45 protein-coding genes (2 of these 45 running past the window's edge) are annotated in these 57,671 nt (G+C 60.6%); 16 read left to right on the top strand and 29 right to left on the bottom strand.

Annotated elements, in window-relative coordinates:
* On the top strand, positions 1-784 hold the 3' portion of the coding sequence (uraA, locus tag O9H32_RS03830; RefSeq protein WP_269864500.1) for a uracil permease. The gene continues 488 nt to the left of window position 1, outside the view; the window shows 784 of its 1,272 coding nt (coding positions 489-1,272); the start codon falls outside the window, past its left edge; its stop codon occupies positions 782-784.
* Positions 785-874: 90 nt separating this feature from the next.
* Here uraA and O9H32_RS03825 read toward each other — a convergent pair whose 3' ends face one another.
* On the bottom strand, positions 875-1,378 hold the full coding sequence (locus tag O9H32_RS03825) for a CBO0543 family protein (RefSeq protein ID WP_269864498.1): 504 nt from the start codon (positions 1,376-1,378) through the stop codon (positions 875-877).
* A gap of 205 nt (positions 1,379-1,583) precedes the next feature.
* Between O9H32_RS03825 and O9H32_RS03820 the strand changes: the two genes are divergently transcribed.
* A complete protein-coding gene (locus O9H32_RS03820; RefSeq protein WP_269864497.1) occupies positions 1,584-2,594 on the top strand; it encodes a DUF3231 family protein in 1,011 nt (336 codons plus the stop codon).
* A gap of 224 nt (positions 2,595-2,818) precedes the next feature.
* Here the strand turns inward: O9H32_RS03820 and O9H32_RS03815 are convergent, their stop codons facing one another.
* The 6 genes from O9H32_RS03815 to O9H32_RS03790 all read right to left on the bottom strand — a co-directional run bounded on the left by O9H32_RS03815 (position 2,819) and on the right by O9H32_RS03790 (position 8,797).
* Positions 2,819-3,940: a Gfo/Idh/MocA family protein gene (locus tag O9H32_RS03815; RefSeq protein WP_269864496.1), complete on the bottom strand. Its 1,122-nt coding sequence runs from the start codon at positions 3,938-3,940 to the stop codon at positions 2,819-2,821.
* 206 nt (positions 3,941-4,146) lie between these two features.
* Positions 4,147-4,962, bottom strand: coding sequence for a dienelactone hydrolase family protein (locus tag O9H32_RS03810; protein WP_269864494.1), 816 nt, complete (start codon positions 4,960-4,962; stop codon positions 4,147-4,149).
* A 330-nt stretch (positions 4,963-5,292) separates the two neighbouring features.
* Positions 5,293-5,535 carry an HPr family phosphocarrier protein gene (locus O9H32_RS03805; RefSeq protein ID WP_269864492.1) on the bottom strand — a complete coding sequence of 81 codons (243 nt, stop codon included), beginning with the start codon at positions 5,533-5,535 and terminating at the stop codon, positions 5,293-5,295.
* Between the two features lie 129 nt (positions 5,536-5,664).
* Entirely contained in the window at positions 5,665-7,191 is a 1,527-nt protein-coding gene (locus tag O9H32_RS03800; RefSeq protein ID WP_269864490.1) for a tripartite tricarboxylate transporter permease, read from the bottom strand.
* A 13-nt stretch (positions 7,192-7,204) separates the two neighbouring features.
* The gene (locus O9H32_RS03795) at positions 7,205-7,666 is read right to left on the bottom strand and encodes a tripartite tricarboxylate transporter TctB family protein (RefSeq protein WP_269864489.1); all 462 of its coding nucleotides are present in this window, start codon (positions 7,664-7,666) and stop codon (positions 7,205-7,207) included.
* 78 nt (positions 7,667-7,744) lie between these two features.
* Positions 7,745-8,797, bottom strand: a complete 1,053-nt coding sequence (locus tag O9H32_RS03790) for a Bug family tripartite tricarboxylate transporter substrate binding protein (protein WP_269864488.1) — start codon at positions 8,795-8,797, stop codon at positions 7,745-7,747.
* Between the two features lie 317 nt (positions 8,798-9,114).
* Between O9H32_RS03790 and O9H32_RS03785 the strand changes: the two genes are divergently transcribed.
* From O9H32_RS03785 to O9H32_RS03775, 3 genes are all read left to right on the top strand, one after another.
* Complete coding sequence (locus O9H32_RS03785; RefSeq protein ID WP_269864486.1) at positions 9,115-10,761, top strand: ATP-binding protein; 1,647 nt, start codon at positions 9,115-9,117, stop codon at positions 10,759-10,761.
* A complete protein-coding gene (locus tag O9H32_RS03780; RefSeq protein ID WP_269864485.1) occupies positions 10,721-11,431 on the top strand; it encodes a response regulator in 711 nt (236 codons plus the stop codon). The genes O9H32_RS03785 and O9H32_RS03780 overlap by 41 nt, the downstream gene beginning before the upstream one ends.
* 209 nt (positions 11,432-11,640) lie before the next feature.
* Positions 11,641-12,267, top strand: a complete 627-nt coding sequence (locus O9H32_RS03775; protein ID WP_269864483.1) for a LysE family translocator — start codon at positions 11,641-11,643, stop codon at positions 12,265-12,267.
* Here the strand turns inward: O9H32_RS03775 and O9H32_RS03770 are convergent.
* The gene (locus tag O9H32_RS03770) at positions 12,260-13,714 is read right to left on the bottom strand and encodes an amino acid permease (RefSeq protein ID WP_269864482.1); all 1,455 of its coding nucleotides are present in this window, start codon (positions 13,712-13,714) and stop codon (positions 12,260-12,262) included. The genes O9H32_RS03775 and O9H32_RS03770 overlap by 8 nt on opposite strands.
* 440 nt (positions 13,715-14,154) lie before the next feature.
* Between O9H32_RS03770 and O9H32_RS03765 the strand changes: the two genes are divergently transcribed.
* On the top strand, positions 14,155-15,075 hold the full coding sequence (locus tag O9H32_RS03765; protein WP_269864481.1) for an ArsR/SmtB family transcription factor: 921 nt from the start codon (positions 14,155-14,157) through the stop codon (positions 15,073-15,075).
* Positions 15,076-15,402: 327 nt separating this feature from the next.
* Here O9H32_RS03765 and O9H32_RS03760 read toward each other — a convergent pair whose 3' ends face one another.
* The 5 genes from O9H32_RS03760 to O9H32_RS03740 form a co-directional block, all read right to left on the bottom strand.
* Positions 15,403-16,440 carry a glycoside hydrolase family 43 protein gene (locus O9H32_RS03760; RefSeq protein ID WP_269864891.1) on the bottom strand — a complete coding sequence of 346 codons (1,038 nt, stop codon included), beginning with the start codon at positions 16,438-16,440 and terminating at the stop codon, positions 15,403-15,405.
* A 244-nt stretch (positions 16,441-16,684) separates the two neighbouring features.
* Positions 16,685-17,530, bottom strand: coding sequence for a carbohydrate ABC transporter permease (locus tag O9H32_RS03755; protein ID WP_269864479.1), 846 nt, complete (start codon positions 17,528-17,530; stop codon positions 16,685-16,687).
* Between the two features lie 3 nt (positions 17,531-17,533).
* The gene (locus tag O9H32_RS03750; protein ID WP_269864478.1) at positions 17,534-18,463 is read right to left on the bottom strand and encodes a carbohydrate ABC transporter permease; all 930 of its coding nucleotides are present in this window, start codon (positions 18,461-18,463) and stop codon (positions 17,534-17,536) included.
* Between the two features lie 78 nt (positions 18,464-18,541).
* Positions 18,542-19,861: an ABC transporter substrate-binding protein gene (locus tag O9H32_RS03745; RefSeq protein ID WP_269864477.1), complete on the bottom strand. Its 1,320-nt coding sequence runs from the start codon at positions 19,859-19,861 to the stop codon at positions 18,542-18,544.
* A gap of 229 nt (positions 19,862-20,090) precedes the next feature.
* On the bottom strand, positions 20,091-21,056 hold the full coding sequence (locus O9H32_RS03740) for a glycoside hydrolase family 43 protein (protein ID WP_269864476.1): 966 nt from the start codon (positions 21,054-21,056) through the stop codon (positions 20,091-20,093).
* A 320-nt stretch (positions 21,057-21,376) separates the two neighbouring features.
* Here O9H32_RS03740 and O9H32_RS03735 point away from each other — a divergent pair, with 320 nt between their 5' ends.
* Complete coding sequence (locus tag O9H32_RS03735) at positions 21,377-22,297, top strand: ArsR/SmtB family transcription factor (RefSeq protein WP_269864475.1); 921 nt, start codon at positions 21,377-21,379, stop codon at positions 22,295-22,297.
* A gap of 326 nt (positions 22,298-22,623) precedes the next feature.
* Here the strand turns inward: O9H32_RS03735 and O9H32_RS03730 are convergent, their stop codons facing one another.
* A complete protein-coding gene (locus O9H32_RS03730; RefSeq protein WP_269864474.1) occupies positions 22,624-25,017 on the bottom strand; it encodes a glycoside hydrolase family 95 protein in 2,394 nt (797 codons plus the stop codon).
* A 269-nt stretch (positions 25,018-25,286) separates the two neighbouring features.
* Between O9H32_RS03730 and O9H32_RS03725 the strand changes: the two genes are divergently transcribed.
* Positions 25,287-26,150, top strand: a complete 864-nt coding sequence (locus tag O9H32_RS03725) for a sugar phosphate isomerase/epimerase family protein (RefSeq protein WP_269864473.1) — start codon at positions 25,287-25,289, stop codon at positions 26,148-26,150.
* A gap of 135 nt (positions 26,151-26,285) precedes the next feature.
* On the opposite strand, the gene O9H32_RS03720 is transcribed toward O9H32_RS03725, so the two are convergent.
* Together O9H32_RS03720 and O9H32_RS03715 are read right to left on the bottom strand one after the other, a co-directional pair.
* The gene (locus tag O9H32_RS03720) at positions 26,286-26,819 is read right to left on the bottom strand and encodes an SRPBCC domain-containing protein (protein WP_269864472.1); all 534 of its coding nucleotides are present in this window, start codon (positions 26,817-26,819) and stop codon (positions 26,286-26,288) included.
* Positions 26,820-26,878: 59 nt separating this feature from the next.
* On the bottom strand, positions 26,879-27,199 hold the full coding sequence (locus tag O9H32_RS03715; protein WP_269864471.1) for an ArsR/SmtB family transcription factor: 321 nt from the start codon (positions 27,197-27,199) through the stop codon (positions 26,879-26,881).
* 213 nt (positions 27,200-27,412) lie between these two features.
* Between O9H32_RS03715 and O9H32_RS03710 the strand changes: the two genes are divergently transcribed.
* Entirely contained in the window at positions 27,413-28,297 is an 885-nt protein-coding gene (locus tag O9H32_RS03710) for an AraC family transcriptional regulator (protein WP_269864470.1), read from the top strand.
* Between the two features lie 142 nt (positions 28,298-28,439).
* Positions 28,440-29,726 (top strand): glycoside hydrolase family 27 protein, encoded by a 1,287-nt coding sequence (locus O9H32_RS03705; RefSeq protein WP_269864890.1) that lies wholly within the window; start codon positions 28,440-28,442, stop codon positions 29,724-29,726.
* Between the two features lie 290 nt (positions 29,727-30,016).
* Here the strand turns inward: O9H32_RS03705 and O9H32_RS03700 are convergent, their stop codons facing one another.
* From O9H32_RS03700 to O9H32_RS03655, 10 genes are all read right to left on the bottom strand, one after another.
* Complete coding sequence (locus O9H32_RS03700) at positions 30,017-31,525, bottom strand: extracellular solute-binding protein (protein ID WP_269864469.1); 1,509 nt, start codon at positions 31,523-31,525, stop codon at positions 30,017-30,019.
* Positions 31,526-31,722: 197 nt separating this feature from the next.
* The gene (locus O9H32_RS03695; protein ID WP_406627251.1) at positions 31,723-33,342 is read right to left on the bottom strand and encodes a glycoside hydrolase family 43 protein; all 1,620 of its coding nucleotides are present in this window, start codon (positions 33,340-33,342) and stop codon (positions 31,723-31,725) included.
* Between the two features lie 78 nt (positions 33,343-33,420).
* Positions 33,421-34,293, bottom strand: coding sequence for a carbohydrate ABC transporter permease (locus O9H32_RS03690; RefSeq protein ID WP_269864467.1), 873 nt, complete (start codon positions 34,291-34,293; stop codon positions 33,421-33,423).
* Between the two features lie 21 nt (positions 34,294-34,314).
* The gene (locus tag O9H32_RS03685) at positions 34,315-35,280 is read right to left on the bottom strand and encodes an ABC transporter permease (protein WP_269864466.1); all 966 of its coding nucleotides are present in this window, start codon (positions 35,278-35,280) and stop codon (positions 34,315-34,317) included.
* A gap of 233 nt (positions 35,281-35,513) precedes the next feature.
* On the bottom strand, positions 35,514-37,838 hold the full coding sequence (locus O9H32_RS03680; RefSeq protein WP_269864465.1) for an AraC family transcriptional regulator: 2,325 nt from the start codon (positions 37,836-37,838) through the stop codon (positions 35,514-35,516).
* A gap of 341 nt (positions 37,839-38,179) precedes the next feature.
* Positions 38,180-39,739, bottom strand: coding sequence for a glycoside hydrolase family 43 protein (locus O9H32_RS03675; RefSeq protein ID WP_269864464.1), 1,560 nt, complete (start codon positions 39,737-39,739; stop codon positions 38,180-38,182).
* A gap of 354 nt (positions 39,740-40,093) precedes the next feature.
* The gene (locus tag O9H32_RS03670; RefSeq protein WP_269864463.1) at positions 40,094-45,985 is read right to left on the bottom strand and encodes a pectinesterase family protein; all 5,892 of its coding nucleotides are present in this window, start codon (positions 45,983-45,985) and stop codon (positions 40,094-40,096) included.
* 497 nt (positions 45,986-46,482) lie between these two features.
* On the bottom strand, positions 46,483-46,842 hold the full coding sequence (locus O9H32_RS03665) for a Lin0512 family protein (protein WP_269864462.1): 360 nt from the start codon (positions 46,840-46,842) through the stop codon (positions 46,483-46,485).
* Between the two features lie 59 nt (positions 46,843-46,901).
* Positions 46,902-47,228: a DMT family transporter gene (locus tag O9H32_RS03660; RefSeq protein WP_269864461.1), complete on the bottom strand. Its 327-nt coding sequence runs from the start codon at positions 47,226-47,228 to the stop codon at positions 46,902-46,904.
* 324 nt (positions 47,229-47,552) lie between these two features.
* Complete coding sequence (locus O9H32_RS03655) at positions 47,553-48,632, bottom strand: glycosyltransferase (RefSeq protein WP_269864460.1); 1,080 nt, start codon at positions 48,630-48,632, stop codon at positions 47,553-47,555.
* A 484-nt stretch (positions 48,633-49,116) separates the two neighbouring features.
* Between O9H32_RS03655 and O9H32_RS03650 the strand changes: the two genes are divergently transcribed.
* Genes O9H32_RS03650 through O9H32_RS03640 form a run of 3 tightly spaced genes read left to right on the top strand, consistent with a single transcriptional unit; the run spans position 49,117 to position 50,098 of the window.
* A complete protein-coding gene (locus O9H32_RS03650) occupies positions 49,117-49,482 on the top strand; it encodes a hypothetical protein (protein WP_269864459.1) in 366 nt (121 codons plus the stop codon).
* 15 nt (positions 49,483-49,497) lie between these two features.
* On the top strand, positions 49,498-49,884 hold the full coding sequence (locus O9H32_RS03645) for a DUF2642 domain-containing protein (RefSeq protein ID WP_269864458.1): 387 nt from the start codon (positions 49,498-49,500) through the stop codon (positions 49,882-49,884).
* A gap of 13 nt (positions 49,885-49,897) precedes the next feature.
* Positions 49,898-50,098: a hypothetical protein gene (locus tag O9H32_RS03640; RefSeq protein WP_269864457.1), complete on the top strand. Its 201-nt coding sequence runs from the start codon at positions 49,898-49,900 to the stop codon at positions 50,096-50,098.
* On the opposite strand, the gene O9H32_RS03635 is transcribed toward O9H32_RS03640, so the two are convergent.
* Positions 50,095-51,426, bottom strand: coding sequence for a glycosyltransferase family 2 protein (locus O9H32_RS03635; protein ID WP_269864456.1), 1,332 nt, complete (start codon positions 51,424-51,426; stop codon positions 50,095-50,097). The two genes, O9H32_RS03640 and O9H32_RS03635, sit on opposite strands and share 4 nt — an antisense overlap.
* Positions 51,427-51,544: 118 nt before the next feature.
* Here O9H32_RS03635 and O9H32_RS03630 point away from each other — a divergent pair, with 118 nt between their 5' ends.
* Positions 51,545-52,561, top strand: coding sequence for a glycosyltransferase (locus O9H32_RS03630; protein WP_269864455.1), 1,017 nt, complete (start codon positions 51,545-51,547; stop codon positions 52,559-52,561).
* Here the strand turns inward: O9H32_RS03630 and O9H32_RS03625 are convergent.
* Both O9H32_RS03625 and O9H32_RS03620 read right to left on the bottom strand, forming a co-directional pair.
* Entirely contained in the window at positions 52,558-53,568 is a 1,011-nt protein-coding gene (locus tag O9H32_RS03625; RefSeq protein ID WP_269864454.1) for a polysaccharide pyruvyl transferase family protein, read from the bottom strand. The genes O9H32_RS03630 and O9H32_RS03625 overlap by 4 nt on opposite strands.
* Positions 53,565-55,097, bottom strand: a complete 1,533-nt coding sequence (locus O9H32_RS03620) for a glycosyltransferase (RefSeq protein WP_269864453.1) — start codon at positions 55,095-55,097, stop codon at positions 53,565-53,567. Before O9H32_RS03620 ends, O9H32_RS03625 begins: the two co-directional genes overlap by 4 nt.
* Before the next feature lie 544 nt (positions 55,098-55,641).
* Between O9H32_RS03620 and O9H32_RS03615 the strand changes: the two genes are divergently transcribed.
* Entirely contained in the window at positions 55,642-56,430 is a 789-nt protein-coding gene (locus O9H32_RS03615; RefSeq protein WP_269864451.1) for a class I SAM-dependent methyltransferase, read from the top strand.
* Positions 56,431-56,553: 123 nt separating this feature from the next.
* Positions 56,554-57,671, top strand: partial view of a DUF7507 domain-containing protein gene (locus O9H32_RS03610; protein WP_269864450.1) — the 5' portion only. The gene runs 5,599 nt beyond the window's last position; 1,118 of the gene's 6,717 nt are visible here — the first part of the coding sequence; the start codon lies at positions 56,554-56,556; its stop codon lies off the right edge, out of view.

Here is a 57,671-nt window from a genome sequence, read left to right as displayed (position 1 = left end):
GACGGTGGGCGTCTCGGCGGCTACGCTGCTCATCACCATTCTCGGGACGGTCATGTTCCGCGGCTTCATGAAGATCATTCCGATCCTCTTCGGGGTCACGGCCGGCTATCTCATCGCAGCCCTCTACGGTCTGGTTGACTGGAGCAAGGTCGCTTCAGCCCCTTGGTTCGCGCTGCCCGACTTCTACGCGCCGCAGTTCAGCTGGACGGCGATCGCCGTCATCGCTCCGGCCGCGCTCGTCGTCATCGCCGAGCACATCGGCCATCTCGTCGTGACGGAGAACATCGTCGGCCGCAAGCTCTCGCAGGACCCCGGGCTGCACCGCTCGCTGATCGGCAACGGCGTCTCCACGATCCTCTCGGGTTTCGCCGGCTCCACGCCGAATACCACCTACGGAGAGAACATTGGCGTCATGGCGATCACCCGGGTGTACTCGACTTACGTCATCGGCGGCGCAGCCGTCTTCTCGATCCTGCTCTCCTTCTCGGGGAAGCTGGCGGCCCTGATCTCTACCATCCCGTCCTCGGTGATGGGCGGCGTCTCTCTCCTGCTTTTCGGAGTCATCGCCGCCTCGGGGATCCGGATCCTTGTCGACGGAAGAGTCGATTACAGCAAGCCGGTCAATCTCATCCTGACGACGGTCGTGCTCGTCATCGGGATCAGCGGAGCCTCCTTCACTTGGAAGGCCTTGACTCTCAAGGGGATGGCGCTGGCTACCGTCGTAGCGATCGTGCTCAGCCTCTTCTTCCGCGGGGCGGAGAAGGCGAAGCTGCTCAACGAATAACGGTACGAAGTAAGGCGGGGCAGCCCCCCCGCCTTTTTGGGCTGAATTGCAAATCAAGAGGTACTCGCAGAACCGTACACACCCCTGCCTTTATTCCTCGGCGCCTTGCGTGGAAGAACTCCCCTCGGCTCCACGCTTCCCGTAGAACCACAAATAAAACGATCTCGATAGAAAGAACGTAGCCGTAAGTGTAATCCAACTCCAATACCAAGTCCAGTGGGTGTACTCGATCAATTCCGTATACTTCTCGATCACCACTTCCACCAAGGTCATTCCCGTAGGGAAGCCCAGTATCCATCCCGCCCGTACCCACCGTTTCCGCTTTATGGGAAACCGGAGGTTATAAATAACGCAGATCGCCGGATAAATGAAGAACTCGAAGGAGAAGCTGGTGGAATTCGCCACCGCGAACTCCCGTACCGGATACTCAATGAGATGGTACTCCACAATGAGCAGACCCAGCACCCAAGTAATCGATTGTTTGAAAGTATATACGGTAGTCGCTTCCCTCGCTCTTCTCTTGGGAATCAAGAGGAGCAGCGCGGCCAGCGTAATGGAATCCACGAGAATAAGAATGATCTGTTCTTTGGTCATAGGTCCCCCGCTTGTTGGCTTTGTCTTACCGATACGTCACGCGGCCGAATTTCTTATATTTTTTTCCTTTCGCTTGCTTCTTATCCACAGACTGCGAACACACGCTCAGCTGCCGGGGCCTCCGCTATTCGTATGAGAAGATCTTCCACGGGTTACACTACACCCAATCTGGACTTTCCATTCGCTCAGGAGAGGAGGCTCCCCCATGCAGACAGCCAAACATAGTCCGCTCTCGTCCACCGAGCTGGGCACCTTGTGGATGACGTATCAGACCAAGACGATGATGGTGCAGGTATATTCCCACTTCCTCGAACACGCGGAGGAGGGCGATCCGGCCGAAATCATGAAATATGAAAAGAACAAAGCCGCAGAAACGGCAGCACTCATCAAGGGCATATTCCAGGAGGCCGGTGCGGTGATCCCCCAGGGCTTCACAGACCAGGACGTCATGCAGGCGACGCCGCGCCTGTTCGACCCGGTGTTCGAGGTCATGTACCTGCGCATGATGTCCAAAGTATTCACGGGATTGTACGCTCTCTATAACAGCATGTCCTACCGTTCCGACATCCGTCAGCTGTTCCGGCGGCTGACTATGGAGTCCCAGGAAATCTATGACCGGACCACAGAGTATCTGCTCGAACAGGGCACACTGGTTCACCCGCCCGATGTCAGCATGCCCCGGGAGGTGGAGTTTGTCCGGGACCGCAGCTATATGAGGGGCATCAACCCCTTCGGCGAGAAACGGGCGCTGAACACGATAGAAGTAGGTCATCTGTACCAGGCGATCGAGACGAATATCTGCGGCATGCAGCTCATGACGGGCTTCGCGCAGAGCGCGGCCGAGCCGGAAGTCCGGATGTATTTTACCAAGGGCAAGAACCTTGCCAGGAAAATTGTACACGAGCTGAGCGGCGTGCTCTCCAAAAGCGATGTACAGACACCCGCCCCATGGGCGGGCAAAGCGACGGAATCCACCGTCTCGCCGTTCTCCGATAAGCTTATGATGTACAACACTTCACTGCTGTCGAACTTCGGCCTCGGCAGCAATGCCCTCGGGAGTGCCTTCAGCCTGCGCAGCGACCTGCCCGCCCGGATGTCTTCCCTCGCCAAGGATATCTTCAGCTTTGCCGTGGAAGGCGGCAGGCTGATGATCAAGAACAACTGGATGGAAGAGCCGCCCCAGATGGAGGACCGCAAGCAGCTGACCCGGCTCTAAACCTGTAGTCCGCACCGATGCCGTTCGAACGCCCGAGGAGTCCGAAGGACCGGGGACTGCTTTCACCGGGGCGTCGTACAGCACCCTTGGGAGCCACGGCCAGCTCCCCTTCGCCTTCACGCCAAAAAGCAGCCTAGGCGGCACCACCGGAATATCGGCGGTACCTCTGGCTGCTTTTTGGCGTGCGGGGTATGGCTGCAGGGCAGGCATGCGACAGGCGTCCCTCACACGAGAACTTCGACCCACCGCCTCTCGCGGTGGCTCTGCAGAATCGCTTCGATGAGCTTCATGCTGCGGTGGCCGTCGGAGAGCGTCGCGAAGAGATGGTTGCGGCGCTTCGGCAGACCGTCCTTTTTCTCCCGTACGGCTTCATAGAAGTCATGGAAGAGATTGCGCAGGGCATCCGGCCAGCCCTCCTGGTGGCCGCCCGGGTAATGCGAGAAGGAAGCCGCCCGCGCGGACAGCAGGTTCGGGTCCTTCATCAAGTTCTGGTTCGGCTCGTCCCTGCGGCCGATCCACAGCTCGTTGGGCTTCTCCTGGTTCCAGGCCAGCGAGGCCGACTTGGCGCTGATCTCGAAGCGCAGCTTGTTCTTGCGCCCAGCGCTCACCTGGGACACCGCGAACATACCTTGCGTACCGTTCTCGAAGTGCACGAGCACCGAGCCGAAGTCCTCGGTGAGCACCTCGACTTCCTTGAATTCCGTGTCCGTGCGCACGGGATGGATTGTTTTGAGATCGGCGAACACTTCGGTAATCGGGCTGCCAAGCACGAACTGCACGAGGTCGCACCAGTGGGACCCGATGTCGGCCACCGCCCGGGAGGCGCCCCCGCGCTCCGGATCCAGCCTCCAGTTCATATCGGTATCGAAGAGCAGCCAATCCTGAAGATATTCGCCGACCACCATGTGCGGACGGCCGTACTTCTGCTCCGCCATCCACTTGCGCGCCTCGGAGATCAGCGGATAATGGCGGTAGTTGAAGCAGACGCCAGCCACCAGATTACGCTCCTGCTCCAGCCGGCAGAGAACGCCGGACTCCTCGCTGTTCAGCGCAAGCGGCTTCTCCGAGAGCAGATGCTTGCCCTCTTCCAGGATGCTCCGGTTCAGCGGGTAATGCATATCGTTCGGCGTACAATTATGCACGACATCGATATCCGGATCGCGGATGAGATCCTCCGCCCGCTCATAAGCCTTCGTGACGACCAGACGCTCCGCGAATTCCAGCGCTTTGCTGCTGTCGGTGCCCGCCACGGCAACTACCTCGATCCCCGGCAGCCTGCGAAGCATATCCACATGAGCCTGGGCCGAGAATCCCGTTCCGATAATTCCTACTTTGATGCTCCCCATGACCTCCGCCTCCTCTATTCGTATGTGCCAGGCCAGACTGCATGCAGCACTTTATCTAGTAATTAAAGCCTGGGAGGCCTTTTTGAAACGAGAGAGACTCAGCGGACACAAAAAGAGCCCTCTGCCAAGTTGCCCGGCAGGGGCTCGTCCTCCGGTATCCCAGGAGAAAGAGGACTTACAGCATCTTAGCATCCCTTATCTTACCTTCAGCGCAGTACGTCGCCCAAGAACGTGAGCGTTCTGGCGAAGGCGTCCCGGGCGGAATCGACATGGTAAGTCGGACGGGTATCATTGAAGAACGCATGCGGAGCCTGGGGATAGATGTGATACTCGAACGGCTTGCCCTCCCGCTCGAGCTCTTCCGCGAAAGCCGACACGGCCTCCGTGATGCGCGGATCGAGCTCCCCGTAGAAGCCGAGCAGCGGAGCGCCGATGGAGGGGATGAGCTCCTTCTGCGGCGGATTGCCGTAGAAGATGACCGCTCCGCGCAGCTGCGGATCTCGGGCGGCCAGCGTCCCCGACAGCAGCCCGCCGAGGCAGAAGCCTACCGAGGCGACGCCCTGCCCCTTCGTCGGCGGATAAGCCTCCCGCAGGAAGTCCGCGGCCGCTGCTACCTGCTCGGTGAACTGCGGTATCCGCGTGCCCGCGCTGAAGATGAGCTCGAGCGATGCGGTGAGCTTCTCCTGCTCATCCTCCGGCAGCTTCGATAGCGCCGACTGCCGCTCTTCCGGGCTGCGCCATACGTTTGGCGGGACCGTATTGAGGAACTGCTTGGCCGCCTCCACGCGTTCGAAGGACAGCGCCTCCGGCTTCCCTCCATCCGCCGTGAAGAGATCCGGGGCAAAAGCGGCATAGCCGGCCTGCGCCAAGCGTCGCGTCACCTCCTGGATATGTTCGTCCACGCCCCAGATCTCCTGGATGACAATGACCGCAGGCAGCCCCTGAGATACCGCCGGCCGCGCGGCATACCCCTGCCACTGCTCCCGGTCTCCGTACTTGATCCATTCGGTAACGATACCCATCGTCTTCTCCTCTCTGTTCCGGGCCCCGCGAAGCCGCCCGGCCGACACCAACGATAATATCCAACCTTTTTACTTGGTAATATACAAAATGTAGCACGACTCGGGCTGCGGGGTCAAGACGGCGGTCCCCCGCTGAGTTCGCGCTCAGGTCAGACGGCGGTACGGGTCATCGCGGAAGTGTCAGTGGACCGTCCCCACCTGCAAGCCGCGCATAGCAAAAAGGCCGGCCAAGGAGTACATTCCCGCACTCCCCGGACAGCCTTCCATAATCCATAGATTCACCTTAGTACCTTCTGCGTCTGCTGCTCTGCGCTGCTTCTGCAACTCTTCTTACAGCACATCGAGCTGCAGTCCGTGCTTCTCGAAGACGGCGGCCATGGCCTTCTTTGCTTCCTCCTCGTCTGGGCCGTACACTTCCAGCTTGTAGTTCTGGTTGCCGAACAAGGTGAAGCTGAGCCCCAGAATACTCTTGGCATCGATACTCCGGTTCTCCACCCGAATGACGATGCTGGATGTAAACTGGCTGGCCGTCTGGTTGATCTCCACGATCGCCCTCGGTTCGATTCCGCCCACCTGCCATCCCTCCCTTCTCATCTATTCACTCTTATGGGCCGCTCTTGCTTCTTATGCTATCTTCTTATGCTTCCTTCTCATGCCACCTTCTCATGCCACCTTCTCATGCCGCTTTCCGGACGACCAGCGTCATCCTTCTTCGTTCACGATCACATTCTTGCCCCTGAGCTTCAAGACCAGCGGGATCGCGATCCACAGGAGACCGATGATCAGGAAGACGAGCGAGATCGGCTTCTGGAGGAAAATCATGAAATCGCCGTTCGAGATCGTAAGCGCACGCCGCATGTTGTTCTCCATCATCGGACCGAGGATCAGTCCTAGCACCAGCGGTGCCAGCGGAAAATCGTTCTTCGAGAGATAATACCCGAGCAGGCCGCAGACCATGACGAGCATGAGATCGAAGATCGAATACTGGACCGCATACACCCCGAAGACCGAGAACACGATGATGAGCGGAATCAGATACTTCGTCGGCGTTTCGATGACCTTGGCGAACACCTTCACCATCGGCATGTTGAGGATGATGAGCATAAGGTTGCCTACGAACATGGAGGCGATGACGCCCCAGGCCAGCTGCGGGTGGTCCTGGAACAGGAGCGGACCCGGCTGCACGTTGTACATGATGAAGGCGCCCATCATGATCGCCGTCGTCCCGGACGACGGGATCCCGAGGGTCAGCAGCGGGATCATCGCGCTGCCCGCGGCGGCATTGTTGGCCGACTCCGGGGCGGCGACGCCTTCGATGGCGCCCTTGCCGAACTTAGACGGGTTCTTGCTGAGCTTCTTCTCCATAATATACGCGAAGAAAGAGGCGAGAATGGCGCCGGCCCCCGGCAGAAGCCCGACCGCGAATCCAAGAATAGAGCCCCGGGCGATCGGCGCCGCGCTGTCCTTCAGATCCTGCTTCGTCGGCAGGATCCCGCTGATCTTGGCGATCTCCCCTTCGTTGCCTTCGCGGTGGAGGATCGTCTTGAACACTTCCCCTACCGCGAAGAGCCCTACGGCTACGGTGAGGAACTCGAAGCCCTGATACAGCTCAGGCACGTCGAAGGTAAAGCGGGCGACGCCCGATACATTATCGATCCCCACGGTCGCCAGGAGCAGGCCCAGGGCGGTCATCATGAGCGCCTTCGTCATCGACTTGCCCGCCAGTCCGCTGATCGCCAGAAGCCCGAGCACCATCAGGGAGAAATATTCCGCCGGGCCGAACTTGATGGCGATCGCCGACAGGGGATTCGCCAGGAAGATCAGGCCGATCAGAGCGACGATCCCCGCCGCGAACGAACCGATGGCCGCGATAGACAGCGCCGCGCCCGCTCTTCCCTGCTTTGCCATCTGGTAGCCATCCAGCGTCGTGACCACCGAGGAAGATTCGCCCGGGGTATTGAGCAGGATCGAGGTCGTGGATCCTCCGTACATCGCCCCGTAATAGACGCCGGCGAGCAGAATGATGGAGGAAGTCGCCGCTTCCTCCGGACCGAGACCCGATGTGAGCGACGCCGTGATCGGTATGAGCAGCGCCACGCCGCTCATCGGGCCGATGCCGGGCAGTACGCCTACGACCGTTCCGATCAGGACGCCGAAGAAGACGAAGAGAAGATTATGCCACTGCATGGCCGTGGCCAGCCCATGGCCGAGATATTCAATCGTGCTCATTAGAACTTCCTCCCTACGATAAGCCTAACCAAGCTGGGAAACCGGGAAGCGATCCTTCCAGCACATCGACATACAGATAATAGACGCCGAGCGAGAACGCCCCCGAGATCAGCAGCGATACCCACAGCCGGCCCCGCTCCATGGTCTGGAATCCGATCATCAGGAACAGGAACGTGCCGATGACGAAGCCGATATCCTCCAGAAAAAAGGCGTAGAGCACAGCGGCGGTGAAGATAATCCCGAACCGCCTGTAATCCAGCCGCTCCTTGCTGCCGCCCCGCTGCGGATAGCGGAACGTTTCGTAGATGAGACGGATGCTCATCAGGGCCAGCAAGCCGCCGAGCACCATGGGAAAAATATTCGCGCCCACATTGCTGCCGTAGGCGCTGGTCGAGATCGTCCGGCTCCCGACCACGAACGCGGCCCCTACCGCAAGGAGCACGATGCCGGCGTAACGGTCGAATGTTTTATTCATGTCTGCGCACACTCCCTGTCCTAAACAATCGGGGAGAAGAGAAACTCTCCCCTTCTCCCCCGCATCCCATCATCCGGCTTACTTCTGCATGCCGAGCGCCGTCAAAATATCTTTGAGCTGCGTTTCCTGGGTGGCCAGGAAGCTCTTGAAGTCATCGGATTTCTTGTACTCGGTCTGCCAGTTGTTCGCCGCGACTTCCTTCTTCCACTGCTCGGACTCCACCATCTTGGTCAAGGTATCCTCCCAGTATTTCTTCGCGTCCGCGCTCATGTTCTTCGCTCCGAAGACCCCGCGCCAGATCAGGAACTCCGCATCCACGCCCTGTTCTTTCATCGTCGGGATATCCTTCATGTTCTCCAGGCGCTCCGGGGCGGCGATCGCCAGAATCTTGATCTTGCCGGCCTTCACGTATTGGTCGAGAGAAGATGCGTCCGTGCCGAGCACGTCGGCATTGCCGCCGAGAAGCGCCGTGACCGCCTCGCCGCCGCCGTCATAGGAGACGTACTTCACCTTCTTCGGATCGATGCCGTACTTGAACGCCGGTAGGATTGCCACAATGTGGTCCATGGAGCCCGGTGCGGAACCGCCGGCTACCGTCAGTTTGGTCGGGTCGGCTTTCATGTCGTCGAGCAGCGACTTCAAGTCGTTGTATTTGGAATTCGCGGCTACCGCAATCGCACCGTAATCTTTGGTGAGCTGGGCCAGCGGCGTCGTATCCGTGTAGCCGTAAGGCGAGTTGCCTTCTTTCTTGATATGGTTGATGAGAATCGGCGGGGAGCTCACGAACAGCTTATAGTCGTCTTTGACATCCTTGGTCGCGTATTCGGCCATGAATACCGCGCCGCCGCCGCCCGGCTTGTTCTCTACGGACATCGGCTTGCCGACCGCTTTGGTCTCGGAGAGCACCTTGGTGACCGTGCGGGCCGTCATGTCCCAGCCGCCGCCCGCTCCTGAAGGGGCAACCATCGTGATGGCCTTCTCCGGATAGTTCGATGCGGCCGGAGCCGGTGTCTGGGTCTTGTCGCCGCCAGCTGCAGGCTGTTTGGCATTGCCGCCGCAGGCAGCCAAGCTGGCTGCAAGTACGCTGACAGCCGTCACTTTCCATGCTCTGTTTATCATGCGATTCATCATAGGTAACCCTCCCGGTTTGTCTGTAACCCTCTTTTGGATGCGCTTTCTTGGTAACGGTTTCATCATATCACCCCTCGGTAAGTTAGAGAAGTTTAACGCCATTAACCGCATTGCGTCCATTAACCCTATTATGATCATTTTGTTCAAGGGTTATGCTCCGCGGCCCTTCTCCCGATCTATGTTATAATGTCCCCAAGCTTAACGTCTTCGCCGTCCTATAGAGGAAGACGCGCGTGTATTCGAAATATATGTTGACAGAATCAAGCCCTGGTGAGATATACATTCCTATATTGCAAAAACGGGGGGACCATCGATCCATGCGTCTGCAAAGCAAACTCATCCTCGTCATCTGCTCCGTGCTTGCGCTGGTTACGGTGAGTCTCGGGGGCATCTTCTACTATCTCATAACCTCCTCCCTGGAGGAGCAGATCGGCACGCGGGCCTTGAAGGTCGCCGAAACCGCCGCTGCCATCCCCGAGATTCGGGAGGCGTTCTCCCTGCCCGATCCCTCTTCGGTCATCCAGCCGATCGCCGAGAGCATCCGGACCCGAACCGGAGCGGAATATATCGTGATCGGATCCCGGGAGGGCATCCGCTACTCCCATCCCCTGCCGGAACGCATCGGCAAGGAGATGGTCGGCGGCGATAACGGCCCCGTGCTCGAAGGCCGGTCGATCGTCTCGAGGGCGGTCGGCTCGCTGGGTCCCGCCCTACGGGGCAAGACCCCGATCCTGGGGCCGGACGGCGAGGTCATCGGCATCGTATCCGTAGGCTTCCTGACCGAGGACATCGACCGGATCACGGAGGGCTACCGCCTGAAGATCGTGTGGATGGCGCTCGCCTTCCTCCTCGTGGGCGCCGCCGGTGCGGTCCTCATCGCACGCAGTGTCCGCACCTCCCTCCACGGGCTGGAGCCCCGCGAGATCGGCTCGCTCTATACCGAGAAGCGGGCGATCCTCGAGTCGATCCGCGAAGGGGTTCTGGCGGTCAACCGCAAGGGGATCGTAACGCTTGCGAATCCATATGCCCTGCGTCTGCTCGGGCTGCCGGAGCAGGCCGGCATCGTCGGCCGCCCTCTTCGGGAGCTGCTGCCGGGCACCCGGCTCACCGAGGTAATCTCCACGGGCCTTGCGCAGTTCGACGAAGAGATGCTGATCGGCGGGCACGAGGTGATCGTGAACCGCGTCCCCATTACGGGATGGAACGGGGAGATCGACGGCGCCGTGTCGAGCTTCCGCAGCAAATCGGATCTGTACCGGCTTGCCGAGGAGTTGTCCCAGGTGAAGCGGTTCGCGGATGCACTGCGGGCCCAGACCCACGAGTATTCGAATAAGCTCTACGTGATCTCGGGGCTGATCCAGCTCGAAGCGTACCAGGAGGCCGTAGACCTCATCTCGCAGGAGTCCGATGTCCACCAGAATCTGATCGCTTTCCTGATGCGCGAAATTCCGGATCCTATGATCGGCGGGCTCCTCATCGGCAAATACAACCGTTCGCAGGAGCTCAAGGTGCCCTTCGAGATCGACCGCGAAAGCTCGTTCCGCGATCTCCCGAAGGGCATCGACCGCAATCTGCTCGTCACGATCATCGGCAACCTGGCCGATAATGCGATGGAAGCGGTGCTCGCCTGCGAAGACCCCGCAGGACGGCAGGTGAAGTTGTTCCTGACCGACCTCGGCGAAGACCTCATCATCGAATGCGAGGACCAGGGCATCGGCATTCCGGAGGAGAGCGGCGGTTCCGTCTTCGAGAAGGGGTTCTCCACGAAGGAGGGGGAGCACCGGGGCATCGGTCTCTCGCTCGTGCATCATGCCGTACACAAGCTGGGCGGGTACATTACCTACCAGCCCCATGCCGCAGGCGGAACGGTCTTTACGGCCGCCATACCCAAAGGAACGCCACCGACCGAAAGGAGCTTCCCCAATGAGCAAAGAAGTCATCACGGTACTGATCGTGGACGATGATCCCAAGATCGCCGAAATCAACCGCAGGTTCGTCGAGAAGGTGCCGGGCTTCACGGTGATCGGCATTGCGACGGACGAGAGCCAGGCCAAGGAGCAGCTCGACATCTTAGCTCCGGAGCTGGTGCTGCTCGATATCTATATCCCGAACTCCAGCGGCCTCGACATCCTGCAGCATATCCGCCGGCATTACCGGGATACGGGGGTCATCATGATTACGGCGGCCAAAGAAATCGAACCGGTCCGCGAGGCGGTCCGCTGCGGCGCCTTCGATTACATCATCAAGCCGCTCGTCTTCAACCGGCTGCAGGACACCCTGCTGCGCTACCGTGACTTCCACCTGGAGCTTCGCCGGCTCGGCTCGGGGAGCGGCCAGGTCGCCCAGGACGATATCGACCGCCTGCTCGCCAGGAACGAGAAGAAGGATCTCTCTTCTTCCTCCTCCATGTACCTGCCCAAGGGGATCGACAAGCTTACCCTGGACAAAGTCATAGGCGCGCTCTCCGGCACGCCGCAGGGTATGACCGCGGACGGCGTGGCGAAGCTCATCGGCGTGAGCCGTTCGACCGGCCGGCGCTACCTCGAGCATCTCGTCTCCCTCGGAGACGTCTATGCCGACTTGTCCTACGGCGTCGTGGGCCGGCCCGAACGCGTATACCGCAGCCGCAGCTGAACCGCAGGTTGATCCGGACGCACCAAATAAGCTGTTCCCGGCGGAGCTGCCCATCCGCTCCTCGGAACCGCTTATTTGGTGTGCGGCAGCCCCCTTACGGACATTCGAAAACTTGTCGTACGAGCCGCCCCTCCCGAATACAATGAACCGAGCCCAGTTTGTACAACTTCCTTCAGTATTCTATGGGGATCGGGAGGGTAATACCGCGCATGAGCATATTCTTAAGCTACATCTTCCTCGGGCTGTCGCTGTCGGCCCCGATCGGACCGATCAACGCCGCCCAATTGGACAAGGGCCTGCGCTGCGGCTTCTGGCACGCCTGGCTGGTCGGTCTCGGGGCCATGGTCGCCGATGCCATGTACATGTCCATGGTATATATGGGACTCGTACATTTCCTCAGCACTCCGCTGATCCAGACGGCCCTGTGGGTGTTCGGCAGCTTTGTCCTCATCTACTCGGGAATCGACAGCCTGATGGGCGCAAGCAGCGTAGCCGTACTCACCAAGAAGAAGGACGATACGCTCTTCAAGTCGTTCTTCTCCGGTTTCCTGATGTCGCTCTCCAATCCGCTGACCATTCTCTTCTGGCTCGGCATCTACGGCTCCGTGCTCGCGAAGACGGCTTCCGTCTACGGGACGCAGGAGCTGCTGGTCTACAGCTCCGCTATTCTGCTCGGCATTGTCGTCTGGGACTTCACGATGGCCGGTATGGCGAGTTCCTTCCGGCGCCTGATGACGCCGCGGCTGATCACCGGCATCTCCGTGCTGTCGGGCCTGTCCCTGATCGGCTTCGGCTTGTACTTCGCCGTCGCCGCCTGCCGTCTTCTCCTTAACTGAACGATTTGCGTCTGCGCGGCAGTACGGGCCGGTTCACACTCGGCTCGTATTCGTCGTATCCGGACTCCGGAGTCTCTGCCTGCTTCTTCGTCCCGTCCTCCGGGCCGCCTGCGCTGCCGCCGCCCTGCTTCTTCCATACGGAACGCATGATGAGCGTCACCACCGCAATGACCGCTACGAACCCGAGCGAGATGAAGAAGCCGGGGCGGCTCGTCTCGTGGAACAGCGTGCCGATCACGGCCATGGCGATCAAGACGATGCCTCCCCACCGCTTCGTCTGCCCCCAGCCGCTCAGCTTGAGGAGCTTGCCCGAAGTAATCAGAATGAAGGACCAGTTATAGAGCAGCATGAGCCCTGCCGCCGTCGTCACGTATTCGTAGACGGATTCGGGCATGAGGAGCGCCGTCACGACGGAGACGAGGAGCCCCGCCGCCGTGAAGCTCACCGCTGTGAACGGCAGCCGGGTCGAGCCCTTCTTCGCAGAGAACATCTTCGGCGCGTCGTGATCCCCGGCCAGCGTCACCAGCATCGTCGTAACCGCGAACAGCGACGCAACCATAGTGGAGAAGCCGGCGATAATCAGTACGGAATTGAAGACATGGGGCACGTAAGGCAGCTGGTAGTGATTCAAGGCCGAAGCGAACGGGCTTTCCTTGGAGTTGAAGGCGCCGATCGGCACCAGGATGACCGCACAGACCAAGGAAGCGATATAGACGACCGTCAGCAGCAGAATCATCATCTTGCCTGCCTTCGGCGCTTCCTTCGGATTCTTGAGGCGCATCGCCATCAGGCCCATAATCTCGATGCCGCCGAAGGCATAGAAGGCGAAGATGAACGACGACCATAGGCCGAGCCCGCCCCCCGGCCAAATCTCCGGTCCTGCCGCAGGCACTTTGGGCGCATAAGCCCCTTGTCCCAGCATCCCCAGCAGCGCAGCGCCGGCCAGCACCAGGAACATCAGGATCGCGGCGATCTTCATGACGGCGAAGGAGTTCTCCATCCGTTCGAAGCCTTTCGTCCCCAGCAGAATGATGCCTAGCCCGAGCAGCCCGTAGACGGAAGCGAACATCCACATGGGCAGCTGGGGGAACCACATGCGGGTGAACAGGGAGAGGGCGGCCAGCTGGCTGCCCATAATGAGGAGCTCGCTCGACCAGTACACCCACCCGCTCGTGAATCCGGCCCAGCGGCCATACGCCTGTTTGGCGTAGGAGCGGAACGATCCTGCCTGAGGATCCGCCGCCGTCATCCGGGCCAGCGCGTCGAAGACCATGTAGGTTCCGAAGGCCGCCAGGATAAACAAGAAGATGACCGCCGGTCCGCCCATCGTCAGCGCAATGCCGGTGCCGAGGAAATAACCGGTGCCGATCGTGCAGGCTACGCCGAGCAGCGAGAGCTGCCACCACTTCAACCGGTCTTCTTTCCCCTTTTGCTTTTCTTTACTCAATCTTATCCTCCCCTTCACGGTCACAGTTCGGTCACTACTAAACTCAGGGATAAAGGCTGGTTGTTCGTTGATCGCTCCAAGAACATAGAATGTGCCCAAAAGGCGATTTTTATCATAAATGGACCGGATAATCCATTTCCCCACGGATCTGTCGGATTAGTAGGTTTGAATCCCCTCGCATTACCCAAGACCCCGCGATAACCCCTTTGTAAGAATCGCTTCCTTCTTTTTATTTTATGGATTTATAACTCCAATTGTAAGGTATATCCAGTCATGATGATTCACTTTCTTCTCCGTTCACTCCCCAAACCCTTTACCCTTCAACGGTTCCCTGCTTTAGCGCGGCATAATTACAAAAAATCTTTGTTTCTTTTTTGGCGTAAATTATTTATAATAAATTTAAAATAAAATAGGTTAAGAGAAGAAGGGATCTTACGCAGATGCTCTACATCAAAGATCTAAAAACAGGACTCAGTATATTCAAGGCACTCGGATCGGAAATCCGGATTGAAATCCTGGAGCTGCTCGCCAAGAATCAAAGCCTGAACCTCAATGAAATCGCCACGCGGCTGAAGCTGACCAACGGCGCCATCACCATGCATATTAAGAAGCTCGAAGAAAGCGGACTCATCGAGATCGGTACCGCCGTAGGCAAGCACGGCGTCCAGAAGATCTGCTATCTCACCGAAGAGAAGCTGATCGTGGACCTGCGCAGCAAAGAAACGGACAACCTCTACGAGGTCGACATCAAAGTCGGGCATTACAGCAACTATCAAGCGGTGCCGACCTGTGGTCTGGCGACCAAGGACAGCATCATCGGCGATTTCGACGAGCCGCGCTATTTTGCCGATCCGCAGCGGATCGATTCGGAGATCATCTGGACCTCCGAAGGCTTCCTGGAATACCGCATTCCGAACTACCTGAAGCCCAATCAGGCCTTCGCCGAGATCCAATTGTCGATGGAGCTCAGCTCCGAGGCGCCGGGGTACAACAATAACTATCCGTCCGATATCTATTTCTATCTCAACGATATCGAGCTCGGCTCCTGGACCAGTCCCGGCGACTTCGGCGATGTCCGCGGCACCTTCAATCCCGACTGGTGGCCTCCGCACCTGAACCAATACGGCATGCTGAAGCTTATCCGCATCAACGAAGAAGGCAGCTACATCGACGGCTGCCGGATCTCTGATGTGAAGCTGTCGGATATCCGCCTCGATTACAAAAGCGAGCTGACATTCCGGATCGAGGTTGGCGAGAAGTCGAGGAACAAACGCGGCCTGACGATCTACGGCAAGAACTTCGGCAACTACAACCAGGACCTGCTGGTCCGCGTGATGTATCAAGAGCAGGATATTGGCTAGGCTCCTTCCCTGACAGGAGGCGTCCGACTGGAATTCCACAGTCTATGCCTGATGTGGAAGGTTTTGCCGGAAGCAAGAATACGTTGACCCCAACTAAAAAAGAGCCGCCCCCTCATCCGAGGGAACGGCTCTTTCTTGAGTGCGTAGACTCATAGGGCAGGGTTCAGCAAGAAAGCTCTACCTTACAGCACAGCGGGAACCCCGGCGGCTGCCAAGCTGCATCTCCTTTGGCTGTCCCCCTGCAATACCGCCCCGTCTTAAGGAGACCGGCGGATTCGGTCCGGGCGTCCCAGCTTCGCTCCAGGGCGTGGTCTTCCTCCAGCCCGCTTACTCCGCCTTCTTCGTATCCGCCGGCGGCACGCCGAAGTCAGGTGTGCCGTCCGCCTTCCATTCGATGGCCTTGGCCCGCGCATGCCGGTTCGGATCGTACAGCGGGTCGCCGGTGATCTCTTTGTAGCTGCGCGCGTGATAGACCATAATATCCTGCTTCCCGTCCGGGGAGACGGTGAAGGAGTTATGGCCCGGCCCGTACTGCCCGTTCTCTTCGCTGGTGCCGAAGACCGGCTGTTCCGACTTGGTCCACGAAGCCGGATCGAGGAGATCTGCAGCGTCTGCCGCGGTCAACATCCCCATCGCGTAGTTGTCGTCGGTGGCGCTCGCCGAATACGTCAGGAAGAGCCGGCCGCCGTGCTTCAGAAGGGCCGCCCCCTCATTGACCCAGAAGCCGATCTTCTCCCAGTCGTAATCCGGCTTCGAGAGGCGCACCTGCTTGCCTGCCAAGGTCCAGGGATTCTGCATCGGTGCGATATACAGGTTGCTGTTCCCGCGGATCGCCGGATCCTTCTGCGCCCAGACCAGATAGCGGACGCCCTTGTGCTCGAAGGTGGTCGCATCGAGAGAGAACGACTCCCAGTCCGTCTTCAGCTGTCCCTTCTCCGTCCATGTGCCTTCCAGCGGATTCGCAGCCTCATTCTCAAGGACGTACATCCGGTGGTCGAACGGAGCGTCCGTCCGCGCCGCCGCGAAGTAGATATACCACAAGCCGTCGATATAATGGATCTCGGGCGCCCAGATATGCTCGCTCATCGGCCCGCTCTCATGCTTCTTCCAGGCAGTGACCGTCTCGGCCTCCGCCAGCCCGCCCAGCGTCTTGGCCCGCCTGAGCTCGATGCGGTCGTACTCCGGCACCGAAGCCGTGAAATAATAGTAGCCGTCCGTGTGGCGTACGGCGAACGGATCGGCCCGCTGTTCCACCAGCGGATTATTCCAAGCGGCGGCGTTCTCCTCTGCCGCAGGAGTGCCTGCCTCACCCGGCGAAGTCCCGCCCGCACCGCTGCAGCCCGCAGCCAGTACAGCAAGCGCGATCAGCAGCAGCGCTCCCCTGAGCGTCCAGGTCGATCGCAGGCTCCGCTTTCCGCCTCTCACCTTCCCACTCCATCTCGCTTCCGTTTCCATGTCTCTCACCGGACTCCCTTTCTATACTCCCCATGGGCTCGATTCTTGTGTAACCATGCCAAAAACCGGTACGGGAAAAGGAACTTGCTTCCCTTCCCTATACCGGTCGATGGGGGGGCGAGGCCCCCCGTCTTTGTGCGCAGGTGCCCTGCCCTTATCCCTTCACGCCGCCGACCGTCAGACCGGAGACGAAGAAACGCTGGAAGAAGATGAAGAGGACGAGGATCGGCAGAATCGCCAGAACCGAACCTGCAATCAGAATATCGTAGTTGTTGCCGTACGGCGTAAGCAGTGTCGCCAAGCCGATCGGAAGCGTGAACTTATCGTTGCTCTTCAGCACGATGAGCGGCCACAGGAAGTTGTTCCATGCGCCCATCCCCTGCAGGATCGCCATCGCCCCGAAGGCCGGAGCCATCAGCGGCGCCATCAGCCGGAAGAAGATGCCGTACTCCGAGCAGCCGTCGATGCGGCCTGCATCGAGGAAGTCCTTCGGCAGTCCTTCCGCATACTGGCGGAAGAAGAAGATCGGCAGCGGGGCCACCATGAATGGAAGGATAACCCCCCAGATGCTGTCCATCAGCTTCAGCCCAATGATCAGCTTGTAGAGCGGAAGCAGGATGATCTCGACTGGCACCATCATCACGATGAGCACGAGGATGAAGATCAGGTTCTTGCCTTTGAAATCGTAGACCGCGAGCCCGTAGCCGACCATCGACGAGAACAGGAGGCAGAGCAGCGTCGCCAGTACCGTGATGACCAGCGAGTTCTTATACCATGCAAAATAGTTGCTTGCTTCGCCCGAGAAAATGAACGCGTAGTTTTTGAGGCTCATGATCTCCGTATCGAACCGGAGATTCAAACCGAAGCGGAGCAGCTCCTGGGAAGGCTTGAACGAAGCCAGGAACAGCGCGTAGATCGGGAACAGCGTGAAGGCAGCGGTAGCCACGAACAACAGGAGAAGAAGGACCGACGAAGCGGACCAGGATTTTGTCTGCGGCACGTGTTAGTCCCCCTTCCGGAATTGTCCGGTGATTTTGAGCTGCACCAGGTTGATGAACATCGTGATGCCAAGAAGCGTCAAGCCGATGGCCGAACCGAGGCCCAGGTTGTTCTTCTCAAGACCCTGCTGGTAAATGTAACCTACGATCGTCAGTCCCATATCCTTCGGCGAGCGGTTGCCGTTGTAGAGCATGTAGCTCTCCGTGAACATCGCGAAGCCGGCGTAGATCGAGATGGTAAGCACATAGATCGTTACGGGTTTGAGCAGCGGAAGCGTAATCTTGACGAATTTGTCCCAGGTGTTGGCTCCGTCGATATCCGCCGATTCATACAGCTCTGTCGGAATGCTCTGCAGACCGGAGAGGAAATAGATGACGTTAACGCCGAGCCACCGCCATGTCGCCAGCAGCACAAGTACGAACATGGCTGTCGAAGACTGCCCAAGCCATTTTTGCGGTTCGATGCCGAGAAATCCGATGATCGTGTTCGCAAGAGCGCTGTCCAGTTCGCTGAAGACGAGCTTGAATACCGTACCGGCTACGACAACCGAGGTGAGCGCAGGCACGAACAGCGTGGAGCGGAAGAAATTCTTCGCTTTCATAAAAGAAGAATTAAGGAACACCGCGAGAACCAGCGGCAGCGGAATCAGCACGACCAGCGTAAGAAGCGTATACTTCGCACTGTTGAAGATCGCTGTGTAGAAAGTGGGATTAAGCAGTTTCTTATAATTGGCGAGGCCAATGAACTTCGTCTGGCCCGGCAGCACTTCCTGGAAGCTCATGATGATAGTCGAAGCAACCGGATACGCGAAAAACAAAATAAACGTGATGAGAAAGGGCGCTACAAACACGTAGGGAGCCAGTCGCTGGTTATAGGCAAGTGACCCTTTTTGCTTCTTCTCTACGGTTTGGATAGCTACAGTATGGTTCTCCACGGCACGGTTCCTCCAATTGTCGTTTTATGACCGGCCGGCCCCCTCTTGGAGGAGCCGGCGGCGGTCATGCACAACCCTTTATTTTCTCAGTTGCTCAGCCGATGCCTTCAGTGTTGCTGCCGGATCTTCCATATCGTTCAGGACTTTGAAGAGCGTCGTCTTCTTCAGTTCGTCGTTGACTTCAGGCATTTTCTCGTTGATATTGACAGGACCGATCTCGTTCTTGATGTCAATCAGCACGGAGAAGATGTCTTTGCCGAAGTACTGCGTGAACTTGTTGTCTTCTTTGAGCTCTGGCGAATCCCATACTTCCGTACGGATCGGGTCGAATCCAAGCTGCTTCCAGATCTGGATATTGGCTTCCTTAGAGAGCTTGGCGAAGGCCAGGAACTCTACCGCCAGATCCTTGTTCTTGGACTGTGCTGTTACCGCCGTACCTGTTCCGCCCATCCCTACCGAGCGGTTGCCGCCTTTGGTCCAAGCCGGCATCGGCTTGATGACCAGCTTGCCTTTGAGGTCAGGCATGTAATCCGTGAAGCGGCCCATGTACCACATCGGCATCGCGACGGAAGCCGCGCCCGCTTTGTTCATGAAACCGTAGTATTCTTCCGCATGGTGGAATCCGCCCGGTGCGACGATGGCGATCTTCTCTTTCACGAGCTTCTGCATGAACGTCAGCGTCGCGATATTCTTCTCGTTGTCGAGAATGACCTTGCCGTCTTTGTCCGTGATGTCGGAGCCCTGCTGCGCGATCATCGGCCAGAAGGAGAACGGATCCGTCGCTTCGAAGGTGATCATCGGCTTGCCGGTGGCCGCCACTACTTTCTTCCCTGCTTCGTAGAACTCATCCCAGGTGGTGATGCTGTCCGGATTCACACCCGCTTTGTCGAGCATCTCTTTATTATAGTAGATGACGGAAGCGCCAACATGATAATCGATACCATAATACTTGCCGTCTTTGGAGTAGATATCGACACGGGACTTCACGATATTCTTCAGTTCCGGTTCCACGACTTTGTTCAGCTCGGCGAGCTGCGGCGTGCCCTTCAGGTAGTTCGGGAATTTACTGATCTCGATATCGGAGATATCCGGGGCGCCCGTACCGGACTGAAGCGCTACCAGCAATTTGTTATGCATATCGTCAAACGGGAGCGTGCTTGCTTCCAGCTGGATTGCCTTGTCGGGATGCGCCTTGTTCCAAGCGTCCGCCATGCTCACAAAATACTTCTGGTGCAGCTCGTTGAAGGTCCAGAACTGAAGCTTCGTCTTGCCGCCAGCAGCTGCGCTGCCCGCATTCGCATCAGGCTTAGCGGCATCTCCGCCGCCGGAAGAGCAGGCTGTGGCCAGGGAGCCAAGAAGCAGTGTCGTTGCGAGCATAAGGCCGTGTGCTTTTTTCATGTGTAGATACCCCCGTTTGTTTTGTTAACGCATTCTTTTCTAATTATGGCATATTTATTTAAATTAAAAGAAGGAATAGCTATTTGTTTTAGTTTCTATTAAAACACAATAGCTATTTTCTTCCTTTAGTTTAAACCGACATAAAACAAGTGTCAATCCTTTTTTTGAATACGCTTTCTGAAGCTGCCTCATTTACATTTTGCTAAACTAGTTAAAGGCAATTCTACCCTTATTCCTTCGTATCCGGTGCAGGGACGCCAAAGTTCGGTGTTCCGTCGGCATTCCATTCCAACACTTGGACGCGGGTATGGCGGTTCGGGTCATACAGCGGATCGCCTACGATTTCCTTGTAGCTGCGCGCGTGGAATACGAGCAAATCCGTCTTCCCGTCTTCGGCGACCGTGAAGGAATTGTGGCCCGGGCCGTACTGCCCGTTCTCTTCGGACGTCACGAATACCGGTACCGGGGATTTGGTCCACGATGCAGGATCGAGCAGATCGCTCGTGTCCGGAGCGCTGAGCAGTCCCATACAGTAATGATGGTCGGTTGCGCTGGCCGAGTAGCTGATGAAGATCCGGCCGTTGCGCTTGATGACGGCAGCGCCTTCATTCACGAGGAAGCCAATAACCTCCCAATCGTACTCGGGCTTCGTCAGCATGACCTGAGGACCGATGATCGTCCAAGGATTGCTCATGGCGGCGATATACAGGTTGGAGTTGCCCGGAATTTCAGGATCTCTCTGCGCCCATACGAGATACTGCGTACCGTTATGCTCGAACGAAGTGGCGTCGAGGGAGAATGATTCCCAGTCGGTCTTGAGCTGCCCCTTCTCGACCCATGGGCCCTGGAGCGGATTCTCCGCGTCGCATTCGAGAACGAACATGCGGTGGTCGAACAAGCCTTCCACAGTCTCGGTCGTTCTCGCTGCAGCAAAGTAGATATACCATTTGCCCTGCACGTAATGAATTTCCGGAGCCCAGATATTCGCGCTGAGCGGGCCGGTGTCGTATTTTCTCCAGACCACGACCGGTTCTGCGGAGGAGAGTCCTTCGATCGTTTCGGATCTTCTGATCTCAAGACGGTCATACTCCGGTACCGATGCGGTGAAATAGTAGTAGCCGTCCGTATGTTTATAGATCCACGGATCTGCCCGCTGCTCGATCAAAGGATTGCGGAGCGTATAAGAAGTAATCATAGAGGGCTTCCCTTTCTCAGTGAAATGTTTTAATATATTCTAAAATAGTACCTTAACCGGATTATACTGCACTTTATATTTTAAATCAATATAAAATATTTTAATAAAATAACTAATAAATATTCCCGTTACACTGCCTTTTACCCACTTTTTGCTTTCGAACCCTTCATTTCATCCCCTTGCAGTGCCGCCATATTCTGATTATCTGCCTGAACCTCCCTCTTCTTTCTTTTCCCTTTACATCCATATAAAATTAAAATACACTTGTTAAAGGAAACACCGTCATTCTGTCCCGGCCAGGGGCCAAAGGAGTTCAGACCATGCTCTATATCAAAGATTTGCGTTCCGGTCTGCCCATCTTCAAAGCGCTGGGCTCGGATATCCGGCTTGCCATCATGGAACTGCTCGCCCAGAATCAAAGCCTGAATCTGAACGATCTTGCGAAAGCGCTTCAATTGACGAACGGCGCCATCACCATGCACATCAAGAAGCTGGAGGAAAGCGGGCTGATTGAAGTCACATCCTGCGTGGGACGGCACGGGATCCAGAAGCTCTGCTACTTAAGCGAGGAGAAGCTGATGGTCGACCTGCGGAGCAAGGAGCTTGAGAACCTGTACGAAGTCGAAATCAAAGTAGGCCACTACAGCGATTATCTCGCCCTGCCCACCTGCGGGCTCGCTACCAAGGACAGCATCGTCGGCGATTTTGACGATCCACGCTACTTTGCGGATCCGGGCCGGATCGATGCCCAGATGGTGTGGTTCACGGAAGGGTTCCTCGAATACCGGATCCCCAATTATATTAAGGCCCACCAAACGTTCAAAGAAATCCAGTTCTCGATGGAACTCAGCTCGGAAGCCCCCGGCTTCAACAACAACTATCCCTCGGACATCTACTTCTATCTCAACGGCTTCGAGATCGGATGCTGGACGAGCCCGGGCGACTTCGGCGATACCCGGGGCAAATACAACCCGGAGTGGTGGCCGCCCCATGTGAACCAGTACGGCATGCTGAAGCTCATCCGGATTACGGAAGACGGAAGCTATATCGACGGCTGCCGGATCTCGGACGTGTCGCTCGCGCAGATCGGTCTCAGCGACAAGAGCGACCTGCAGTTCCGCATCGAAGTAGGCGAGAAGTCGAGGAATAAGAAGGGGCTGACCCTGTACGGCAAGCACTTCGGCAATTACAGCCAGGACCTCCTGGTGCGCGTGCTCTATTCCGAGCCCTGCGCTTCCTAATGAACAGAGCGCTTCCGACGAGGCTGCCGGGTCCCCCCGCGGCCTCTTCAGGCTGTATTCCAAGGGCAGGTGTGGAAGACGCTGAGGCAAGCGGACGCCCAATAGGCAGGGAAGCCTCTCCCTGCCTGTATCCTTCCCAGCTTGGCAAGCCCGGCCCGCTGCTGGAATCCCTCGCTAGAGACCGCTGTAGAGCAGCTTCGGCTCGCCCCGGCCGTTCGCGCATAAAGTTCTAACAGGATACGAACCGCCGCCGTTCTGCCGTAGAGGGGGTGACAGAATAACCCCGGCCGCCCTGGTACAGGCTGCCGGGGTTATTCATGCCGTGCTTAGAGAGCCGCGCCGGTCCGGACGGGTCTGAGCACATAAGTGTGCCCGGCTTCGGCCGTGAAGGACAGCGTGCCGTCCTCGAGCGTCTTCGAGGGATGCTGCCCGCCCAGGCCGCCTAGCAGCGTGCAGGTTGTACCCGCCTGCAGCAGGCATGGGCCTCCGGCCAGCGACCGGATCCGCGCCTCCTGCAGCCGCCCCTCCCGCCAGAGCAGGCCCACCTCGAAGCCTCCGCGGGCGCAAAACCCGCTGGCCTCGCCTTCCGGCCACGCCTCCGGCAGCGCCGGCAGCAGCCGGATCACGCCGGTATGCGACTGCACGAGCATCTCCGCCACGCCGGCGGCATAGCCGAAGTTGCCGTCGATCTGGAACGGCGGATGGGCGTCGAACAGGTTCGGATACACGCCTCCCCGCTGTCCCTTGCGGCCCTGCTCTTCGTATTCGGACGTAAGGCTCAGCAGGTTTCCGATCAGCTTATGCGCCCGGTTGCCGTCGCCGAAGCGCGCCCACAGGCAGATTTTCCAGGCGAGACTCCATCCGGTCCCTTCGTCTCCTCTGCGCTCCAGCGATTGGCGGGCGGCCGCGAACAGCTCCGGCTCCTCTTGTGCGGTCAGCGCGCGGCCAGGATAGACGCCGTAGAGATGGGATACGTGACGGTGGTGCACGTCTTCGTCTTCGAAGTCCCGCATCCATTCCTGAAGCTGGCCATACTGCCCGATCTGCAGCGGCAGCAGGCGGGCCAGGGCGGCTCGCAGTTCCTCGCGGAAGGCGGCATCCGCGCCCAGGATCCCGGCCGCTTCGATGCAGTTCGTGAACAGATCCCGGATCAGCGCCAGATCCATCGTGGCTGCGGCGGTCACCGCCGCATACCCGCCCTCCCCCGTCACGAACCGGTGCTCGGGGGAAGTCGAAGGGGCAGTGACGAGCCGGCCCCCGCTGTCCTCGACCAGCCAATCCAGGCAGAACAGCGCCGCCTCCTTCATGACCGGGTACGCCTGCTCCCGCAGGTACGCCGCCTCCCGGCCGAAGGCGTAACGCTCCCACAGGTGCGCGCTGAGCCACGCGCCGGCCATCGGCCAGTACGCCCATACGGGATCGCCGTGGCCGTAGCCTCCTACCGGAGCGCTCTGCGCCCAGATGTCGGAGTTATGGTGGGCCGTCCACCCCCGGCAGCCGTAGTTGACAGCCGCCGTCTGCGCGCCGTTGACGGCCAGACGCCCGATGAAGCCCAGGAGCGGTTCGTGGCATTCGCGAAGGCCGCAGGTCTCGGCCGGCCAGTAGTTCATCTGGGCATTGATGTTCAGCGTATAGTTGCTGCTCCAAGGCGGGCGGATGTCCTTATTCCAGATGCCCTGCAGGTTGGCCGGCTGGGTGCCTTCGCGCGAGCTGGCGATGAGGAGATAGCGGCCATAATGGAAGAGCAGCGCAGCAAGCGCCGGATCCTCCGCCCCGTACTTCTCGACCCGCTGGTCGGTCGGCATCCCCTCTGGAGCGCGGGAGGCGCCGAGATGCAGCTTCACCCTGCCGAACAGCGTCCGGTAGTCCTCCTTGTGGCGCCCGAGCAGCTGCCCGTACGAGAGAGCCGAGGCCGCTGCGAGATTCCGCGAGGCCAGCAGAGACTCATCGCGTCCCTGCGCTGCGGGCGGCCGGTCATGGCCGCTGAAGCTTGTGGCCGCGCTGAGCAGCAGCGTAACCTCCGTCGCGCCTTCCACATGTAAGGCGCCCGGGTCCAAGCGGATCTCCCCGCCGTCCGCCGAAGCCCCGAACCTTGCCTCGAAGCGCATCCCTTCCCCATTGTACTGGACCGGCTCGTCCGTCACGTAATAATTGGGGTCGACATGCGAGGGCGCCTGGCCCTTCAGCACAAGCTGGCCGGCCTCGGCAGCTGTGCGGTGCCGCAGCGGGCTGTCCAGCTTCGCCGTGAAGCTCAGGGCGCCGGGGCGGTCAGCCCGCAGCCGCAGGACCAGCACCTGATCGGGATGAGAGACGAACAGCTCCCGCGAATACCTTACCGCCCCGATCCGGTAGCTCGTCCGCAGGACGCCTTCTTCCAGATCCAGATGCCGTTCGTAACCAGCCGCATGGTCCCCGTGGTCGAACCGCAGGCTGAGGTCGCCGAGCGGCAAATACGACTGGGTGTAGGGACCCAGCATCTGCTTGCACAGCAGGTCGGCCTCGAGGTGCCTGCCCTCCAGAGCAAGGCGCCGCACTTCCGGCAGCACCTCCCGCGCCTGCGGATTATTGTGATCCCTCGGGGTCCCGGACCACAGCGTATCCTCATTGAGCTGCAGACACTCCTGTGCGATCCCGCCGAAGACCATGGCACCCAGCCGCCCGTTCCCCGCCGGAAGCGCTTCCGTCCAGAAGCGCGCCGGCTTGTCATACGTAAGCTTCATTCCTCTTCCTCCCCACCCGGCTTTCCGGGATCGTTTATCTCCCATCGTACCACAGAACGGCTCATCGGCGGTTAGAGGCAGAAAGCATCATTTTTCATGTCAAAACTCGTCATTCCCAGGCGTAAGATGCCCCGGAAACCCTGAAAAAGCCGTGATGCACGGCTATGCACAGGTGTGCAAAAGGACGTCGATCCGATATAATGGAATCGTAATCGAAACGCTTCAACTCCGTCATCCTACCGGTATCCGAAAGGGGCAATCGTATTCCTATGAGCAAACCCGGCATTCTAGCACACAATTTTGGCCGCCTGCCGCTCGAAGAACTGGCAGACCGCGTATCGGCCGCAGGCCTCGCCACCGTCCAGCTCGCCCTGGCCAAAGCCCTCTCCGACGTGGACAGCACGACGGGCAAGCTGAGCCCCGGACTAGCAAACCATGTCGGCGAAGCGTTCGCGAAGCGCGGCGTGCGGATCGCCAGCCTCGGCTGCTATATCAACCCGGTCCACCCGGACCCTGAGCAGCGCAAGCAGGAGCTGCGCCGCTTCAAGGAGCACCTGCGGTTCTGCCGCGACTTCGGCTGCAGCGTCGTCGCCACGGAGACCGGCAAGCTGAGTACATTCCAAGCCGCCGAGCCCGGCCGCTACGAAGAGAAGGCCTTCGAGACACTCCGCAGCTCCGTGCTCGAGCTCGCCGAAGAAGCGGACAAGTGGGGCGTGACCGTCGGAATCGAGCCGGCCTATACGCTCGTCATCCATTCGACGGAGAGCATGCTGCGGCTGCTGGAGGAAGTGCCGACCTCCACGCTCGGCGTCGTGCTCGACCCCTGCAACCTGTTGAACGCTTCCATCCTGGACCGGCAGCACCAAGTGATCTCCGAGGCGTTCGACGCGCTGGCGGACCGCACGGTGCTCTTCCATGCCAAGGACATCCGCAAGAACGCCTCCGGCGGAACCGAATATACGCCGCTCGGCACAGGCGAGCTCGACTATGCGCACTTCCTCCGTCTGGTCCAGGAGCGCAAGCCGTTCTGCGACATTACGATGGAAGGACTCGAGCCGGACCAGATCGCTCCGTCGCTGGACTACTTCCGCAAAGTGTGGAACGAGGTAGAGGCGCTCGGCGCGGTACGCTGAGTGCGGAAGCGGCCCAGGCGGGGCGCATAGCGCGGTACGCTGGGAGCGGTAGCAAGCTTCCGCTCCTGCGGGAATACACAAGAGAGGGGCTGCCGTTTCAAGCCGGCAGCCCCTCTCTTGCGTGCATTCTTTTTCTTATGCGTTCCGGAGCTTCTGCAGCTCTTCCTCCAGACGATCCCAGGTTTCGGTGATGCCTTGGAGCATCCCCATGTCCATGACCTGCTGCAGCGCTTCGGGCGAGGCATACCGGGACCGGGAGACCAGCTTCGTCTTCCCTTCGTGCTCCAAGAAATTCATGGTGTTCGTGGATGGCGGCATGCCTTCGATAATGTTGCCTTCCGCATCGGAGAAGTAGTCGGTCATGACGATCCGCTCCCCTTCCACAATCTCGGAATAGACCGCTTTGCCCCAGGATTCGTAGCCGTAGAAATCCCCCTGCGCTTCGTCCATACACTTCATACAATAGTGCCAGACGCCCCCCGGACGAAAATCAACATGGCATACCGTAAGCTCCCAGCCTCGGGGTCCCCACCAGCGCTTCAGATGCTCGGCTTCCGAGAAAACCTTGAACACCAGCTCGCGGGGCGCATCGAATACGCGCTCGAGCACCAGCTCCTGCCCCTCCACCCGGGAGATCATCTTGCTTGCTCCATTTTCCTTTGTCGTCATCTTCTATTCCTCCTATAAGATCCATATTGGATTAACACACGAAACCTAATCGCCGCCGCCTACTTATCCTGCAGCTCCCGCAAATAGTCGTCCAACCGGTCGAATCTCTCCTCCCAGACTTCACGGAACGTTCCGATCCAGCCTTCGAGCTCCTGGAACGGCTGGGGCCGCAGCTGATAGATGCGCCGGTTGGCATCCGGCCTTACTTCGACGAGCCCGGCATCGCTAAGTACACGGAGATGCTTGGATGCCTGCGGCTGATTGAGCTTCAGCCGTTCGGCGATTTCCCCTACGGTCAGGGGTCCCATTCGCAAGAGTTCGACCATGTGATATCGGTTGGGCTCGGAGAGCGCATGCAGTGTTGTGAGGTTCATGCCCATGTCATCTTGCTCCTTTCGATTACAATATACATCAAAAGGAATATTCCAGTCAAGGAATATTAAACACCAACAAACAACTTTTCTCCGGCCCCTTCCTTTCTTATGAAGCGGGAGCGGCCCAGGCCATTCCCGGATACCCGGTGGAGTCGACTTCTCTGCGTAACCGTCTTATTATTATACCTATCTACTTTGCAGAAAAGACGGTGATTCCACGTGCCATCCCCCTCTCCGTACGGCGTGTATGGCTTCCGCTTCCAGGATACGCCTGCCGATGCGTTCTACCAGCTTTTTGCAGTCGGATACGAAAAACAATCCGGTCCCTCCTACTCCTGGGATGGGGAACAGCGCTCGGACGGCCCGCTGCTGCTCCTGCAGTATACGGTGAGCGGACACGGGTACCTTGATATCGCCGGACGCGAATACCGTATCGATCCGGGGCGGGCTTTCCTCGTCGAAATCCCTTCGAAGCACCGCTACTACGCTTCTCCGCAGGGAGAACCGTGGGAGTTCTATTTTGTGCTGTTCCGGCCTTACGGGCTCGCAGCGCATTGGAAGCGCATCGTCGCCGCTGCAGGGCCCGCGGCCGCCATCCCGCCGGACAACCCGGTCGTCCACCTCCTGCAGGATACGTACCATGCGGCGGCCCGCGGGAGAATCACGGACGGTTACCTCGCCTCTTCCCTTGTCTACCGGTTGGTGATGGAGCTGCTGCGCTTCTGTACGGCACGCCGCCGGGAGAAGGAGTACTGGCCTCCCGCCATCCGGTCGGCTGCGCTGCAGCTCGAACAGCGCTATGCGGACCTGCCCGGCATGGAAGAGATCGCGGCTGGGGCGGGGATGTCCACCTCGCATTTTACCCGCTCGTTCCGCCGGGCCACCGGGTATACCCCAATCGAATATGTGACCAAACTCCGCATCGAAGCGTCCTTCGATCTGCTGCGCCGCACCCCGCTGCCCGTCGAAGAGGTGGCCAAGGCCGTCGGATACTCCGGAGGGAGCTACTTCTCGCGCGTATTCCGCGAGTGGGTCGGCTTCTCGCCGGGCGATTTCCGCTCGGGCCGGGAAGTAACGGCGCTGGAGCACGTGACGTTCGACTAACAGCAGGTAGTTAGCAGGAGCCAGGCGCCCGAGCTAAGCAAAAAAGTGCATAAGAGATCAAAACATTGTCGTGGAAGCATACCGTTGCTCTCTTCTATGCTATAGGTGCAGAGCAAAAAAAGACGAGAGGACGTAACCAATGATGAAGCACCATCTCTATGCACCCACGCCGCCGATGGGCTGGAACTCCTGGGACTGCTACGGGGCCAGCGTGACGGAGGAAGAAGTCAGAGGCAACGCGGACTATATGGCTGAGCACTTAAAGCCGTACGGCTGGGAATACGTTGTGGTGGATATCCAGTGGTACGAGCCGGGAGCGAATTCCTCGAGGTACCGCCCCTTCGTTCCCTTGGAAACCGATGAATACTCCAGGCTGATGCCTGCCGTGAACCGGTTCCCTTCTTCTGCTGGAGGCCAGGGCTTCAAGCCGCTGGCAGATTATGTGCACAGCCTCGGCCTGAAGTTCGGCATCCATATCATGCGGGGCATCCCCCGGCAGGCGGTTCACGCGGCATCGCCGATCTTGGGCTCCAAGGCGACCGCACGGGATATCGCGCATCCGAACTCGATCTGTCCGTGGAATACGGACATGTACGGCGTGGATGCGTCGCACGAGGCCGCGCAGGCCTACTACGACTCCCTGTTCCGGCTGTATGCCGAATGGGGCGTGGACTACGTCAAGGTCGACGATATCGCCGCCTCCCGGCTGTACGGCATTCACCTGCCGGAGATTGAACTGATCCGCCGGGCGATCGACAGCTGCGGCCGCGACATGGTGCTCAGCCTCTCCCCCGGGCCGGCTCCGGTAGAGCATGCTAGCGAACTCGCAGAGCTGGCCAACCTGTGGCGCATGACCGACGACTACTGGGATCTGTGGAGCCTGCTGCTCGACATGTTCGACCGCTGCGAGCAGTGGTACGGCCATGTGGCACCCGGCCGGTGGCCCGACTGCGACATGCTGCCGCTCGGCCATATCGGCATCCGCTCCGTCGACGGGGGCGCCGCCGACCGCTGGACCCGCTTCACCCGGGATGAGCAGCAGACGATGATGACGCTCTGGTCGGTGTTCCGCTCCCCCCTCATGTTCGGCGGCGAGCTGCGGGACAACGATGAGTGGACCTTGTCGCTGCTCACGAACCGCGAAGTGCTGGAGGCCCACCGTTATGGCGAACACATCCGTCCCGTGTCGCGGGAGGAAGGCCGGATCGTCTGGACGAGCGTCGACAGCCGTACGGGCAATGTGTATGCCGCCCTGTTCAATACGGCGGATAGCGCTCAGACCGTATCCGCTTCGTGGGAAGCGCTCGGCCTGAGCGGAACTCGCCGGGTGCGGGAGCTCTGGTCCGGGGCAGATCTCGGCGAAGCGGCGGAGCGCATCAGCCTCGAAGTGCCGCCGCACGGCTCCGTGCTGCTGAAGCTGGCGGAGTAAGAGAGCGCGGGAGCATGGAGCAGGGCCTCAAGGCTAGCTGGAGGCGGATCGTGGGGAGGCATCCCGGGCGCCGGGCATGCGGGCTGCGGCAAGATGCGCTGAACGCGGCTTGGCGATAGGTCGGATGAAGCCGTGAATGGGGCTGCTTGCTGCCGCGCTCTCATCCCCGTCTTGTATTCTTCCAGCGGCAGCGGCAGTCCTCAACCCCAAAAAGCCGGATCATCCCTAAGGGAGGATCCGGCTCTTCTGCTTGCTGCTCCCTATTCTTCCTTCAGGGGAGCATCCCATCCTTACTTCTTCGGCGCCTTCGCGTACGCTTCCTTGTACTCCTGGGCCATGGCGTCGCCGCCGGCCTTGCGCCACTTCTCGACCTCGGCCTTCCAGCCGGCCTCGTCGATCTTGCCCATGATATAACGGGTCTGCGCGTCCGTAATCATCTGCTCGAGCTCCTTGCCGCGCTCCGAATACGTCGCGGACTCCAGCGTATGCGCCGGGTTCGTCACGATGAACTTCTCGTTCTCCTTGCCGACCGTCTGGCTCTTGCGGAAGAGATCCGTCTCCTTGCTCGGCTTCGCCACATTATACGCCTCCCCGCGGTGGGGGAGCGTGTCGCGGTACGGCTTGATCTCTTTGGCTGCGGCTGTCGGATCGAGCGGCTGGGTGTAGTCGCCCTTATCCTCCCAGTGGCGGCCTTCGATGCCCTTCACGAGCAGCGTCGCCATCTGAGGGTCCATGAGCTTGTCGACGAAGGCCAGCACCTTCTTCAGCTCCGCCTCGTTCGGCACCGTCGACTTCGGCACCGCCAGGAAGCCCGCGTTGCCCGGTTCGCCCGGCAGGCGGCGGCCGCTTGGCCCTTCGACCGGCGCCACGTCCGTCACCGCCGTCGGCACCACCTTCACGATCTTATCCTGCCAGCTCTGCGTATTGCCGCCGGTGAAGCGGATGCCGGCCCGCCCCGATTCGTACACCTTATCCATCTCGGCGGACTCATACACGGCGAAGTCCTGGTTGATCAGCTTCTCGTCATAGAGCCGTTTGAAGAGCTTCATCGTCTCAAAGTACGGCGTTGTCGTGAAGTCCGGAATGAAGCTGCCGTTCTCCACCAGCCATTTGTTCGGCGCCCCCTGGGATACGGCCAGGCGTGCCAGGGTAGAGTTCACGTCCTGGTTGTATTTTTTTTCGAGCATGAGGCCGAAGGTGTCGTTCTTGCCGTTCTTGTCGGGATCGTTCAGCGTCAGCGCCTTGGCCACGTTATACCAGTCGTCCAGCGTCTTCGGCAGCTGCAGACCGAGAGCGTCGAACCAGTCCTTGCGGTACTGCACCGCAGCCCGCCCCAGATCGCGGAACAGCGGCACGCCGTAGATTTTGCCCCCCACTCCAATGTTGTTGTAATACTGCTCATTCTGCGCCGACAGGTTCTTATAATCCTTAAGGTACGGCCCGATCTCCCAGAAGAGGTCGGACTTCAGCGCGCCTACGATCGTCGGGTTGTAGTTCAGCTTGATGAGCTTCGGAAGCTCCCCGGAGGCGATCATGACGTTGATCTTCTCGTCGTAGGCCGACGTGGGAATCCACTGGATCTGCAGGTCCGTGTTCGTATAGGCTTTGATCGCCTTCTCTACCTCGTTGTCCTTCTGCGGAATCTCGCCGACCTGATTGACGATCAGGGTCAGCGGATAGGGCGTGCCGTCATCCTGCGGCGCCCCCTGGCCTCCCTCTCCCGTACTTTCTCCGCCGCACGCCGACAGAACGCTGGTCAGCAGCACCGTGCTTGCCAAAGCCGCCGTTACTTTTTTCATTATGATCTCCCCCTCAGGATGGAATCCATGATCGACCTTCTCCTATCAGACAAACTCCAGGTCAGACAAAACCCAGGTCATACGAAATCCAGGCGGCTGTCCAAGGAAGCGAGGGACCCGAGGCTGTAGGCCAAAATCAGACCGCCGGGAATGCCTTCACGGGCTCGGAGGATTCGCTCCTCACGCGCAGCAGCTGCCTATATCTGCTCCAGCGCCGTGTATTCAAAATAATCAAAATCCGCCGCACGCCCGGCCGCTGCCGCCGCCTCATCACTTTCGGCGAACAGGCCGATATACGCGCCGACGAAGCTCCCGGCGCTGTCCGGGCTGAGCAGCCGGCCGTCGACCTGCTCCGCGAGCGTCAGCCACTCCTCGGCCTGCTCCGCCACAGCGAACCGCAGCGACTGCCCGTGCGCCTCCGCGAGCAGATAGAGCCTCTGCGCCGAGACCTCCCGGGCCCCAAGCACAAGCTCTTCGCCCGCTTCGCGCCGCACCACACGCACTGCGGCTCCCCCTCCGCTCCCGCTGCCAGCCGGGACGATCTCCACCCGGATCTGATAGTCCGGGCTCTGGTAGAGCACGAGCCCCGCCGCTTCCGAGGCGGCCTCCGGCACGAATTCCACCGCCGTGCGGACCGCGAAGGACATATGCTGCTGCCTGCGGCCCACGAATGCCGGATTGCCGGCTTCCGTGATCTTCTCCTCTTTGAGGCGCAGCCGCAGATACCCCGGCCGCTCCGTCAGGCTCCAGAACTCCCCGCGGGGCGTCCGGATGAAGTTCCAGCCGTCCGCAAGACGCGGGGCGTCGAAGTGGTCGCATGCCGGCAGCGAAGGCCAGCGGTGTTCCGGCAGGTCCGGACGCACGGATTCGAGCTCGACGATGCCCTTGCCCGGATTGACGACCGGCCAGCCGTCTTCCCAATCCATCCGCACGAGGAACGTCTCGCGTCCGAGGTTGCGGTGGGCGCCGCCGTACGGCCGGGAGCCGAGGCAGACCATCCACCACTCGCCGTGCTGGGTCTCCACGATGTCGGCGTGGCCGACATTGGCGACCGGACTCGTGCTGCCGAGATGACGGTGCGTGAGGATCGGATTTCTTTTGCACGATTCGTAAGGTCCGGTGAGGCTCTCGCTCCTCGCGACGGTCACCGAGTGGGTGAACCCGGTCCCCCCCTCGGCGATGAACAGATAGTAGTACCCGTTCACCTTGTAGAGGTGCGGGCCCTCCTGCGCATGAATCTCCTTCAGCGCGCCGTCCCAGAGACTGAACTTCGGGCCTGTGAGCTGATGCGTATTCAGGTCGAGCTCCTGCAGCCAAATCTCCATGTGCTTCGGATAGAGCTGCCCCTCCGGCGGCATCCGGTTGCCGGTATAGTACACCCGGCCGTCGTCGTCGAAGAATAGCGACGGGTCGATGCCCGGCGCGTCCTCTAGCCAGTACGGCTCCGACCACGGGCCCGCCGGGTCCTGCGCGGTCACGTAGAAGTTGCGCCGTACGCTCGTCGCATTCTCCACGAACGTCGTGATCATGTAGAAGATTCCCTCGTGATAACGCAGCGTCGGGGCATAGATGCCGCGGGATACCTGCACGCCGTCGAGATTAAGCTGTGACGGACGGTCCAAGGCATGGCCAAGCTGCCGCCAATTCACGAGATCCCTGCTGTGGAAGATCGGCACGCCCGGGTAATATTCGAATGTGGATGCTGCCATATAATAGTCGTCCCCCACCCGGCAGACCGACGGATCCGGGGACATGCCGGAGAGGATAGGATTGCGGAAGGTGCTTGTGTGAGCCAACGAATTCGTGTTCATGTTCATGCTCCTTTGGGGATCTGATGTACGACGCGGACTGGGCTCGCTGCCCGCCTGAGTGTCCAGACCCTGACCGCCCCCCGCCTACCCCTTCACCGATCCGAGCAGCACTCCTTTGGTAAAGTGCTTCTGCAAGAACGGGTACACAACCAGAATCGGCAGGGTAGCGAAGACAATCACCGCCATGCGGATGGTCAGCGGCTGAATCTGCGCGTCGTCGATATTCGTATCGCCGATGCGGCTCTGGGCGAGAATGACGATCTCGCGCAGCAGCACCTGCACCGGCCATTTGGTATTGTCGTTAATATACAGCACCGCGTTAAAAAACTGGTTCCAATGCGCCACCGCGTAGAACAGCGCCATCGTGGCCAGCGCGGGCATGGACAGCGGCAGCACGATACGGAACAGCACGCCCATGTCACTGCAGCCGTCGATCTTCGCCGAATCCTCCAGGCCGTCCGGGATGCCCTGGAAGAAATTCCGCAGCACAATGAGATTGAAGGCGGAGATCGCGGAGGGGATCATCAGCGACCAGAGCGTATTGGTGAGATGCAGGTTCTTCACCACGAAGTAAGTGGGAATGAGCCCCCCGCTGAACAGCATCGTGAAGAGCACGCCGAGCAGGATCGTCTGCCGGCCCCGCAGGTACGGCTTCGCCAGCGGATAAGCCATGAGCGAGGTGAAGAGCAGATTGATCAGCGTGCCGACCACGGTGATGTAGACCGATACGAGCAGGCTGCGCATCAGCGTATCCGTCGAGAAAATATAGCGGTACGCGGCCAGCGACCACTCCTTGGGGAAGAGGATCAGGCCTCCCCGGGCCACCTCGGCCGGATCCGTGAACGATACGGCAAGCACATACAAGAACGGGATGACGCACAGGATGGCCGTCAGGAGCAGAATCCCGTAGATGCAGAAGTCCAGCAGCCGGTTGCCAAGCGTTTTTTCGTATGCCATCTTCTTCTCTCCTCTCCGGCGCTAATAGACGCCTTCCTGTCCGAATTTCTTCGCGAGCCAGTTGGAACCCAGTACGAGGACCAGCCCCACCAGCGACTTGAACAGACCTACCGCGGCGCTGTAGCTGTACTGGGCCTGCGCCAGGCCTTTGATGTACACGTACGTGTCGAAGACCTCGCCCACCTCGCGGTTGGTCGGTGTCAGCATCAGGAAGATGTGCTCGAAGCCCGAGTCGAGGAAGTTGCCGAGCCGCAGGATGAGCAGAATGATGATCGTGCTGCGGATCGCCGGCAGCGTGATATGCCACAGCTGACGCCAGCGTCCGGCCCCGTCGATCCTCGCCGCCTCATAGAGCTGCAAGTCCACGCCCGCCAGGGCCGCCAGGAAGATGATCGTCCCCCAGCCGACTTCCTTCCACACCGACTGTGCGATAATCATCGTACGGAACCATTCCGGTTCGAGCAGGAACGCGACCTTCTCGCCGAACAGGTAGAACAGCAGCTCGTTGAGCACCCCGTTCTCGGTCGTGAGCAGCATGTAGAAAATCCCGACCACGACGACCCAGGAGACAAAATGCGGAATGTACACCAGCGTCTGCACGAAGCGCTTGAACCGCTCCCGCCGCACTTCATTCATCATCAAGGCGAGCACGATCGGCACCGGAAAGAAGAAGATCAGGTTATACAGCGCCAGCACCACCGTGTTGCGGAACAAGGTCCAGAACTGCGGCTCGGCGAAGAAGCGCCGGAAGTGCTTCAGCCCCACCCAGGGGCTGTCCGCATACCCCAGATGCGGCTTGTAATCCTGGAATGCCATGATCACGCCGTACATCGGTACATACTTGAAGATGATAAAATAGGCGACTCCCGGCAGCAGCATGAAATACAGCCACTTGTCCCGGAGCACATCGCTCAGCCATGCGGCGCGGCTCTTCGGCCGGGCATCCGTCCTGGGTCCGCCGGCGGGCCATGCCGATTCTGCTTTCATAGTCCCGTTCCTCCCTGTGTCCTGTGATGCCCTCATTATCCCGGGAGCGGACATGCCAGGCTATAGCCGGCGTATAACTTCCTGCGGAGAGCAGGAAGAACGGCGGGGGAGGCGGCACTGCTGATGCCGGGCATAACCTTGAGGCAACCCGGTGTGCAGCAGGCAACTCGGCCGGGAGCCGGGGACCGCGCATGCCAAACAGGGGAGAACCGTCCGCCCCCCCCCCTGTGCCGCTATCCTTTGGGATCGATCAGGTCCCGGTACTGCCCCGGCGTCATGCCGAAGCTCTTGCGGAAGGAGCGGATGAAAGCGCTGATGTTCTTGTACTGCAGCTTCTCGCCCACCTCTGAGATCTTAAGTGTGGTGGATTCCAGCAGCACCTTCGCCATATTCATCCGGTATTCCGACAGGTAATCGCTGAACGGCACGCCCATCTCCCGCTTGAATACCCGGCTGAGATAGACCGGATGGAAATTCAGCTCGGCCGCGCAGGACTCCAGCGTAATGTCCCCATCGAACCGGTCGTGGATCATGCTGACCAGCCGGCTCGCGATATTCACGTACTGCGTCTCGCTCTTCTCGGAGAGCAGACGGATGATCGGGGCGAACAAACGGGAGCCGAACCAGATCGAGATTTCCTCGCGGGTCCTCAGTCTCATGAGCCGGTCGACCGCGCCGTCTCCTTCGAGCACCTTGCGCAGCGGCACGCCCTGATCCTGCACGAGGTGAAGCAGGCGCGACATGAGCTGAAGCAGCAGCAGATGGTGCTCGTGCGCGAAGCTCTCCTTGTGCAGCACCGCTGTGAGGTACTGTCCGAAGATCTCGCCCGCCCGCTCCTGCTGCATCTCGCGCAGGGCTTGGACGAGCTGCTCCTCGAGTACCTTGAGATGGGCGTAGACCGCCGTCTCGCTCTCCCCGTACCGGGCGATATCGTCGTACCGCACGATGATGTCCGGGCCGAGCGAGATCCGGCACTTCAAGGCGGCCAGGCTCTCGCCGTACGCCTGCACGGTCCCGGACAGCTCCGTGAACGGCTGCGAGATGCCGATGCTGACCTGCAGCTGCAGCACCCGTTCGACATTCGCGCGGAGAAGCTCCGCCGTGCGGTAGAACTCCTCCTGGATCTCCTCCGGTTCCTCGGCCCGGGAAGCCAGCAGGGTCACCTGGGTCCCATCGAGCAGAATCGGGGAGAACCGGCTGGAGGCGGGGAGCAGCTCGCCGGCGATATTGCTCACGGCGAACAGGAGCAGCTCGCGGTCCTCTTCCCCGAACCGGGTCTCCTGCAGGTTGTCGATGGCGAGCGTCAGCACGCCGAGCCCCTTCCACCCTTGGGGGAACCCGTACATCTGCGACCGGTAGGCGATATCCGTATCCGAGATCTGGCCCGTGAACAGCTTCAGCACGAAGAATTCCTTGAGGTGGCCCGCCTGCCCTTCCATCCGCTCCTCGAGCCGGGACCGCGAGACCGCCAGCGACTGCAGGCTCTCCCGGATATAGGCCAGCTCGTCCCCCCCTTCGCCGGAAGCGGTCTGCCTCTCGGGCGTCAACCCTTGCGAATATTCAAGCAGGCTGCGGATCGGCGAATACATACGCCGGGAACCGAAGTAAGCGAAGATCAGGACGAGGAGTAGAATCAGCCCGCAGGCGGCGCCGGTGAAGAGCGCGATCTTCTTCGGCTCCTTCGTTATCTCGCCCCGGGATACAAGCGACACATACGTCCAGCCGTTGTACGCCGAAGTCCGGTAGAGGACGCTGACCTCCTCGCCGCCCGCCTTCGCATTGAAGGACCCCATCTTGCCTTGGGGGTTCGCCGGGAGGCCGGTAATCGTACGGTTGATCTCCCCGAGGGCTGTCTGCTCCTCCTCCGACGCCAGGAACGCATGGCCGCTCGCATCCAGAACGTAGTTGCTGCTGAGCCGGTTCTTCGGGGCGAGCAGACCCTGGAGGTCGTCCTTCCCCAGATGGACGACGAGCAGCCCTTTGGGGGCCGCGGACCGGGGCAGCAGCGGGATCTTGTGCACGAGCGTCACCGACTCGGTCGTGGCGGCTACCGATTCGACCCCCGGCGATACGCCTGCGCCTGAGACGGGCACCGGCCGGCCGCGTGTGCTCCAGAAGATGCTCGACGGATGCATCGCGTAGGCGGCGAACTCCCTGCGGTTCTCCATGACACTCAGCTTATAGAGCATCCCCAGGCTGACAGCCCAATCGCGGTCGATGTTCACGAGATAAGCCTGCTTGACCACCGCCTCCGTCTGCAGATGGGACAGCTCAGCCGACAGTTCGCGCACTTCCGCGAACTCGCCGGGCGTCAGCGTTTCGTTCATGGCGGCTTTGACCCGGCTCGACGACACGAACTGGGTAGCCGACATTTCGAGCGACTTCAGCGTCTGCTCCACCCGCATCTGGGTTTGCAGCAGGAGCTGCATGTTCCCCTCGCTTACTTTCTTCTCGATATCGCCTGCGGCGATCGAGTAGGAGACAATGCCGATGAATACGGTCGGCAGCGCACCGAGGATCAGACTGAATGCCAGAAGCCGAAGCAAATATCTCCGCATATTCCTCTCTCCTTCTTCCCGGAAGGGCCGGCTTCTCTTCTGTCTGTCGCACCGGTGCCTGTTCTGCCGTCCTGCCCTGCTTGCAGTATATGATCCATCCAGTATCTCCCAAGGGCCAATCCTCTTTCAAGAGAAAAAATAGAGCGCTTTCTTCACAAAACAGACTCTTTGGCCGCAGGCCGCAGGATAAGACAAGGACCGGAGGGGGGCCCCGGTCCCTGCTCTCTTGTTATGGAAGCGGATCAGCCGCCCTGCCTGTGATGCGTAAGCAGTACAGCCGCCGGTCCGGAAGGCTCCCTTCGGATGAGGGGCCTCTCCCCGGCCCGGCGGCTCCCTGCCGTCTATACCCCTTCGATACGGAACCAAGGGAAGTCGGCGTGTCCCCCGTCCCCGCCGAGGCAGAACAAGCCGAGCTTCGCGCCGACCCAGCCGCCCGGCACGGCTTCGAACGGCTCGCCGATGCGCTCGTATGCCGTGCCGTCGAGGCTGTACTCGAAGGTGCATACGGCTTCCAGCACGATCTTCACCCGCAGGTAGACTGTGCGTACGGAGTCCGCAAGCGCCACGGCCGCCGTCTCCGCTTCCGCAGAAGACTCCTTGCTGCCTTTGCCTGCGGTGAAGACGAGCTCGGTCTGCCCTTCCCTGCAGCGCAGGGCGGCATAGCGGTACTCGTGCCCGAACACCGTCAAGCCGGCCAGCGTCTCGCCGGAGCCCGGCGTCAGTGTCAGCGCGGTCGCAGCGGTCAGCTCAGGGGCCGGGAGCTTCTGGCAGAGCACGTTCGGCGCATCGTAGAATGTCGACGCCCCTTCCGGCAGCGCCCGGGCGAACAGCCGCAGATGGCCGGGGTGCTCCGTGAGCGAATGCCAGCCCGCTTCGCGGTTACCCTGCCACTGCCACTGCAGGCCGAGCTCCGGCTTCTCGAACTCGTCGCCCGTCTCTGGCACGGCCGGCGGATAGTCCCGGCCGACATCCGGCTTCTGGTGGATGAGCACCGGCTCGCCGATCCCGTCGCCGTTCGTGTCGATGCCCATCACCGGCCAGTCGTTCTCCCAGGCCATCGGCTGCAGGTGGACGATACGCCCGTAGGCTTCCCGGTCCTGGAAGTGGAGGAACCACGATTCACCGGATTCCAGCTCGACATAGCCGCCCTGGTGCGGCCCGTTCACGATGCTGTCCCCCTGGTGCAGGACGATCTTCTCCTCGTAAGGTCCAAAGACCGAACGCGAGCGCAGAATCGTCTGCCATCCTACGGATACGCCGCCCGCCGGGGCGAAGATATAATAATAGCCATTACGCTTATAGAACTTCGGCCCCTCAATCGTCGGGTGACGCTCCGTGCCGTCGAATACCATCACGCCTTCGTCCAGCAGCGAGGTGCCGTCCGGGCTCATCCGGCACACCTGCAGCCTGCTCTTGATGCCGCAGCGGCTCTTCGCGAAGGCGTGCACGAGGTACGCCTGTCCGTCTTCATCCCAGAGCGGGCAGGTGTCGATGATCCCCTGGGCTTCCTTCACCAGGTGCAGGGGCGACCAGGGCCCTGCCGGGTTCTCCGCATTCGTCATATAGACCCCTTCGTCCGGGAAGCCGACGTAGATCCAGTACTTGCCGTCATGGTACCGCAGGCTCGGGGCCCATACGCCGTCCCCGTGACGGACCTTGCCGTCGAAGCCGGCCGGCAGCCGGTCCACCGCGTGGGTGAGGATCGTCCAGTTGACGAGATCCTTCGAGTGCAGGATCGGCAGGCCGGGCGTACTGACGAAGCTCGAAGCGGTCATATAGAAATCATCGCCTACGCGGATAACATCGGGATCGGAATAATCGGCATACAGGACCGGATTGCGGTACTGCCCGCTGCCGAGGTCCGCATACCAGACGGGTTGAGCTTGAGAAGACGTATTCATGACCTTGATAAGCCCCTTTCATTGGCCGGATGGATGATTGGATTCCGATTGGAATGTGTCGTGGATCCTGCTGCTGGTTGTCTATGGATATCTTTTATCTTTCATTCTAAGGCAAATATCCGTTCACTTCTACCTGCTTTCATGCCTCCAGGGCCCCAAACTTGAATATCCTTGCTCCCCTGCCGACACCGAAGCCTACGGTGTTCCTTGAGAGACAGCAGCAGGTATGAAACCGTTGCGAAGAGGAAGAAGGGGCTCTGCGCGTTACACTTTCGGTGAATGTCAAAAGAAAAGCTTATCCCCCGCACAACGTTCTATGCGGAGGATAAGCCTGCATCTTACCGTCATACTCTCCTACGGATTCTTCACCGTTACTTTGACGGACGCCTCCGTCCGATTGCCCGCCCGGTCCTCCGCCGTATAGGTGATCGTATAGACACGGCTGCGGTACCGTTCGGCCCGGAGCAGGAAGTCGGTATCCTTCGTGCCAAAGGCCGCCTCCCGGATGTCGCCCGGTTGGTCGCCGGCGCCGAGTCCTTTGTCCCCTTCGCTGCTCGTAATGGATTTCAGTACGACAGATGCGATCCCCGATCCCGTATCGGTGCTCTTGACGGTCACATGAACCGGGATCAGCTTGTGGTTCGGCGGCCACAGGACCGGCTTGTCGACCGTCAAGTTCAGCGCCGGAGCCTTCTTGTCAATGACGGAAACGACCGCCTTGGCCGAGCCCTTATTGCCGGCCGCATCGACGAAGGTGAACGTGAAGGAACCGTTATCCTGGAAGACGCGGGTCAGCGACCCGTTGTTGTTCGTCACGGTGACCGGCTCGCTCGGTACGAGGGTCGCCGTCACGCTGCCGTTCGTCGGCCCGTACGCACTGTACGTTACGGTGGCCGTCGGCGGCTCGCGGTCGATCACCGCTTCCGCCTCGAACCGGACGAGGTACGTACGCACCGTACCGTCCTGGGCCGTGACCTTCACCGACGCGGTCCCCGGAAGCGCAGCCGCCTGGGTTACGGCTGCTGCCGAGCTTGCGGCATAGACGGCTGCAGTGACGGTTGGTGCCGTCCCTGTACCGGCCGGCAGCAAGACGCCGTATTCCGTCACGTCCGGCCGGAAGCCGGGTACGGTGACGCCGTCCGCCGCCAGGGACGAGAGCAGGGCGCTGCCGTCCAGCAGCGGGGTACGCTTCAACGGGTTCCAGCCGTCGCTGCCGCCGATCACGGCCTCCGGCGTCAAGGCTTCCGCTTCCGGCACGGTCAGCTGCTTCGACCAGCGGTAGCGGTCCTGCGGCTTCGCTCCAGGCCCGTAGCTGCCGTATTCGTTATAGCTTGCCGTGAGCTCATTAGCGCTGTTCCCCCAGTTGTCCCAGCCAGTAGGCCGGATATGGTCGTCCATGCACGTGTTCACGTAGCTTACCTTGGCATAAGGTCTCCAAGGACGGCCGAGCGCGACCGTGCCGGCGAGCCCCGGCTCCGCCGTCAGACGGCTGTTCAGGAAGAGATAGCCGCTCTTACCTTCGGGCGTGGAAGCTGCCGTGACGTACCCTCCGGCGAAGCTGTGGATAACGCAGTTCTCGAAGACGAGGGACGAGGAGCCGAAGATATAGTCCACGGTCCCTTCGATCCGGCTGTCGGCGAATACCTGCCGTCCGTCATTGGCATAGAACGTATCCTGGTAGCCGGTCAGCGTCACATTCCGGAAGAACATCCGGTCGCCCTTCGTATACAGCGCTACCGCCTGCCCGGCGAACTGCCCGGCGTCGTTGGCGATCGTCAGGTTCTCTGCGCTGAAGTCGTTCGCAAGGATGGTGAACGAGGCGCTGCCGGAGGTACCGAGCTCGCGTCCGGCAGCGTCCAGCGTCTTGGCGCTGTCGCCATAGATGAGCACGGTTCCTTCGCGGCTCCCGCCGATCATGCGGATCTTGGTCTTGGCCGCCGGGATGTTCAGCTTCTCCCGGTACACCCCGTCTTTGATCTGGATTACGGTCGTTCCCGCGCCGTTGTCCGGTACGGCGTTGATCGCATCCTGCACTCTGGTATACATGCCGCTACCATCCGCCGCCACGGTCAGAACCGGCGCCGGCGTCTCCTGCACGGGAGCGGACGAGCCGCTCTCCCCGGCCGCATTCACGGCCGTGACGAGATAGTAATAGGTCCGCCCGTTGACGAGGCCGGTATCCCGATAAGCGGTGCCTTCCACCCGGGCGGCAACCGTCTCGTACCCGCCCGCCGGGCTCTCGCTCCGCTTGACCGCATAAGCTTCCGCTCCGGCCGCCACGGTCCAGAACAGCGCGGTCTCCCCGTCGCCCGGCTCCGCCCGCATGCCCTGCGGCACGGCCGGCGCACCGTCTGCGGAGGATGCCCTCACTGCCGCCGGATCCGAGGCCAGAGAACGGCTCTCGCCGCTGCGCGCGGTGACTGTGTAGTAATATGGCGTGCCTTCGGGAAGCCCGGTCTCTGCATAAGCAAGCTCTGCCGTAGTCGCTACGGCTTCATACGGACCCTCCAGCGATGCCGCCCGCTTCACTTCGTAGGAGGAAGCGCCCTCTACGGCGTCCCAGCTCAGCCGGATGCGGCCCGCTCCGGCTGTCCCCTTCACGGCAGGCGTCCCGAGAGCCGCCTCGGGCCGGACCGGTACCGCCGGGGCATCCGGGCCTTCGCCGCCGACGCTCGAGGCCGACACGGTGTAATAGTACACCGTCCCGTTGGTCAGTGCCCCGTCGCGGAAGGAGGTACCCAGCACCTTGGCCGCTATGGCCGTGAACGGCCCTGCGGCGCTTGCGCTGCGCTTCACCGTGTAGTGGGAAGCGCCCGCCGCCGGCTGCCAGGACAGATCGGCCTGCGTGCTGCGGGCCTGCGCTGTCAGCCCGGCCGGCGCCGCCGGCTTCACGGCCGCTTCCGACGGCGTCACGGTGACCGTAGACGACGGACCGCTCTCGCCCGAAGGGCCGGAGGCCGTTACGACATAATAATAGGTCGTGCCGTTCGTAACGCCCTCATCGATATACCCGGTACCCGTCACCTCTGCTGCCACGACAGCGTAAGGCCCGCCGCTCGCCTCAGCGCGCTTCACCGTGTAGGAAGCCGCGCCTGCCGTCACCGTCCAGCTCAACTGCACTTTGCCGTTGCCCGGCACGGCCGTGACGCCCTGCGGTGTGGCGACAGGCTCCACATACACCTTGAGGTTGTCGTAGTACATCGTCCCCTTGCCTGTCCCCGGCGTCTTCGCCAGGATGCGTCCGATCCCGGCCGCGGACACGTCGGCCTGGAAGTCTACGCCCAGCGCGGCAGGAGCCTCGTCGATATAAATATCCGCCTTCTGTGCGGGCACATTCGCCACGATCTTCAGATGGTACCAGCGGTTGTTCACCGGGGGCTCGCTCAGTTTATAGTCCGCGCCGAGCTTCTTGTAGATGAACGTATTCGTCGATTCGGCTGCCGGCTGGGTCGGTTTGCGCAGCTCGACGGACAGCGGCGTCTTCGTCCCCGCCTCATCCTGCAGCTGGAGCACGATCGATGTACCCGGCCATGCCGCGGAAGTCACATCCGTCTCAATGACGACAGCGCCCGTCTGCGGCGCGAACTTGCGGACGAACTGGGTATTGCCCGCCGCGTTGTCGTAGACGATCATCGCCGCCGAGGTGGCGTTGCCCGTCGTGCCTGCAGGCATGGGTACGGCTCCCACCTTATGGTCCGCATCCTGCGGATCCGGTGTAACCGTGTAGCCTGCCGGCAGCGTTCCTTCCGCCAGTCCTTCGTAGCTGTCGTTCACCAGATACACCGTGCCCGTGCTTCCGGACGGCTCCACGCTGACTTCGGCGGAGCTGAAGCTCTCGCCCTGCGCGTTCACTGCGGTCACTACGTAGTAATAGGTGAGCCCCGCGCTCAGACCCGTATCCGTGAAGCTTGGCTGGGTTAACCCCTGCGCCACAGCGGAGTAAGGGCCGCCCGGCAGCTCGCTGCGCTTCACGGTATAGCTCTGCGCCGTGGTGACGGGACTCCAGCTCAGGACCGCCTGCTTCACCCCTGCCGTGGCCTGCACCTCTTGGGGAGCGGCCGGATAATCCGCCGGCAGCGGACGTAGGGCTGCCCCGGAGAAGAGCGAAGTATTGTACTTCTGGATGTCGTCATCGGCATCGGCGGCATCCGCCGCCAGCCCGAAGTACGCCGTCTCCCCCATCGGGATCGAGGCCGTGCCCGCCACCGTCCAATCCACCCCGCTCTTTGATACCAGGGTCGTGAACTGGCTTCCGAGACGGACCGCCTTCACCCAATACGGCACCGAGATGAACTCGTCCGGTTCCATCTTCGCCGCCTGGCCGCCTTCCGCCGTACGGGTCAGGGTGACGCCCTTACGGCCATTCTTGACATAGGGAATGAGCAGGGCCGCCATACGGGAGGATGCGGTGAGATTCTCGCGGATCATCACGCCCGCTTCCGCTCCGTCGTCAGTCCCCGTTACCTTCTCGATCCGGGCGACGATCTCCCCGTTGCCCGTCAGCGGCTGATAGGCGAAGTGGAACGCGTCCGCCCTCCCGCCCATCGCTCCGGCAGCCTTCACGGTCACCTCTGCGGGCGAAGCTCCAAGCTGCGTATGCCCGGCGATGCCCGGCGTACCGATATCCTTCGCTTCCCACGGTGCGGTGCTGCCGCTCGTGTTCACATGAACGGTGACGCGGTTGGACTGAACCGAGGTCCCCGTGTTATCGACCGCCCTGACGGTCAAGTCGTGGGTTCCGTCTGTCACCTTCGTCCAGGTCAGCGAGTAAGGGGCCGCCGTGTCTTCGCCAAGCAGCACATCGCCGAGATAGAACTGCACCTTGGCCACCGTGCCGTCCGGATCGGAAGCCTCCGCCTGCACGGTGACATCCGAGCCGGCTTCCACGATCGTATGATGGGCCGGCGCCGTGATCGCAGCGGCCGGGTTCGCCGAACCGTTGCCAGATATCCCGTTCAGGTAAACCTCCAGGTTCGTGTACCCTTCGGCGTTCAACAAGCTGCCATCCGCCGCCTCGGCTGGATTCAGCCCATGCTGCGACTCCCAGCTGTCCGGCATCCCGTCATGATCCCCGTCCGCCAGAGGCGCCGCCGCCTGCTCGAACTCCAGATAGCCGCCGACCTCCTTCTGGGAATTGATGTGCTCTCCCGTCCGGTTCTTGACGTCGCTGATGACCCGCGCGTCGACCGCATCCCGGCGCGGCAGTACGGCGCCGGCGCCGGCCAGCACGCTGGCGTACGCTTCCTCGGCGGTCTGCAGCTGTACCGGCCACGCCATCGCCACAGGCTCGGCGAGCTTCGCCTCAGGGCTGGCGAGCGCGCCCACACCCTTCCAGTTGTCCGCGGTTACTTCCGGATTGCCGTCCATGTAGTTCCCGCCGATGTACATCCGCGAGTCTGCCAATACCTCGACGAAGACCATGCTGCGCGCATTCTTATACGTGCTGGGCCCATATTTGTAATAGTTGTTCCGGAGGTTAAAATTGCCCTGCCCGCCGCCGTAAGAGGAGAAGAATCCCCAGTCATAAATGACGTTGTTGTACGCATCCGTCTTGTCTGCCGCGGAAGTGGCGGCCAGCCGCGGATTCCGGGATACGTTGTGGGCAACAAGGTTATGATGGAACGTCGCGTTCCGGCCTCCCCAGATCCCCCCGTAGCCGTGACGCCCCTTGACGTGCGTCGTCATCAGCATGCTCTCCGACATGATCGACCACTGCACGGTCGTATTCTCGTTCTCGTACATGCTCATGACTTCGTCGACCGACCAAGAGAAGGAGCAGTGGTCGATGATGATGTTCTTGTGATACCGGCCTCCGAACGCGTCATCCTCGCTCATCGACCGGTCCCCGAGCCGGAACCGCAGATAACGGACGATGAGATTGTCCCCGTCGATCGAGGTCGTATAGTCCGCGACCGTGATGCCTTCCCCCGGTGCTGTCTGGCCGGCGATCGTCAGATTCGATCCCGTGATCTTCAGCGGGGACAGCAGATGGATCGTGCCGCCGACCTTGAAGACGACGGTCCGGTTGCTTCCGGACACCGCTTCCCGGAGCGAACCTGGCCCCGAATCGGCCAAGGTCGTCACTTCATAGACCGCGCCTCCCCTGCCGCCTGTGGTGTATTTGCCTCCGCCTTCCGCTCCCGGAAAGGCGGGCACGCCCGTTCCCGTCGTCTCGGCCGAAGCCGCTGCGGGCAGCATGCTTCCCAGCATGGCCATAATGAGTACGGATGCCACTGTCTTTTTCACAAACTTACCTCCCTTATCGATGTGTTCCTTCTACGCGGTGCCCCTGTTCCATGCCCCGCTCTCGGCAAACGGTCACCGGTACGGCCTGTTAGGTACGGCACATTGCCCGGGAACGCCCCGTCTCCAGGGACGCCGCCCTTCCCGCCTTCCCGTAAGGAACCGAAGGTATCGTGCCGCCGATATGCCAAGTGCCGCCGCTTCCCTGGCTTTCCCCATTATGGAAGGAGGCCTCGTGGCAGGCTACGGATTCCGGATAACCTCTTGACGATCCGGGGCGCCAGGGCCTGCTGCACCGCACTTGAGCAGCTTGCATGTGCTCCCTAGGCCCTGCATCCGGTTGCCCCCGGCACACTCGGTTGTCTGCGGCATATTCCTCGTCCGGACGCAAAAAAAGAAGCCGCAGCCCTTGGCCGCAAGCTTCAAGTTGAAAATAAGTCTCCGGTTCATATAGGTCCAGTCGAAAATGGATCTCCGGTTTGAAACGGAGCCTCCACGGATCAGTATCCGACTTCCACCGATGCAATGACGACATAAGCCAGATCGTTGACATCGTCCTTCTCGGGCAGGACGACACCGGTACCGGTCAGCATCCCGCCGTCCTGCACCTCGAAGGTCACCTCGCCGTAAGGCAGCTCGGCCCGGACCGTCTCCAGGTCCAGCTTCTCTTTGTCGGCAGGCACCGCCAGCTTCACGTTCACCTTCATATTGTGCAGGCTGCCCTCCGGCAGCACCGAGCGAAGCCCCGGCATCGAGTTATGGTGGATCGCGTTCTGTACCGCGCGCACCGCCGCCTTCGTCACATTCTGGCCGTGCAGGTCGATGCCCATGCCGATTTCGATAAACATGATTTTGTTCATAGTTCCAGCTCCCTAGGGTTAGATTATGGTTGGTTCCGCCGCCTTACGCTCTCTGCGTTCTAATGGGCCGGGCCCTTCACGTTGATAAGCACGACGCCCGCGATGATGAGCAGGATGCCGCCCGCCGTCGGCAGGGTGATCGACTCTTTCCACACGAGTACCCCGATCACGGCGGTCAGTGCCGTCCCGACACCGGACCAGATCGCATAAGCGACACTGAGCGGAATGGACTGGAGGGAGAGCGACAAGGAGTAGAAGGCGATGCCGAAGCCCGCCAGCACGCCCAGGGACGGCCAGAGCTTCGTAAAGCCTGCCGACGCCTTCAGCATCGATGTCCCGAAGAGCTCCGTCACGATGGCAACCGCCAGAAATACATAAGCTTTCATCCGTATACCCTGCCCTTCCACGGTCAAGTAGGATCTCCACTTCCTAACAGCCTCATGGAAATGGGAATAGCCTCATAGAGATGGGGCTCTTGGAATGGAAGCTTCGAGGCTTCGAGGTTCCGAGATTTCTCATAAAATCTAGTCTCAATGTATCATATGAAGCCGTCAGTGTTCCAATCCGCATGCCGGGCGGCCGGAGAAGCGGAGCTTGTCCACCGCCGGAGGGGAGGGGAAACATGGCAGCTTCCTCCCTACACGCCCCTCCTTCCGTATGGCCGGCCGTATCGTTCCCCCCAGCCTCCTGGCCGTCAGCGCCGGACCTCTCTATGCTTTCAGCTTTCCTTGCAGGTAAGCACGGTTGGCCAGCATCCTTGGATCTTCCGGCAGATAGGCCAGCGCCTGCTCGTTATGTTCATACGCCTTCCCGTACCGGCCCAGCCGGTCGAGACACACGCACAGCTGCAGATGCGGCAGCCAAGTCCAGCAGGCGTGATTCAAGATCGCCCACGGGCTGTCCGGCCGCTCCAGCCGTGCGGCAGACTCATACCAGAATACCGCGGCATCGAGCCGTCCTTCCCGCAGAAAATGATAACCGAGCCGGCAGCAGTGCTCCGCCCGCGGGGCTCCGTACTTCAAGGAGCGGAGCGCACTCTCCGCGAACCGGTCGGAGCGGCCAAGCTGCAGATAGCAGTCTGCGAGCTTCCCGCAAGCCTGAATGCAGTCTTCCTCCCATCCGAGGCCCTCGGATAAAAAGTATTCGTACTGCTCCGCCGCGTCCCCCCACAGTCCGTGATCCTGCAGCTCGTTCGCATAATAATAGCGGTCTCGGGGGGTCCAGAGGCTGCCGGATTCCAGCTTCTTCCGATAGATGGCAAGGTTGCGCTCCGACCGGCCGGGTCGTTCGACAGGCTGGTGCCTTACGGCAATCCCGCTGTGCAGGACCGTGCCCGAGACTTCCAGGTATTCGTGTACGCAGCCGATCCACCGGAACTGCCGGCTCCGCTTCACAAGCCGGTTCCGGCGCAGGCTGTATACGGGGCGCCCCTCTTGGCCGGACGCCAGCAGGTAAGGCATCGTGACCGAATCGACGGCGGGACCCAGTACGGATTTCAACTCCAGCAGCTTCTCCGTATCCTCCAGAGCCAGGACATCGTCGGCGTCCAGCCAGAGGATATAATCGCATGCGGCATGCCGGAACGACTCGTTGCGGGCGGCGGAGAAATCATCGATCCACGGGAAGCGGATGACCCTCTCCGTGTAAGTCTCCGCTATAGCGATCGTCGCGTCCGTGGACCCCGTATCCACGATCACGATCTCATCTACAGCACGGCGGACGGAGTCGAGACATCTCGACAGCGTCGCCTCTTCATTACGGACGATCATGCATAAGCTGACGGTTATCATCGGACCTCCCCCATTTCCCCATCTGCAGCATATGTGCCGGTCCTCCGGGACGCGTGTACGCCTGCCCGCCCCGGGGCATTTCCCCTCTATCCTCTCTTGTCCTCTCCCCTCTATCCTCTCTTGTTCTTTCCCCTCTCCGTCCTCCCCTCCTGATCCTTCCTTCTTCCTTCTAACCTCCTCTGCTCTCGTCCCCCTCCTTTCCTGGGTGCCTGTACCTCTGTTATACGCCCCTTTCACCGGGGAGACGGCGTTCGCCCCGTCCAATCCAGCAGCAGCGGAGTATGATGTGTCGTACCCTACTACGGAGGTGTTCAGGTTGTTCAAATGCAAAAAAATCAAACTCGTCTGTACGGTCAAAAAGGGCTGCTGCAAACCGGGCAAAAGAAAAAAAACATCGCACTCCTGTGCCGGCAAATGCTTCAGAAAAAAGCCAAAGCGCCCTTCGCGCAAGATTCGTTTCGTATGCCCTCGTCCGCGGATTCGGGTGGCCGCCCCCCAGCCGGTTGTGGTCCCGGCTCCCGTGGTGAATGTCGCAGCCCCTCCGCCGGTTGTCATCCCGGCCCCGGTCGTGAACGTGACCGAACCCGAAGAGGCCTGCACCACGGAGCTGCGCGCGGAGTTGTCCCGCTTCATCGGTTCGGTCATTGAAGTCATCGATGCTGGCGGCGCGGGCGGCGGCGGGAATCCCCCGAACCGGGTCGGCACGCTGGAGTCCGTAGGTACGGGAACCTTCGCTATCCGGCCCACGACAGGCAACCCCGAGAATGCGCAGGTAGTCTTTTATTCGATTTGCCAAATTATCGGGTTCCGGCCCGCTGTGACCGTTACAGCGCCGGCGCCGATCGGTTAAGGGGGAATCCACAATATGCCTGAGTATGTAATCATGCGGTGCGGATATGTGCACTTGAACGGACTTATCGTAGTCACTGCCTACAGCGCAACCAGCGGCGCACCGGCCATCGCGCTCGGAGCACCGGCGGCGGCCGCCCTCCAATCGCTGGCGAACAGCGGCTTTGAGATTCAAGATTCTTCCGCCGATGCACAAGGCTACTCCTACACGCTGTATACCGAGGACCAGCCGTCCGTTCCGCCCTTTCTCGAGGATAAGATCGGCGAGACCATTACGGTCGAGACGGATGCCGGCACGGTCTCCGGGGTGCTGCAGTTCGTCGGTCCCGATGTCATCCAAGTGCTGGAGACGACAGGAGACATTCTTCTGATCCCGATTCCAAGCATTAACGCAGTCTATTAAGGAGGGTTGACGAATGAATTTCTCTGAGCTTCTTGCCGGTTACCTGGGCCGGACGATCGAAGTGTTCCTGCAGAACCAGTTTTTCACGGGTGTGCTCCTTCAAGTGGAGGCTGATTTTTTTATCATCAGCCAAAGCGACGGCACGTATTATTCGCCCCCGGTGAATATCACGATCCTGAACGCCAGCGTGCAGTTCGTACGTATTCTCGCCTAGGTGCTTGACCCCTTCGGGCGGCTCTGTCCCCGGGCAGATCTGCCCCCGGGTCCTCCCGCCTCCTCTTCCCTTGCCTCCAGCCATCGGAGGTAGGCCGGTTCCTTCTGCCGCGTCACGCTGTCCTGCCGGATGCGGCGGTGGTAGAGCGGCTTCGGTACATAATGCAGCGGGTGCGCCTCCGCGAGCGAGAGCAGCATCTCCATATCCTCATACAGCCGCCCCCCGAAGAGACCGTCCAAGGGCCAGCCGCCGAGCCGGCGCAAGATCTCCGTACGATAGATACGGGGAGCGACCGGCCGGCCGCTCCGCACATGCGCCTCCACATCGAGATCAGCCCCGTAGCGGGTCCGTCCCCGCAGAAGCGGCTCCCGGCCCGGCCGCTGCAGCCACTCGTAGTGGTCCCCGTACAGCAGCGCCGTTCCCGCAGGGGCCTTCCCTTCTTCTCCGGCTACAGACGCCACGCAGGACGGATGCAGCCAGTCGTCCGCATCGAGCTCGATGAGCCATGTGCCCCGCGCGCAGGCGAGACCCGTGTTGAGGGCTGCCGCTTTCCCTTCGTTGCGCTCGTGAAGGACCGTGCGGATGCGAGGGGAGGTGAGCAGATCCGCCATGTACCGCCCCGGAGGGACCGGCGAACCGTCATCGACCAGGATCAGCTCCCAGTCCCCGGACGTCTGCGCCAGCACGCTGCGCACCGCCCAAGGCACCAGGTCCGCGTTGCGGTAATGGCAGAGGACGACCGAGCAGAGCGGCGTCTCCCCCTGCCGAGCATCGCTTGCTTCTTCTCCGCCGGGCCGGCCTTCCGCCTCAGGCGACGGCCGGCACTCCGCTCCCCCGACGAGCGGCCCGATCAGCTCCCGGATCTCCCTTCCCCGGCCGGAACGCGGTCCTGGGCCGGGGAAGAACGGCAGGCCCCCGGTCTTCTTCCATGGACGCGACGAACCGAGGGAGCAGTACTTCGATTCGAGCACGAGCGAATCAAAGGGCAGCCGGGCATGCGGCTCGAAGCCCCCGCTGCCGCGCACGAGCTCCGTATTCCATAAGAAGGGGCCTTCGTACGCCGCGCCTTCGGCCTGGACAAGCCCGGCCGTGCCGGCAGGCAGCGAACTCCATTCGGGGTGCCCGCACAGCCAGTACGGCGGGTGCAGGAGCGCCCCTGCCTCTACGGCCGCAAAATAAGGCAGCCGGTAGTCCCGCAGCAGTTCGTTCATCCGCTCCGCGAACGGAGGCCTGACTACGCGCATCTCGATCGGACCCGGATCCGGGAGACTCCGCAGGGTGAGTTCCGACACCGCCGCTTCCGGCAGCTCCAGGATCAGCAGCAGCATGCGGAGCTCCCTCCCTCCATCCGTTTAGGTAATAACACATTATGCCGAAGGGCGAATAATGGTGACCGCAGCGGAATAGGTATACCATTCGAAGTTCAAGCCAAAGGGGGCGTTCTCCATGCTGTTCGTCTACCCTCCTTCCATCGACTGGGCCTGGATGAAGCAGCGCCCGCAGCAGCTGATGAGCCATCTGGCCGGCAGGGGGCATACCGTCTATTACTGCAACGCCACCCGCCGGGATGCGGGCGTGGAGACACTGGCTCCCGGCCTGCATCTGGTTCATGACCACGAGAGGTGGCTCCGGGAGGAGTGGCCCGCGGTCCGCGGGGGCTTCCCGGGCCCGTCCGTCGTGTGGGTGACGCTGCCGCAGCTCGCTCCTACGCTGCCCCGGTACGGGGCGGACCTTACGGTCTACGACTGCGTCGACGAGTTCTCCGAATGGCTCGTCCATGAACCGGCGATGGCCGGGGCGGCCGACGTCATCTTCTGTACGGCGGAGCGGATCCATGAGCGGATCCGGCGCCAGTATCCCGGGGCGCGCACCGCGCTTGTCCGCAATGCCTACGATGCCTCGATGGGCCTGCACGACCGGACAGCCGCCGCAGCCGCCCCCCCGCCCGAACTGCCGGAGCATTCCGGCCCTTGGATCGGCTACATCGGCGCTTGGGCCCCCTGGGTCGATGACATGCTCCTCCGCAAGACCGCCCGCGCACTGCCCGATACCGCGGTTATGGTCATCGGGCCCGAATTCGGGCGCAAGTACGCCCGGGATCCCCGCCTGCATTTTCTCGGCATGAAGCCTCACAGCGAGCTGCCGCTCTATATGGAGCGGTGCTCCCTGTTCGTCATCCCCTTCCGGCTCACCGACGTGACGCTGGCGACCAATCCGGTCAAAGCATACGAGTATCTGGCCACAGGAAAACCCGTGATCGCCACCCGCCTTCCCGAATGCCGCCGCATGGCGCCCTTCGTGGATTGTGCCCGCGATCACGGGGAATTCGTGAAGCTTGCCGCCCTGCGGCTGACCAGTCCCGGCGACAGCAGGGCCCGGACCGCCTATGCGCTGGAGCATACCTGGTCGCACCGTGCCCGCGAAGTCGAAGAGGTGCTCGCAGGGCTCCCCTTCCGCCGCTAAGGCAGGAGGCGCTGCTCCATCGACGCTTTGAGCTCCTCCAGCTTGCGGCGCGCAAGCTCCTCGGTTTGGCGGATCCGGGGCGCTGCGGCGGCAAGCCGCGCTCTCCCGTTCGCCAGGAAATCATCGAGCTTCTCCATCAGCGTCTCCTGCGGCAGAGTATAATCCAAGACATAATCGTCGAGACCGAAGCTCTCCATGAGACTCCGGACTTTGCTCATCTGGGTCAGGCAGAAGACCGGCACCCCGCTGCGGATGGCCGCCAGAGACGGGTGGAGCTTGAAGGAGATGAGGCAGTCCAGCGAGCCGAGATAGCTGTACGTGACCTCAAGATCGTACTGGGGACGGGGCACGAGGACGACGGCCTTCGGGTGGCGCTGCAGGATCTCCTCCTTGAGCTCGGAGCACAACCCGGCATCCGCGAACGTGTTGTTGGACTGATTCACGACCGGGATGAACACCAGGTCGTACCCCTTGGCGATGAGATGCCCCGCAATCTCCAGCAGCTTGTCTTTGGGGAACGCATCATAAGTGAAGATGCAGAGTCCCGCGGTGGGACGGGCCGAGAAGCGGCCCATCGGGTAGCCCGGGGGCTCGTAGCCGAAGACGACGTCAGGCACGACATCGATCGAGCCGTTCAGCGACAACCGGGCGGCGATGTCCGCGGACCGCTGGTCCCGCAGCGCCATGCTCTGGGCCCCGGCCGTGCGCACCCGGTATTTCTCCACCTCTTCGGCAGGCCACGTATGCTCCGGATAGTAGTCCACAATCCCGACGCCGTAGATCCAGGTCGGTTTGTTCTCCAGCTGCGGGGGAAAGTAGAACGAATTGAAGTGATACGGTGTAATCAGGTCTCCCCCGCCGATCAGTACGGCATCGACACGGTTGACGTCGACCTGGGCTACCCAAGGAAAGACGCGGTGGCCCTCCAGCACTTGTGCGAAGGTCTTCAGGAACAGCTCGTCGCCGAAGTTCCCCATGCCGAGATAGCCGCATACGCAGATATTCATGGACGGTCTCCTCCTTCCGTAGTAGGTGGGACAAAGCAGGTTAATCTCGGACGTCCGAGCGTCGTGACGACCTGCTGCGGACTCGACAGTTCGAACGTAACGGCCCCGCTCTGCCGCGCATAAGAGGTCACATCGAAGGAAAAAGTCTCCTGCAGCCGGTCTTCCGCCCGCATGGAGCCCATCGCAGCAAAGGAAGGCCGGCTCGCAAAGCTGAGCGTCTCGGGTGCCCAGTTCTCCGCGGAGACCCCTATGTCCACCTGAATGCCGTCTTCCGCACGGCAGGCCGCATCGAATTCAAGATGGACCGCCTCGGCGGAGGCCGGAATGATGCCCGGATCGAGCTTCACGAGAAACCGGTACTCCCCGGCAGGCATGCACCCCACCCAGGACGGCTCATGAAGGAAGGTCGTATCCCGGTAATAGGAATTCACGGTCTGGTGCGCGAGCGGGATCTCATGAATGCGGGGCGCCGGCACCAAGGACACCGGTTGGCTCTTATCCATGAACACCGGGTACCACTGGCTGAGATGGTGCTGGATATGCAGGTAGCGGTTGCGCCAGCTGAACATTTTGGCATAGCGGGAGCGCTGCTCCTGCAGGCGGTCGGGCGAAGCGAGCAGCGACTGCACCTGCCGGACAAAATCGTCCGGGTCCCCTGCGATGGCAACATGCGGCACCATTTTGCGCACTTCGGGCAGGTCGGTCGACACCACCGGTTTGCCGGCCGCCAAATATTCGTATACTTTGATCGGATTGGTGCTCTGTGTAATCCGGTTGACATGAAACGGGATGATGCAGACATTCAGATGCGGCAGAATGCCGGGCAGCTTGCTGTAATCCTGATAGCCGAGAAAATGCACATTGGCGGGATATGCCGCCGTATCTTCCCTGAGCTTGGGGCCGACGATGACGACCTCGGCATGCGGAATCTGTTCACCGAGCTTCTGAATGATCCGCTCATCCACCCAGGGCGCCCAGGCTCCGATATAGCCGATCTTCGGCCCTCTCCTATTCGGCACGCCGGGCAGCGGCACGCTCCGGTTGCGGAACATCGTCCGCCGGAAATAATCCCAGTCGCAGCCGTTCGGCACCTGGATGACCGGCTTCGACGGAGCGAGCACCGCCATCTTGGCCTGCAGCCCATCGGCGGTGCATACGACGGCGTCGGCGTTATGAATATGATTGCGTTCGTCCGATTCCCAGTCGGGGAAATCATCCACGCAGTCGTAGACTACGTAATCGGAGCCATATATAGATTTGCCCCTGGGCAGCTGTCTGCTCCAAGAGGTCCAATACACCGTTCCTTGCCCCGGACGCATCCGCGGCCAGAGGTTCTTGATGAAATACTCGGCATGGTGAACCAAATAGAGATTCGGGGCTACCCGTTCGTAGACAGGCTTGCCGGCCGTTCCGGTTTTATTGAAGTAGAACACGCTGTGTCCATGCTGCGCGAACTGGTCCATGAGATGCTGGGGACGCTGTTTCATCCAAGACCAATCGATTGTGGGCGGGTACAGGATGACTCCCATGTCGTCTTACCTCCTCCAGCTTACGTTCCATCCTCTCTTAATAAATGTAAGCCCGGCTTATTATGTGATAGACGAATGAAGCTCTGGAAAGATTTAGTGATTCTGCGGAGGAAGGGCCTTGAGAGAGCTTCGTGTTCGTAGTGGTTAAGACATGACAAAGAAAAAGACCCCTTGCGGGGTCCTTTCAACGGTGAATTGATTTGTTGGTTCATTGGGAACATCATGAGAGCTCGGTTCGACCTAGAAAACACTATGGCAGTAAGTTTACTACACTAACGTCTCTGCGGCACATCCCCTCACTTCATATCAAATTCCGACAACAACCTCTGTCTTCGTTGATTCGTACAACGGAAAACACCTCTCTTTTCACCGTTGATATTAGAATGTCCCCTGTACGCCCTTCCTATACCTGTCCCGCACAATTAAATAATAAAAAAATCCCGATATCCCGCACACCCGGAACCCTCCTCCCTGATGCCTGCCCGGGCAACGGGGCTTGCGCCGCCATACTCTGGTAGAAGAACTGAAGCAGGGAGGTGTTCCGATGAAACTGGATCTCGGCTGCGGCGCCTTTAAGCACCCCGGCTTCACGGGACTCGACCGCCGGCCGCTGGACGGGGTGGATATCGTATGCGATTTTGGCAGCCCGCTCCCCCTGCCGGGTGATGCGGTGGAATTCGTCATGGCCAGCCGCTCGCTGGCCTATGCCGCCGATCTGCCCGCCGTGCTCGCCGAGCTGTACCGGATCTGTATTCATAAAGCCGTCGTCTGCATCCTGGCCCCCTATGCGCACCAGTTCCGCCACCGTTCGAACCCCCATCTCCGGCAGCTCTTCGATGAAACGACGCCGCGGTACATGACGAACTCCTACTGGGAGCCTCCGGGAAGCCCCTCCTGCCCGCCTCTGTCGCCTTACACAGGAGATGATGTCCCCTACGATTTTCGTCTGCTCCGCATGGAGCTCTTCTACCGGGCCCCCTACCTTCCCCCGCTCTATGAAGAGGAGGAACGCGAATACCTGAAGGACGTCGAGCCGAACGTCGTCGATGAGATCATGTACCATCTGGTCGTCGCCAAGGAAGAGATCCCGCCCGCAGAGCTGCTGCAGCTCAGCAGGCAGGCCTTCCCGGAGCCCCTGTGGGTGGAAGGCTTGCGTTCTGCAGCCCAGGAGCCCCCAGATGCTCCGGACACGGCTGAGGCTACGGACACGTTGGCAAGCGAAGCTCCGCCCGTAGACCATCCTGCGGCCGGGCCGGTGCCTGGGGCCTCCCCTCCCCTCCGGAAGCCGCGGCGCAGGAAGGCGGGACCGACAGGGAAGAAGCGACAACGGTAAGCCCCAAAAAAACTCCCAATCCATATCAAATCCGGCCGTTCCCCCTCATAGAATAGTGAAAGCGGGAAGCCAATGACCGTCTGCTTATGGAGCGTAGGCAGGCCTTACTTTGCAGCCATGGGGGTGAAGATCATACCTCTCGTAGTCCGCTCCACACTCAACGCGACAGGAGCCATCACCTTTACGGGAAACACGCTCGGCTTAAGCCGCGGCACCAGTGCAGGGACCCCGGGCACCAACGACAGTATCGGCGCTTTCACCACCACCGATTCCACCGTGAGGTACGGCACCTACCCGCTCGGGACGACGAGCCAGTACCTCAGCAACAGCGCTTCGGCTGTCCTCACTCTGCCCGCAGGGAGTACCGTGCTCTATGCAGAACTGATCTGGGGCGCGACATACATTAACGGGAACGTCAATCTGAGCTCCCTGATCAACAATCCAATCACGCTGACCACCCCGGCGGGCACCTCCAACATCACGCCCGATACCGCGACCCGCAATGAGGTGGATCTCGGCAGCGACGCCTTCGCCTATGTCCGGTCAGCCAATGTCACCTCCCTGATCCAGCAGGGAGGCGCGGGAACTTACACGGTGGGAAGGGTCGTCGGCACGCTCGTCATTAACAACGATCCGACGGCCAACCATGCCGGCTGGACCCTCGGCGTGATCTATGAGAATCCGTCCCTGCCGTTCCGCAACATGTCGCTGCGGGCCGGGGCCGTACTCGTCCAGTCCACCTCGGCTGCGGTCTCGACGACACTCACGGGGTTCGCCACCCCGGTCACCGGTGCACTCGGCGGCCGGGCTCTGTTCAGCGCCCAGGAAGGCGACGCGAACCGGACGGGGGACCAGGCGCTGTTCGGTCCGACCTCCTCCACGCTGGTGGCCCTGTCCGGTCCGAATAACTTCGCGAACAACTTTTTTGCTTCGCAGATCAACAACGACGCCGGCCAGCTCTCCACTACAGGAACGTTCGGCACGCGCAACCAGACCAACGGGGCGCCGGGAACGAACATTTCGGCCGGCCGGCAGGGCTGGGATATCACCAATGTCGATATCTCCGCACGCCTGGTCAACAACCAGTCGTCCGCCGTCCTCCAGCTCACCACATCCGGCGATGCGTATGTGGTCAACGCCAATGCGATCCAGATCGACATTAATGCGCCCAAGATCACCACGGCCAAAAGCGCAAGCGCAGCAGGCTCGGTCGTCGGCGACGTTATCACCTATACCGTGAC

It is taken from the genome of Paenibacillus caseinilyticus (assembly GCF_027533645.1).
Lineage (GTDB): Bacteria > Bacillota > Bacilli > Paenibacillales > NBRC-103111 > Paenibacillus_G > Paenibacillus_G caseinilyticus.
This window is presented reverse-complemented; position numbering and strand designations above follow the sequence as displayed.

What these genes read in the sequence shown, in the direction of transcription:
- O9H32_RS03775 (WP_269864483.1), top strand. Translation starts at nt 11,641, where the DNA reads ATGAGCATATTCTTAAGCTACATCTTCCTCGGGCTGTCGCTGTCGGCC.
- O9H32_RS03635 (WP_269864456.1), bottom strand. Translation starts at nt 51,426, where the DNA reads ATGCTGCTGCTGATCCTGGAGCTGCCGGAAGCGGCGGTGTCGGAACTC.
- O9H32_RS03800 (WP_269864490.1), bottom strand. Translation starts at nt 7,191, where the DNA reads ATGAGCACGATTGAATATCTCGGCCATGGGCTGGCCACGGCCATGCAG.
- O9H32_RS03765 (WP_269864481.1), top strand. Translation starts at nt 14,155, where the DNA reads ATGCTCTACATCAAAGATCTAAAAACAGGACTCAGTATATTCAAGGCA.
- O9H32_RS03685 (WP_269864466.1), bottom strand. Translation starts at nt 35,280, where the DNA reads ATGAAAGCAGAATCGGCATGGCCCGCCGGCGGACCCAGGACGGATGCC.
- O9H32_RS03790 (WP_269864488.1), bottom strand. Translation starts at nt 8,797, where the DNA reads ATGATGAATCGCATGATAAACAGAGCATGGAAAGTGACGGCTGTCAGC.
- O9H32_RS03730 (WP_269864474.1), bottom strand. Translation starts at nt 25,017, where the DNA reads ATGAAGCTTACGTATGACAAGCCGGCGCGCTTCTGGACGGAAGCGCTT.
- O9H32_RS03705 (WP_269864890.1), top strand. Translation starts at nt 28,440, where the DNA reads ATGAAGCACCATCTCTATGCACCCACGCCGCCGATGGGCTGGAACTCC.
- O9H32_RS03740 (WP_269864476.1), bottom strand. Translation starts at nt 21,056, where the DNA reads ATGATTACTTCTTATACGCTCCGCAATCCTTTGATCGAGCAGCGGGCA.
- O9H32_RS03695 (WP_406627251.1), bottom strand. Translation starts at nt 33,342, where the DNA reads ATGAACATGAACACGAATTCGTTGGCTCACACAAGCACCTTCCGCAAT.
- O9H32_RS03785 (WP_269864486.1), top strand. Translation starts at nt 9,115, where the DNA reads ATGCGTCTGCAAAGCAAACTCATCCTCGTCATCTGCTCCGTGCTTGCG.
- O9H32_RS03700 (WP_269864469.1), bottom strand. Translation starts at nt 31,525, where the DNA reads ATGAAAAAAGTAACGGCGGCTTTGGCAAGCACGGTGCTGCTGACCAGC.
- O9H32_RS03615 (WP_269864451.1), top strand. Translation starts at nt 55,642, where the DNA reads ATGAAACTGGATCTCGGCTGCGGCGCCTTTAAGCACCCCGGCTTCACG.
- O9H32_RS03715 (WP_269864471.1), bottom strand. Translation starts at nt 27,199, where the DNA reads ATGGGCATGAACCTCACAACACTGCATGCGCTCTCCGAGCCCAACCGA.
- O9H32_RS03655 (WP_269864460.1), bottom strand. Translation starts at nt 48,632, where the DNA reads ATGATAACCGTCAGCTTATGCATGATCGTCCGTAATGAAGAGGCGACG.
- O9H32_RS03620 (WP_269864453.1), bottom strand. Translation starts at nt 55,097, where the DNA reads ATGGGAGTCATCCTGTACCCGCCCACAATCGATTGGTCTTGGATGAAA.
- O9H32_RS03825 (WP_269864498.1), bottom strand. Translation starts at nt 1,378, where the DNA reads ATGACCAAAGAACAGATCATTCTTATTCTCGTGGATTCCATTACGCTG.
- O9H32_RS03665 (WP_269864462.1), bottom strand. Translation starts at nt 46,842, where the DNA reads ATGAACAAAATCATGTTTATCGAAATCGGCATGGGCATCGACCTGCAC.
- O9H32_RS03795 (WP_269864489.1), bottom strand. Translation starts at nt 7,666, where the DNA reads ATGAATAAAACATTCGACCGTTACGCCGGCATCGTGCTCCTTGCGGTA.
- O9H32_RS03815 (WP_269864496.1), bottom strand. Translation starts at nt 3,940, where the DNA reads ATGGGGAGCATCAAAGTAGGAATTATCGGAACGGGATTCTCGGCCCAG.
- O9H32_RS03745 (WP_269864477.1), bottom strand. Translation starts at nt 19,861, where the DNA reads ATGAAAAAAGCACACGGCCTTATGCTCGCAACGACACTGCTTCTTGGC.
- O9H32_RS03630 (WP_269864455.1), top strand. Translation starts at nt 51,545, where the DNA reads ATGCTGTTCGTCTACCCTCCTTCCATCGACTGGGCCTGGATGAAGCAG.
- O9H32_RS03625 (WP_269864454.1), bottom strand. Translation starts at nt 53,568, where the DNA reads ATGAATATCTGCGTATGCGGCTATCTCGGCATGGGGAACTTCGGCGAC.
- O9H32_RS03690 (WP_269864467.1), bottom strand. Translation starts at nt 34,293, where the DNA reads ATGGCATACGAAAAAACGCTTGGCAACCGGCTGCTGGACTTCTGCATC.
- O9H32_RS03680 (WP_269864465.1), bottom strand. Translation starts at nt 37,838, where the DNA reads ATGCGGAGATATTTGCTTCGGCTTCTGGCATTCAGTCTGATCCTCGGT.
- O9H32_RS03735 (WP_269864475.1), top strand. Translation starts at nt 21,377, where the DNA reads ATGCTCTATATCAAAGATTTGCGTTCCGGTCTGCCCATCTTCAAAGCG.
- O9H32_RS03810 (WP_269864494.1), bottom strand. Translation starts at nt 4,962, where the DNA reads ATGGGTATCGTTACCGAATGGATCAAGTACGGAGACCGGGAGCAGTGG.
- O9H32_RS03645 (WP_269864458.1), top strand. Translation starts at nt 49,498, where the DNA reads ATGCCTGAGTATGTAATCATGCGGTGCGGATATGTGCACTTGAACGGA.
- O9H32_RS03820 (WP_269864497.1), top strand. Translation starts at nt 1,584, where the DNA reads ATGCAGACAGCCAAACATAGTCCGCTCTCGTCCACCGAGCTGGGCACC.
- O9H32_RS03660 (WP_269864461.1), bottom strand. Translation starts at nt 47,228, where the DNA reads ATGAAAGCTTATGTATTTCTGGCGGTTGCCATCGTGACGGAGCTCTTC.
- O9H32_RS03780 (WP_269864485.1), top strand. Translation starts at nt 10,721, where the DNA reads ATGAGCAAAGAAGTCATCACGGTACTGATCGTGGACGATGATCCCAAG.
- O9H32_RS03675 (WP_269864464.1), bottom strand. Translation starts at nt 39,739, where the DNA reads ATGAATACGTCTTCTCAAGCTCAACCCGTCTGGTATGCGGACCTCGGC.
- O9H32_RS03640 (WP_269864457.1), top strand. Translation starts at nt 49,898, where the DNA reads ATGAATTTCTCTGAGCTTCTTGCCGGTTACCTGGGCCGGACGATCGAA.
- O9H32_RS03725 (WP_269864473.1), top strand. Translation starts at nt 25,287, where the DNA reads ATGAGCAAACCCGGCATTCTAGCACACAATTTTGGCCGCCTGCCGCTC.
- O9H32_RS03720 (WP_269864472.1), bottom strand. Translation starts at nt 26,819, where the DNA reads ATGACGACAAAGGAAAATGGAGCAAGCAAGATGATCTCCCGGGTGGAG.